Consider the following 55,617-nt stretch of genomic DNA (forward strand, 5'->3'; position numbering starts at 1 on the left):
TGGTGCGCTCCCAGTCGGCGGGCAGGGCCTCGACCGGCAGTTTCGAACGATCATCGCCGGTCAGCATGCCTTCCGGGTTCTGGGCCATCGGGTTGGCCATTTCGTTCTCGCCGGTGCCGGGATTCAGGTGGATTTCCTGGAACTCGGGCATTTCCATCGCCGGCGGCGCCTGGAACTGGAACTCGACCGTCATCAGCCAGCGCGTGACGTTGTGGCGCAGGTCGTGCAGCAGCGTCTCGAACAGGTTGAAGGCTTCGGTCTTGTATTCGTTCAGCGGGTCGCGCTGGCCGTAACCGCGCAGGCCGATGACGCCGCGCAGGTGGTCCAGGTGGACCAGGTGCTCGCGCCACTGCATGTCGATCATCTGCAGCATGAACTGCTTTTCGAGGCCGCGCGTCTGATCGGCGCCGATCAGCTCCAGACGCTCGGCGGCGCGGGCGTCGGCGGCGACGGTGATGCGCTCTTCGATCTCTTCGTTGGAGACGCCTTCTTCGGCGGCCCAGTCATGCAGCGGCAGCTCCAGGCCCAGCGTCGAGCGGACCTTCTCGTCCAGACCGTCGATGTCCCACTGCTCGGCATAGGCCTTGGGCGGCATATAGCGTTCGACCAGGTCGTTGATCACGTCGCTGCGGAAATCGGCGACCAGTTCCGACAGGTCGGTGGAGTCCATGAACTCCTGGCGCTGTTCGAACACGGCCTTGCGCTGGTCGTTCACGACGTCGTCGTACTTCAGCACGTTCTTGCGCATGTCGTAGTTGCGGGCTTCGACGCGCTTCTGGGCCGTCTCGACGGCGCGGTTCAGCCAGGGGTGGCTGATGGCCTCGCCCTCGGCCACGCCGAACTGGCGCATGATGGCGTCCAGGCGGTCGCCGGCGAAGATGCGCAGCAGGTCGTCTTCACACGACAGGTAGAATTTCGAGGTGCCGGGGTCGCCCTGACGGCCGGTCCGGCCGCGCAGCTGGTTGTCGATGCGGCGGCTTTCGTGGCGCTCGGTGCCCAGAACGAACAGGCCCCCGGCGAGCAGGGCCTTTTCCCGGGCGGCGGCGATCTCGGCCTTGAACTCGGTTTCCTTGTCGGCCAGCGCCTCGGGCGGGACCTCCATCGCCATGTTGCGCTGTTCCTGAACCCAGCGCTGGATACGCATGTCCAGGTTGCCGCCCAGCTGGATGTCGGTGCCGCGGCCGGCCATGTTGGTGGCGATGGTCACCGCGTGCGGCAGGCCCGCTTCAGCGACGATGTAGGCTTCCTGCTCGTGCTGGCGCGCGTTCAGGACATTGTGCGGGATGCCGCGGCCGGTGACGTATTCGACGTCATAGGCCAGGTCGCCGACCTTCTGGGCTTCCTTCTCGCGGCCTTCGTACTCGGGCTTCACCTTGCGCGAAACCTCGACCTGATAGTCGTAGGTTTTCAGCAGGTCGGACAGTTCTTCGGACTTTTCGATCGACACCGTGCCGACCAGGATCGGCTGGCCGCGGACATAGCAGTCGGCGATCTGGGCGGCGATGGCGCGGTTCTTCTCGGCGAAGGTGCGGTAGACCTCGTCGTCGTAGTCCTTGCGCAGGATCGGACGGTTGGTCGGCACTTCCAGGACGTCCATCTTGTAGATGTCGAGGAATTCCTGGGCCTCGGTCGCGGCGGTGCCGGTCATGCCGGACAGCTTTTCGTAGAGGCGGAAATAGTTCTGGATCGTCACCGAGGCCAGGGTCTGGTTCTCGGGCATGATCTTGACGTCTTCCTTGGCTTCGATGGCCTGGTGAAGACCTTCGGACAGGCGACGGCCCGTCATCATGCGGCCGGTGAATTCGTCGATCAGGACGATCTCGCCGTCCTTGATGATGTAGTCCTTGTCGCGCTGATAAAGGGTGTTGGCGCGCAGGGCCTGGTTGACGTGGTGGACCAGGCTGACATTGGCCGGGTCGTACAGGTCGACGGTGTCCTCGGCGAAGTGGCCGCCTTCCTCCAGCACCTGCTCCATGCGTTCCGAGCCCAGCTCGGTCAGCAGGGCCTGGCGCTGCTTCTCGTCGAGGTCGTAGGTGTCCTTGTCCTTGACCAGTTCCTTCACCAGGGCGTCGACGATCTTGTACAGGTCTGAGCGGTCCTCGGTCGGGCCCGAGATGATCAGCGGCGTGCGCGCCTCGTCGATCAGGATGGAGTCCACTTCGTCGACGATGGCGAAGTGGTGGCCGCGCTGCACCATCTCGCGACGGTCGTAAACCAGGTTGTCGCGCAGATAGTCGAAGCCGAACTCGTTATTGGTGCCGTAGGTGATGTCGGCCTGATAGGCCATCTGGCGCTGACCCTGCGACAGGCCGTTGACGATGACGCCGACCTCAAGGCCCAGGAAGCGGTAGACCTTGCCCATGGTCTCGGCGTCGCGCCGGGCCAGGTAGTCGTTGACGGTGACGACGTGAACGCCCTTGCCCGCCAGGGCGTTCAGATAGACCGGGGCCACGGCCACCAGGGTCTTGCCTTCGCCGGTCCGCATCTCGGCGATGCCGCCTTCGTGCAGGATCATGCCGCCGGCCATCTGCACGTCGTACTGACGCTGGCCCAGCACGCGCTTGGAGGCTTCGCGCACGACGGCGAAGGCCTCGTTCTGCAGCTTGTCCAGGCTTTCGCCGGCTTCGACGCGATCCCGGAAAGTCTGCGTCATCATGCGCAGTTCGTCGTCAGAGAAGGCCTCGAACTTGGGTTCAAGGGCGTTGATCTTCTGGACCTGGGCCTGGAAGGCCTTGACCTTGCGGTCGTTGGAGGAACCGAGAAGTTTCTTGGCGAAGCCGAGCATGGGCGATCCGGGTCAGGCGGTCGAGCGGCTGAAGGCTCTGAGAAAGACAGGTTTCGCCCGGTCGGGAGGCCGCGATCACGCCAGCCCCAGGCCTTCCCTGCAGTCAGGGCGCGCGAAGGGCCGCGCATACGATCGAAAATCCCTCGACTTGGGCGCAGGCGGGACTTAAGCACCGCCCTTACCCCTGTCAACGCGAGGGCCTTTTTAAGGCGGCGCCGCGCAGGCGCGAACGGTCGCCCCGGCGACCTGTCCCCAGACCCTTGCCCGGAGCGTCCGATGCGAGCGCGGCGTCCCCTCACAAGCCTGTTTCTGGTCGTCGCCGTCGGGCTGGCGATGGGCGTGGCCGCCTGTGGGCGGGGCGGCGACGAGGCTGCGCCGGAAAAGAACGACCGGGTGGTGGCCAAGGTCAACGACCGCGCCGTCTGGGCCTCGGACGTGCGGCGCGAGGCGGTGGCGCAAGGGCTGATCGGCGAGGACGATCCTCTCGATGTCTCCTCCGAACTGTTCCGCCGGGTGATGGACGAGGTGGTGGATCAGAAGCTTCTGGCCGCCGAGGCCGAGCGTCGCGGACTGGATTCCAGCCCGGCCGCCCAGCGTCGCCTGCAGGCCGTGCGCGAACGCATTCTGGGCGACATGCTGGTGGAAAAGGTGGTCTCCGGCGCTGTTTCGGAACAGGCGGTCGAACGCCTCTACGCCGAGCAGCAGCGTCTGGCGCGCGCCACCGAAGAAGTCCGCGTGCGGCTGATCCTGGCGCCGACCAAGGAGCAGGCCGACGCCGTGCTGGGCGTGCTGGGGCAGGGGGCGGCGTTCGAGGCCGTAGCCGCTCAACGCTCCATCGACGACGCCACACGCTATTCCGGCGGCGATCTGGGCTATTCGACGCTGGACGTTCTGCCGGGGGTCTATGCGACGGCCCTGCAGGGTAAGACGCCGGGTCAGGTCGTCGGCCCGATCCAGACCGAGACGGGCTGGGCCGTGCTCAAGGTCGAGGACCGACGCGTCGAGACGCCGCCGACGCTGGAGCAGGCCCGGCCGCAGATTGTCCGATATCTGACCTATGAAGGCGTGCGCCAGTTGCTGGAGCAACTTCGCGGCAAGGCCGAGGTCGAAATCAGCCTGAATGACACGAAGGCGCCGCCGCCCGCCGTCGCCGTCGCTGCGCCCGTCGATAAAGTCACCGTTCCTCCCCCCGCCGGAAACGCCCCATGAGCCAGCCGCCGTCCAAGTCCGCCTCGACCGGCAAGAAGATCGAAACCGCCATCGAAAAGGCGCTGGACCCGTTGGCCTCGGCCCTGAAGCGTGCGGCCCAGTCGGCCGGGTCGACGCCGGCCAAGGCCTCGGCGCCGGGCAAGCCGGGCCTGATGATCTCGCCGCTGGCCGTGCCCTTTCCGGCCATTGCGTCGATCGGCGGGGTCGAGATCGCGACCGCGCGCGCGGGCTTTTACAAGCATGAGCGCGACGATCTGGTGGTCTTTCACTTTCCCGAAGGCGCGTCGTGTGCAGGCGTCTTCACCCGGCACAAGGTCGGCTCTGCCCCGGTCGACTGGTGCAAGCGCCAGCTGGACGCCGACAAGGGCGGCGAAGAGTTTCGGGCGCTGATCGTCAACGCCGGCTGCGCCAACGCCTTCACCGGCAAGGCGGGCGCCGATGCGGCGCGTCGCACGGCGTCGGAGTTCGCCAAACGCTTCGGTTGCCGCCAGCGGGACGTCATGCTGGCCTCGACCGGCGTCATCGGCGTGGTGCTGGATGACAAGAAGATCACCGCCCGCCTGCCTGAGGTTCAGGCCGGTCTTAAAGCCGACAACTGGGCCAGGGCCGGTCTGGGCATCATGACCACGGACACCTTCCCCAAGGGCTCTTACGCAGAATGTGAGATCGAGGGCGTCAAGGTCCGCATCGCCGGGATCGCCAAGGGCTCGGGCATGATCGCGCCGGACATGGCGACCATGCTGGCCTTCATCGTCACCGACGCCGATATCGCCCCGCCGGTGCTGAAGGCGCTGTTGAACCTGCACGTCCGCACCACCTTCAACAGCGTGACGGTAGACGGCGACACCTCCACCAATGACACGGCCCTGCTGTTCGCCACGGGCGCGTCCGGCGCGCCGCGCATCGGCCGCGTCGGCGACCGCCGCCTGAAGGAATTCTCGGCCGCGCTGGACGCAGTCATGCTCGATCTGGCTCACCAGCTGGTCAAGGACGGCGAGGGCGCGACCAAGTTCGTCAAGGTGACGGTCGAGGGCGCCGCTTCGCCCGCCTCGGCGCGCAAACTGGCCAAGTCGATCGCCGACAGCCCGCTGGTCAAGACCGCCATCGCGGGCGAGGACGCCAACTGGGGCCGCATCGTCATGGCTGTGGGCAAGACGGAGGAGGCGGTCGACCGCGACCGTCTGGCCATCCGCTTCGGTCCCCACGTCGCCGCCGTCGACGGCGCCCCGTCGCCTGACTACGACGAGGCGGTCATGAGCGCCTATATGAAGAACGACGAGATCGACATCACCGTCCATGTCGGCTCGGGCCGCGCCTCGGCCACCGTCTGGACCTGCGACCTGACCAAGCGCTACATCGAGATCAACGGAGACTACCGCTCGTGAGCGAGACGCCTGCCGTTCCCACCGTCCTCGTCGTCGCCGTCGCCCTGATTGATCCAGACGGCCGGGTGCTGATCGCCAAACGCCCCGAGGGCAAGCAGTTGGCGGGTCTGTGGGAATTCCCCGGCGGCAAGGTCGAGCCGGGCGAACGGCCCGAGACGGCCCTGATCCGCGAGCTGAAGGAAGAACTGGGCATCGACGTGAAGGAGGCCTGCCTGGCCCCCTTCGTGTTTACCAGTCACGCTTACGAATCGTTTCACCTGTTGATGCCACTGTATCTGTGCCGGCGCTGGTCCGGCGTGGTCGAGGCGCGCGAGCATGCGGGCCTGGCCTGGGTGAAGCCGGACAAGCTGTCGGCCTATCCCATGCCTCCGGCCGATGAACCGCTGATCGCCTGGTTGCGCGATCTGCTCTGACGGGCCGACGACAGGGGAGGCCGGGCGTGAAGGGTTTCATCCACCGGCTGCTCCGCGACGAAGGCGGCGCCACCGCTGTCGAATACGGCCTGATCTGCGGCCTGATCGGCATGGTGGTTCTGGCCGCGCTCGGCGCCTTCTCCGGGCGGATGGAAGTGATTTACGGCAAGGTCAGCCAGTTCGTGCTCGCCGCCGGAAGCTGACGGTCAGCCTTCCTCGCCGGTCTGCTCCCTGACGCCCAACGCATCGGCCAGACGCGTCTTTGCCGAGCCGCGCCTGGCGGGCTTCTGTTGGCTCTCGTGCGGCGCCCACCCGGCCAGGTGAACCATTTCGAAGGTGGCGGGGATGCGTCCGTCCGCCTCGGCGTGGCGCTCGGTGTAGAGCTGGGCCGCGCGAGCCAGCACGGCGCGGCTCAGCGGTCGAATGGGCCCGGCCAGCACATTGGTCTCGCCCATCGCCCGCAGGTCGCGCATCAGGGCGAAGGGGTCGCCATAGCGCACGGTCACCCGGTCCACGTCCGTCACCGGCAGGGCGAACCCGGCCCGTTGCAGCAGGGCCGCCCCGTCGAAGCCGTCGGCGAAGGGCGAGACGCGCGCCTGGGCGCCGCCGTTGACCTCCAGCTCCGCCTCGGTCAGCACGCCGCGCAACTCCTTCAGCGTCGCCGCCCCGAACAGGCTGGCGACGAACAGACCGTCCGGCTTCAGCGCCCGGCGGATCTGGCTCAGCGCGCCGGGCAGATCGTTGGCCCAGTGCAGGCCCAGCAGGTTGACGATCAGATCGGCCGATCCGTCTTCCAGCCCCAGCGGCCCCGCGCCGGGCGCGGCGCGTTCGGCCGTCGAGCCGACAGCGCGGACCTCAGCCACCCGTTCGCGCGCCGGGCTGTCGGCCAGGGCGCGGGCGAAGACGCCGGGGTGGGGCGACAGGTCGACGGGCGTCTGAAACTCGCGCAGGATCACTTCGAGGCTGTTCACCGCATTGTCGGCGGCGCGCAGATGCAGGAAGTCGGCGTCGGGGAAGTGTCGCTCGGCGCGGCTCAGACGCGCGGCGCGGCGGGCGGCGTCGAAGATGATCGGGGGACCGGAGGAGGGAGAGGGGGCGCTCATGTCGGTTCAGGATGGGGGCTGGCGAGGTCGATTGAAAGGCGTCGGGAGGCCTTTAGCATCCGGCGCGCGCCATGCGGGCCGGGGCCTGCTCGATATTCTGCTGCCGCCGCTCGCTCACGACAGCCGCGAGGCGGCGGCTTCTGCGGGCCTGACGCCCGACGCCTGGAGCCGGGTGGCCTTTCTGGAGGCGCCGGTATGCGACGGCTGCGGCGCCGCGTTTGAATGCGACGGCGGCGACTTCGCGGCGGACCGGTGCGCGGCCTGCGCGACCAGTCCCTACGCCTTTGACCGGGCGCGGGCGGCCTGCGTCTATGACGAGGCGTCGCGCGGGATCATCCTGAAGTTCAAGCACGGCGACCAGCAGCAGTTCGCCCCCCTGTTCGCCCGCTGGATCAGCCGCGCGGCGGCGCCCCTGATCGAGACGGCGGACGCCGTGGTCCCCGTGCCCCTGCACCGCGCCCGCCTGTTGTCGCGCCGCTTCAATCAGGCCGCCGAGATCGCCCGGCCGCTGGCCCGCGCGGCGCGGCTCGACTATCTGCCTGACGCCCTGATCCGCCCCCTGCCGACCGCCAGCCAGGGCGGCAAGTCCGCGCGCGGACGGCAGCTGAACGTCAAGGCGGCCTTCGCCGTGACCGAGGCCGGGCGGCGACGCATCAAGGGGCGGCGCCTGCTTCTGATCGACGACGTGCTGACCACGGGCGCCACGGCCGAGGCCTGCGCGCGGGTCTTGCTGGAGGCGGGAGCGCGCGCCGTGGACCTGGCCGTCATCGCGAGGGTGAAAAACGCGCGCGAACCGCTTAAGTGAAGGGAAGTCTTCCCCTCAGCCTTCAGGAGCTCCCCCTTGGCCGAAGTCGTTCTCTACACAAAACCCGGCTGCCCCTACTGCATCCGCGCCATGGCCCTGCTGGACCGCAAGGGCGCGGCCTATACCAACATCGTCGCCTCCAACGACCCGGAGAAGAAGGCCGAGATGGTCGAGCGCTCGGGCGGCGCCGCCACCTTCCCGCAGATCTTCATCGACGGAAAACACGTCGGCGGCTCGGACGACATCCACGCCCTGGACCGCAAGGGCGAGCTGGACGCCCTGCTGGCGGCTTAAATGACCGACACGCTCGACATGGCGCTGATCCAGACGCGGACGCCGGCGACGGCGGCCGCGGGGCTGGCGCATGTCGAGCCCCTGATCCGTCAGGCGGCGGCCGGGGGCGCGCAACTGATCCTGACGCCCGAGGGGACCAATTTCCTCGAACAGCGCCGGGCCTTGCGCGACGACGCCCTGTCGGACGAGGGCGCCGATCCCGCCGTCCTGGGGCTTCAGGCTCTGGCCGCAGAACTCGGCGTCTGGCTGCTGGTCGGCTCGGCCATCGTCCGTTCGGGCGTGGCGGACGATCCGCGCGCCGCCAACCGGTCACTGCTGATCGACCCCGGCGGGGCGATCACGGCGCGCTATGACAAGCTGCACGTCTTCGACGTCGACCTGCCGGGCGGCGAGACCTATCGCGAAAGCGCCTCGATCAGGCCGGGCGAGGCGGCGGTGGTCGCCGATACCCCTTGGGGCGGTCTGGGCCTGACCATCTGCTACGATCTGCGGTTCCCGCACCTGCACCGCGCCCTGGCCAAGGCGGGCGCGAGCCTGATCGCCGTTCCCGCGGCCTTCACCCGCCCGACCGGCGAGGCGCACTGGGAGACCTTGCTGCGCGCGCGCGCCATCGAGACGGGCGCGTTCGTGCTGGCGCCAGCCCAGGGCGGCACGCATGAGGACGGCCGTCAGACCTGGGGCCGCTCTGTGGTCATCGGGCCGTGGGGCGAGGTCATCGCCCGCCTCGACCATGATGAACCGGGCGTCCTGCACGCCCGGCTGGACCTTCAGGCCGTGGAGAAGGCGCGCGCCAGCGTGCCCGCCCTGCGCCATGACCGCGACTTCGACCTGCCCCTATGATCCGTTACGCCCTCTCCTGCGACCAAGACCACGGCTTCGAGGCCTGGTTCGGCTCGTCGTCCGACTATGACGATCAGGCGGCGCGCGGCCTGGTCGAATGCCCCTTTTGCGGCTCGACGGCCGTGAGAAAGCAGATCATGGCCCCGGCCGTCTCCGGCACGAAGAAGAGCGCGCCTGCGCCCGACGCCCTAAAACCTGAAGCTCTGAAGCAGGTCCAGTCGATGATGATGCAGGCCGCCCGCGAGGTGCGCGCCCATGTCGAGCAGAACTTCGACTACGTCGGCGACGCCTTCGCCCGCGAGGCCCGCGACATCCACGAAGGCCGCTCTGAAAAGCGCGAAATCTACGGCGAGGCCACCCCCGCCGAGGTGAAGAAGCTGAAGGACGACGGCGTGCCCTGCGCCCCCCTGCCCAGCCTGCCGCCCGACCCCAAGAAGGCGAACTGACCGCAGATGGGAGAGGGGGAGCGTTACAAGGAATTCGCCCCGCCCGACGCCTTGAGGCCTTTCGTGCGTCTGCTGTGGACCTACGCCGCGCCGCGCCCCAGCGGCGGGGTGCAGCGTATCGCGCCGGACGGCTGTCCCGAGCTGGTGGTCGATCTGGCCGCCCCCTATGAGGAACAGGACGCCGACGGCGTTTTCCGCCTTCAGCCGTCGGTGATCTTCGCCGGTCAGATGACCCGGCCCATGGCCATTCGTCCGGTGGGGCCGGTCGAGATCGTCGCCGCCAAGTTCGAGCCGGACGGCGCGCGGGAGTTTCTCGGCCGCCCCCTGATCGAGGCGACCGACCAACGGCTGGACCTCGTGGCCCGGCTGGACGGTTTCACGGCGCCGCCGGGCGATCCGGCGGGGCAGGCCGCCGCCCTGGGCGCCTGGCTGGAGAATCAGCGCGGAGCGAGCGATTGGCGCATTGACCCTGCCGTTCGCGCCCAGGTCGCCGCCGCCGAGAGCGATCTTGAGGGGCCGCCTTTGAGTCCCGCCGAGCGCCGCGCCCTGCAACGCCGGTTCCGCGATCGCGTCGGCGTGGCGCCGCGCACCCTGCGCTCCGTCTTCCGTTTCCGCCGCATCTTCGATCATGCGATGGGCCAGGAGGCCGACGCGGCCTCCTGGCTGGAGGCGGGTCTGGCCGCAGGCTATTTCGACCAGCCGCAGATGGCGCGCGACTTCCGTCGCTTCCTGGGCTGCACCGCCACCGCCTGGGCGCGCGAACAGGCAGAGTTGGCGCGACGGCTGGCGTCGCATTCCTACAAGCCTGCGCCGTGAGGGCGGCGTAACCTTCCTCCGTCCTTGTGGAGGGAAGAACCCATGTCCGTTTCCAGCCTGCTGGCCGCCGCCCTGTTGCAGACCGCCGCGCCTGCGCCCGACCTGTCGTGGCTGGCGGGCTATTGGCTGGACTGCTCCGGCGGGCGCGAGGCGTCCGAGACCTGGAGCGACCCGCGCGCGGGGCTGATCGTCGGCCACTCGGTGACTGTGCGCAATGGCCGCAGCGGCTTCGAGAGCGCGCGTATCGCCCCCATGAAGGACGGCGGTCTGGCCTATTTCGCCCAGCCCGATGGCGCGCCCGCAACAGCCTTCCGCCTGATCGACAGCGGCCCGCAGCGGGCGGTTTTCGCCAATCCGGACAACGACTTTCCGCACCGCATCATCTATGAACGCCCCGACGGCCCTTTGGGGGAGATATTGACCGCCCGGATCGAAGGGGCGGACGACGACGAGAACCGGAGCGTGCAATGGCGATTCAACAGGGCGGAGCTGAACGCCCGCTGTCCCCTCTGACCTGGCGGGCCATGACGCCGGACGACCTCGACGGCGTGGTCGCGGTAGCCCAGCTGTCCTTCCCCGACCATCCGGAAGACCGCGCCTGCTTCGCCAACCGTCTGCAGTTGTACCCCGAGGGCTGCTTCGTGCTCGCAGCCGATGACGGATCGATCATGGGCTATCTGGTGGCCTATCCGTGGGTGCTGAACGCCGCCCCGGCGCTGAACGTGCTGATCGACGCCATCCCCGCCGAGGCCGAGGTGGTTTATCTGCACGATCTGGCCCTGCACCCCGACACGCGCGGCGGCGGCCACACCCGGCCCGTGGTCGAACGTCTGGCCGAACAGGCTAGGGCGGCGGGCTGGCCGTCGGTGGCGCTGGTCGCGGTCAACGACGCATCAAGCTTCTGGGCGCGCAACGGCTTCGAGATCCAGAACCCGCCGGGCATGGCCGAGAAGCTGGCCAGCTACGGCGACGACGCCCGCTATATGGTCAGGCCGCTGTAAGCGACTTCAGCACGAAGGCCAGGCGCTCGGCGACGGGCGCCCTGGGCAGCTCAATCAGTTGATAGCCGAAGCGCGGATAGGTCTCGGCCATGGCGTCGAAGGTGCGGCGGGCCTCGTCCAGATCCTGTCTGCGCTCGGCGTCCTGGCCGAAGATCTCGGGCCAGACTGGAGCGATGAAGACGCGCCGGTCATAGCGGATGTCCTGCGCGGCCCGCTCCACATGGGCCGGCGCCGGCAGGCCGCACAGGGTCAGATAGCCCACCACGTCCGGCACGCCGCGATCGAAGAATACGGGCCCGTCTGCGCCCCCTACGCGGGCGTGGGCCTCAAGCTCCCGGTCCAGCATCAGTTCGGCTAACAGGGCCTGATCCTTCCACGGCAGGGCCTCGCCGTCGATGGCCTGCTGGCGGCGGATGATAGCGCGCCCGGCCTCTGGCGAAGTCGCATGGCCCGACGCCGACAGGGCCTCTAGCAGCGTCGTCTTGCCCGAGCCGGGACCGCCGGTCAGGACGATGCGGCGCGGGCCGATCATGCGTCGCGGGTCGCCATCATCATGTAGTTGATGCCCACGTCGTCGCCCTCGCTCCAGCGGTCGTTCAGAGGATCATAGGCCAGACCATAGGGACCGGTGACGGTCAGGGGCTCGCCGTCCAGCATGGCGCGCAGTTCCTCGGGCTTGAGGAACTGGCGCCAGTCGTGGGTGCCCGCCGGGACCCAGCGCAGCACATATTCCGCCGCGACCTTGCCCAGCAGTAGCCCCTTCAGCGTGCGGTTCAGGGTGGCGACGATCATGATGCCGCCCGGCTTGATGAGTTTCGAGCAGGCGCGGATGAAGGCCTCTGGATCGGCGACGTGCTCGATCACCTCCATCGTCAGCACCACGTCGAACGGGCCTGCGCCCGCTTCGACCATTTGTTCAACCGTGGCGGCGCGATAGGCGATGTCCAAGCCGACCTGTTCGGCGTGGGCGCGGGCGGTGCCGATGTTCTCGGACGAGGCGTCGATGGCCGTGACGTCAAAGCCCAGGCGCCGCATCGGCTCGGCGATCAGGCCGCCGCCGCAGCCGATGTCGATCAGGCTGAGGCCGTCGAACGGCGCGCGCGCCTTTACGTCGCGATCAAAGTGCTCCGCTGCCCGGTCGCGCACGAATTTCAGTCGCGCGGGATTGAAGCGATGCAGGGGGGCGAAGGGGCCTTTGGGGTCCCACCACTCCGCCGCCTGGGCCGAAAAGCGCGCAACATCGGCAGGATCAATGCTCGGCCCTTCGGCACGATCGGTAGCAAAGGGTGAAAAACCCTCTTCGCTTTGGGGTTTGCGCGGATCGAGGCTGTCGTTAGAAGCGGGCATGGGCTCAGGCATGGACCGCCTTCGCCCGCCATGCAAGCAGGGGGATCAGGCGCAGGGATGACGCGGGCCGACACGAACCGGTTGGTGATGAAGTTCGGCGGCACGTCCATGGCCGACCTGGAACGCATTCGTCGCGCGGCGCGCATCGTCGCCGCCGAGGCCTCCAGAGGCAAGGGCGTGGCCGTGGTCGTTTCGGCCATGGCGGGCAAGACCAATGAGCTGGTCGCCTGGACAGACGGCGTGGGCGCGGCGGCGCCGGGCCTGTACGGCGACGGCGCCCTGTCTGACGACGAATATGACGTGGTCGTGGCCTCGGGCGAGCAGGTGACCTCGGGCCTTCTGGCCCTGACCCTGCGCAACATGGGCTTCAAGGCGCGCAGCTGGATGGGATGGCAGATTCCGATCCTGACCGACGACGCCCACGGCCGCGCGCGTATCGAGGACGTGCCGGGCGAGGTGCTGGGCGCCGCCGTCGACGCGGGCGAGATCGCCATCGTGCCCGGCTTCCAGGGCGTGACCCGCGACGGACGCATCACCACCCTGGGTCGAGGCGGCTCGGACACGTCGGCCGTAGCGGTGGCGGCGGCGCTCGGCGCGCCGTGCGACATCTACACCGACGTGGACGGCGTCTATACGACCGACCCGCGCATCCAGAGCCGCGCACGGCGTCTGGAGAAGGTGTCCTACGAAGAAATGCTGGAGATGGCGTCTTTGGGCGCCAAGGTGCTGCAGACCCGCTCGGTCGAGCTGGCCATGCACAAGCGCGTGCCGGTGCGCGTCCTGTCCAGCTTCATTGAACCGGATGAAAACGGAAACCTGCCGCAACACGCCGGCACCCTGATTTGCGACGAGGATGAGATCGTGGAAAAGCGCATCGTTTCCGGCGTGACCATGAGCCGGGACGAAGCCCGGATCACGCTGTTGGGCCTGTCGGACCGGACGGACGCCCCGGCCGACGTCTTCACCCGCCTGGCCGAGGCCGAGGTCAATGTCGACATGATCGTGCAGAGCCAGGCCCGCACCGAAGGCGCGGTCAACCTGACCTTCACGACCGGTCGTCGCGACGCGCGCCGCGCCGCCGACCTGATGATGGCGGCCAAGGCCGATATCGGCTTTGAGGAGCTGCGCGTCGATGACGACGTGGCTAAGGTCTCGGTTATCGGCGTCGGCATGCGAAGCCACGCAGGCGTGGCGCAGACCATGTTCCGCGCCCTGGCCGACAAGGGCGTGAAGTTCCAGGCTATCTCGACCTCGGAAATCAAGATCAGCGTTCTGATCGATTCGGACTATGCAGAGCTGGCGGTCCGGGCGCTGCACGCCGCCTACGGACTGGACGCGGAAGACTAGGATAACGGAAGGGCCGTCCTATCTGGGAACTGAAAGCCAGAGGGCGGCAAGGCGGGAGAGACTATGGTCAAGGGCGCAGCAGTGACGGCGAGGGGGCCACGGCTCCTGTTGCGCCAGATCCGCGAGGCCCTGGCCGGGCCGGGGGGCGGCGCGCCCGCCCAGAACCGGCTGAACATGGTGGTGCGGATCATCGCCCGCTCTATGGTGGCCGAGGTCTGCTCTATCTATCTGCGGCGCGCCTCGGGCGAGCTGGAACTGTTCGCCACCGAGGGGCTGAACCCCGAGGCCGTCCACAATACCCGTCTGCGTCCCGGCGAGGGTCTGGTCGGCGAGGTGGCCCGCACGGCCGAACCGCTGAGCCTGTCGGACGCCCAGTCGCACCCCAGCTTCTCCTATCGGCCGGAGACGGGCGAAGACCCCTATCACGCCTTCCTCGGCGCGCCCCTGCTGCGCGGCGGCCGGGCCATCGGCGTCCTGGTCGTCCAGAACCGCGTCGCCCGTCGCTATGACGAGGAAGAGATCGAGGACATCCAGACCATCGCCATGGTCCTGGCCGAGACGGTGGCCTCGGGCGAGCTGCTGGCGCTGGAGGAGCTGCGCGACGTCGAGGTGGCGCCCCATCGGCCCGAACGGCTGCGAGGACAGAAGTTCGCTGAAGGCCTGTCGTTCGGTCGGGCCGTGCTGCATGAGGCGCCGATCGCGCCCGAACAGCTTCTGGCCGACGATCCGGTCGCCGAGGAAGTCCGGCTCAAGGCGGCGCTGGACGGTTTGCGCACTAGCATCGACGCCCTGCTGGAAGGCAGTCAGGGCAAGCTGGGCGGCACCCCCTATGAGGTGCTGGAGACCTATCGGATGTTCGCCGACGACCGGGGCTGGAACCGGTCGCTGGAAGAGGCGGTGCGTTCTGGCCTGACCGCGGAGGCCGCCGTCGACCGCGTCCGCAACGAGCACCGCGCCCGCTTCGCCAACGCCCGCGATCCCTATATCCGCGAGCGGCTGCACGACTTCGAGGACCTGGCCAACCGCCTGCTGCGGCTGATGGCGGGCGACCATCCGGGCCAGCGCGACCTGCCCGACGACGCCATTCTGGTGGCCAGGAATTTGGGGCCGGCGGACCTGCTGGAATACCCGCGCGACAAGCTGCGCGGTCTGCTGCTGGAAGAAGGCTCGGCCGCCGCTCACGCGGCCATCGTCGCCCGCGCCCTGCAAATTCCCTGCGTCGGCCGCCTGCAGGGCCTGCGCGACCGCCTGACCGAGGGCGATCAGGTCATCGTCGACGGCGAGACGGGCGAGGCTTACCTGCGCCCCCGTCCGGACATGCTGGCGGCGGTCGAGAGCCGGATGGCCGTGCGCGCCCAGCAACGCGCCGAGTTCGATCAGCTGCGCGACACCCCCGCGGTGACCAAGGACGGCAAGCGCATCATGCTGCTGACCAACGCCGGTCTGGCGGTGGATCTGGAGAATCTGGACGCGACGGGCGCCGAGGGCATCGGACTGTTCCGCACTGAGTTCCAGTTCATGGTCTCGGACGAACTGCCGCGCCTGGACTCGCAGACGGCGCTCTACAAGCTGGTGCTGGATGCAGCGGGCGACCGGCCGGTCACCTTCCGCACCCTCGACATCGGCGGCGACAAGGTGCTGCCCTATCTGGACAATGAGCGCGAGGAGAACCCGGCGCTGGGGCGGCGCGCCATCCGTCTGGGGCTGGATCGTCCGGCCCTGCTGCGGATGCAGCTGCGCGCCCTGCTGACCGCCGCCGCCGGGCGCGAACTGCGCGTCATGTTCCCGATGATCGCCACGGTGGACGAGTTCAGGGCCGCGCGCGAACTGGTCGACATCGAATGCGACTGGGCGCGGCGTCGCGGCCGCCCGCTGCCGTCCCTGCTGCGCGTCGGGGCCATGATCGAATGCCCCAGCCTGCTGTGGCACCTGGACGCCCTACTGCCGCTGACCGACTTCGTCTCGATCGGCACCAATGACCTGATGCAGTATATGTTCGCCGCCGATCGGACGAACCCGCGGGTGTCCGAACGCTATGACGCCCTGTCGCCGCCCTTCCTGCGCGCCCTGGCCGAGATTCAGCAGAAGTGCGCCGACAGCGCCACGCCGGTCTCCGTCTGCGGCGAGCTGGCGGGCCGCCCGCTGGAGGCCTTCGCCCTGATCACCCTGGGCTACAGCCGCCTGTCCGCCCCGGCGGGCGGGGTGGGGCCGGTCAAGCGCATGATCCTGTCGGCGGATCTCAACGCGGCGCGACGGGGGATGAACATCCTGCTCGGCTCCTCAGCCGGATCAGTGCGCGGCGAGATCGAGGCGCTGGCGCGCAAGCTGAACGTGGAAGTCTAGGAAAGCTGCGCCGCTTTCCCGCGTTGCCCGCGCTCCTCGCCTCGTCTAAGCGGGGATGACGGGCGCACGGCCGCCTGGCGTGACGGAACCCCGACCCTATGGACCAGGATCGGCAAGCCGCGTTCGACTTCGACGCCGACGCGACGCTGGATCAGACCCCGGAGCCGACGCCCCCGCCGGCGCCGGAAGATCCCTCGGATGATTCCCTGGGCGCCTCCCTGCGCGCCGCGCGCCTGGCGTCGGGCCTGTCGATGGCCCAGCTGTCGACCATGACGCGGGTGCATCCGCGTTTCCTGACGGCGCTGGAGCAGGCCGAGTACGCCGCCCTGCCGTCGCGCATCTTCTCGATGGGCTATGTGCGCGCCTACGCCGGCGCCCTGGGACTGGACGAGCTGAACGCGGTCGAGCGGTTCAAGCAGGAATATCCCGATGCGGCCGTGCCTCTGCAGCCGCCGACGGGCGCCGCCCTGCAGCAGATGCGTCAGAACTCGCCCAAGATCCTGGGCGTCATCGGCGCCTTTCTGGCGGTGGTGATCGGCTGGAACGTGTTTCAGCGCCTGAACCGCATCGAGGCGCCGCACCCGTCGGATCTGGTCGCCGTGCCCAAGGACTGGGCCGAGCAGGCCGACCGCCAGCGCGACCGCGCCCTCTACCTCGGCGCGCCCCGAGCCGCTCCGCCGGATCAGACCACGCCGGCCATGTACATCACGCCGGGGCTGGAGGCCCAGTTGACCGGGATCGACCCGGATGACCCCAACGCCGCCACGCCGCCCGCCCCGCCGGTGCAGGCCGCCTTCAACCCGCGCGGCGCCATCTACGGCGCCTCGGCCACGGTGTCGCAGGTCACGCTTCAGGCCCGCAAGCCCGCCATCCTGGTCATCCGTCAGGGCGACGGCCGCATCCTGTTCGCGCGCCAGTTGGCGGCGGGCGAGGCCTGGCGGGCGCCGCCCGGCCTGTCGGCGACCATCGACACGCCCGATCCGGAGGCGTTCGACATCTATCTGAACGGCGAGCATGGCGGCGTCCTGCCCGCGCCCCAGTCGCCGCTGGGCACACTGAACAATCGCGCCCAGGCGGCCGAGCGTGAATCCGAGGCGCGCGCCGCCGCCGCCGTCGAGGCGCGCGCCCGCGCCGCCCAGGCCGCTGCGGCCGCCGCTGCTGCGACGGCGCCGGGACCGCAGCCGTATCAGCCCGCAGCCGCGCCGAGCGCCCAGCCGCCCGCCGCCTGATCTGAACCTTTGGCCGCGACGACGATCTTTCGTCCTCTGTCGTGGTTTTGCCGTCCTTCCTGTCCTATGTGTACGGCGTCATGAGCGACCACAGTTCCGAACTCGGCCACGTCCGCCCCTGGCGCCACATCGAGCGCCGCAAGAGCCGCCAGATCATGGTCGGCTCCGTTCCCGTCGGCGGGGGCGCGCCGATCAGCGTCCAGTCGATGACCAATACGCCGACCGCCGACGCGGCGGCGACGCTGGAACAGATCCGCCAGCTGGAAGAGGCCGGGGCCGACATCGTCCGCGTCTCCTGCCCGGATGAAGAGTCGACGGCGGCTTTCAGCACCATTGCGCGCGAGGCCCGCGTGCCGCTGGTGGCGGATATCCATTTCCATTACCGCCGAGGGATCGAGGCGGCCGAGGCGGGCGCCGCCTGCCTGCGCATCAACCCCGGCAACATCGGCTCGATCGAGCGGGTCAAGGAGGTCGTTCAGGCCGCCCGCGACCACGGCTGCTCCATGCGCATCGGCGTCAACGCCGGATCGCTGGAGAAGGACCTGCTGGAAAAATACGGCGAGCCCTGTCCGGATGCGATGGTGGAAAGCGCCCTGAACCACGCCCGCATCCTGCAGGACCTCGACTTCCACGAGTTCAAGATATCGGTGAAGGCGTCCGACCCCTTCCTGACGGTCGCCGCCTATCAGCAGCTGGCCGACGCCATCGACTGCCCCCTGCACCTGGGCGTGACCGAGGCGGGCCCGTTGCGCACCGGCACGATCAAATCCGCCATCGGCATGGGGAACATGCTTTGGTCGGGCATCGGCGACACCATCCGCGTGTCGCTGGCCGCCGATCCGGTCGAGGAGATCAAGGTCGGTTTCGACATCCTGAAGTCGCTGGGCCTGCGCCATCGGGGCGTGAACATCATCGCCTGCCCGTCCTGCGCGCGTCAGGGCTTCAACGTCATCGAGACGGTGGGGATCCTGGAAGAACGACTGGCGCACATCTCGACGGCCATGTCGCTGTCGATCATCGGCTGCGTCGTCAACGGGCCGGGCGAGGCTCTCTATACCGACGTCGGTTTCACCGGCGGCGGCAAGGGGGCGGGCATGGTCTATCTGAACGGCAAGATCGCCCACAAACAGGCCAACGACGGCATGATCGACGAGATCGTCGCCCAGGTCGAAGCCAAGGCGGCCGAATTGGACGCGGCTCGCAAGGCGGCGGAATAGGGCGCACGGGAGGGGAGAGGATGATGCTGAAAACGACAGTTCTGAAGAGCGTGATCGGGGCGGCGATCCTGCTGACGACGGCGGCCTGTGATCCGGTGAACACAGCCGGTCCTTCGAAACCCCAGGCCATAGGCATGGCCAATCCCGCCTCCGTCCATTGCCGCAGCGAAGGCGGGAGGCTGGATATCCGCCGCAACGCCGAGGGCGGCGAATACGGAGTCTGCGTCTTTGACGACGGGCGCCAGTGCGAGGAATGGGCCCTGTTCCGCGACAAGCGCTGCGTGGCGCCTCCATCGCCGATGGCGGACCGAAATTCCTGATCTCAACGGCTGAAGCATGAAGCTCTACATCACCACTCCCTCGCCCTTCGCGCGCAAGGTGCGCATCGTCGCCCGTGAGAAGGGTCTGGCTGACCGCATCGAGGAGATCGTCGTCGATCCCTATGGCAATGCGCCGGAGCTGCTGTCGACCAATCCGGTGGTTCAGGTCCCGACCCTGATCGCCGAGGACGGCCTGCCGCTGAACGACAGCCCGGTGATCGCCGAATATCTGGACATGATGGGCTCCGGATTGCGCCTGCTGCCCGCCGAGGGCGCGGAGCGTCTGCGCGTGAAACGGCTGGAGACGCTGGGCAACGCGGCGCTGGAGATGGGCGTCAAACTGGTGCTGGAGAAGCGCCGGCCGGAACAGGAGCGCTCGGCGTCCTGGATCGAGCGCTGGACCGTCAACATGGGCCGCGCCCTGGACGCGCTGGAGGCCGCCGCGCCGGACGCCGGGGCGCTGGACATGGGCGTGCTAACGGCGGGCGTCGCCGTCACCTGGATCGGCTTCCGCCATCCGGACTATGACTGGAAGACCGGGCGCCCGAACCTGGTCGCCCTGCAGGCGGCGCTGGAGACGCGGCCCAGCTTCATCGACACCTATCCGGTCTGAGGTTCAGTCGTCCGCGTCGAACGAGGCGAGAAGACGGTAGCGCAGACGAGTGTTGTCGGCTTCCAGAACCTCCAGCCGCGCGCCGCGAAAGCCGATCACCGCGCTGTCGCCCAGGTCGTAGTCTATGGTCTGGGTCTGGTCCGCGCCTTCTCCGGTCGTCTCGCGATAAAGGAAGCGCACCTTGCCTTCGGTGCGGCCGTGGTAGATCAGCTCGCGTCGCCGCGCGCCCTCGTCGGTCTCCTCAATACGGATGTCGCGTACCTGAGGCGTCGCGTTCCAGGTCAGGACGCACTGGCCCGGCGTGATGAAGCCGCGCACCGGGCCTGAGCCGTCCTTGGCGCGGCACAGCCCGCCGGAGGCGTAGGGCGCCGTTCCGAACAGCGGATCGCGGGCCGTCATTCGGTCTGAGAAATAATAGATGTGGCGCGCGTCGCTCTGGCGGCCAGCCAGCCGACCGGGCGCGACGGTGAAGCGCTTTCGCAGCACCCCATCGCCCCAGCTCAGCTCATTGGCCAGCGCCAGACCCGGCAGGCTGCGACGCCGTCCTGTCGCGACCGCCGCCTCGCCCAGTTCGATGTCGACGACGGCGCCGAGGGCGGGCCGGTCGATCTGTTCGATGTGCGGAGGGATCGTCTGGGTCGAGGCACAGCCGCACACTAGCGTTCCCGCGAAGATGATCATCAATCCAGCACGCATTCGTCGCCCCCGACCTGTCGAGGGGGCAGTCGGCCAGCCGCGCGACCCGCTGTCAATGATCGGCGTTAGGTCAGCAGGTGGTAGCCCTGGAAGGCCGCCAGCAGGATCAGCAACCCGCCGACGGCATAGGTCAGCACCTTGCGCGGCACCTTCTTGACGATCAGGCCGGCGAAGGGCGCGGCGATCAGCCCGCCGACGACCAGCCCGCCCACGGCGGCGGCGTGATTGCGCAGGGCGCCCGCCTCTTCCCAATGGCCGGTAACCAGGGCCCAGACGAAGGTGGCCGAGATGGCGACGGTCAGGAAGAACTCGGCCGTGTTGACCGTGCCGATGGCCTTGCGCGGCTCGTGCCCGGCGCCGACCAGGGTCGAGGAGACGGTCGGCCCCCAGCCTCCGCCGCCGATCGCGTCCAGAAAGCCGCCGACCAGTCCCAGCGGCCCGGTGATCCAGGCCGGCAGGCGGCGGTGGGGAATATCGTGCCCGGCCCGCCACAGAATCCACACCCCGATCAGGGCCAGATAGGCGACGATGAAGGGCTTGATCACGGCCGCTTCCAGCCCGGTCAGCACATAGGCGCCCAACACGCCGCCGATCACCCCGGCGACGGCCAGCGGCGCCATCAGCCGCCATTCGACGTTCTTGTGCCAGGCGTGGCTGCCAGCCGAGGCGGCGGTGGTGAAGACTTCGGCGGCGTGAACGCTGGCCGATGCCGTGGCCGGGGGCACCCCCAGCGCCAGAAGTACGGATGACGAGATGACGCCATAGGCCATGCCGAGCGCCCCATCGACCGCCTGGGCCAGGACGCCGACCAGCAGAAACAGGAAGAAGGTTTCCATTCAGCGCCTCAGCCGGGGATTACGGACCATCAGGCGCAGGTCGCGGCCGGTCTGGCAATGGCCTGCGCGAAGGCGCCCCTTTCGGGCGTCAGGCGCCTTCCAGCCGGGCGATGGCGTCCAGCACGTCGCGCCCGCTGTAGGGTTTGATCACCATGGCGGCGGCCAGCTCGGCGTTCCGGGCCGCCGCGGTGACGTCGCCCGACAGGAAGATGACCGGCATGCCCCAGCGCGATTTCAGCTTGCGCGCCAGGTCGACTCCCGTCGCCTCGCCCGACAGATTGATGTCCAGCAGGGCCAGGTCGATGGCGTGCAGGGCGGTCGCCGCCTCAGCCGCTTCGGCGCTGTGGAAAGGGCCGACCACGCGATGTCCGGCGGCGTCCAGCGCCTCGGTCAGGTCGGCGGCGGCGTCGGCATCGTCCTCAACCAACAGGATGGTGCGGGGCTCGACCGGCGCGGAGGACGCCGTTGTTTCCGGCGGCGCCTGCCGCACCAGGACTGCGCGGACATAGGGCCACAGTTCGGCGGCGGGCCGCTCGGCGTCCAGATCGAAGATCTTGGCCAGGGCCTTCAATTCCTGTTCGGCGGCGGGGCTTATGGAAGGGCCGTCGGGCGTCAGCAGCCCGTCGTAGAGCGCGCACAGGCGCGCGACATCGGCGCCCGGCGTAATGCCCGTCGAAAGCCCTTCGGGAGGCTTCTGATGTGTCATGCCCTGTCTCCAATTTTCGTTTCAGCCCGATAAATCCAAGGTGGAGCTAGGGTGTTTGCAGGTGCGAAGAAACCGGGCTGACGGGCTTGTGACGGCTGTTCACAATCGCTCCATAAGCGCGTGTAGAGGCGTTTTTATCGACAGGGCGCGGCGTCGCGGGTAAGGCTCCGCCCTCGCTTTTCTCTGCAAGGACACGCCGTTGCGACTGCCCCAGGCCCGGCTCGATCAGGTTCTCGACCGCTTCCATCAGGTGGAGGCCCGCATGGGCGCCGCCACGGACGGCGCCGAGATCGTGCGCCTGTCGAAAGAGCACGCCGAGCTCAAGCCCGTGGCCGATGCGGTTCAGGCCCTGGCCCGCGCCCGCGCCGAGGTCGAGGACCTGAAGGCCATGGCCGCCGACCCGGAAATAGCCGCCCTGGCCGCCGATGAACTGGACGCCCTGATCGAGCGCCTGCCAGAGCTGGAGCGCGAGGTCGCCCTGCTGCTGGCGCCGCGCGACGCCGATGAAAACGCCTCGGCCGTCCTGGAAGTTCGCGCCGGCACCGGCGGGGACGAGGCGGCCCTGTTCGCGGGCGACCTGTTCCGCATGTATTCGCGCTACGCCTCCACGCGGGGCTGGCGGGTCGAGATCGACAGCGCGACCGAGGGCGACGCGGGCGGCTTCAAGGAAATCATCGCCACCGTCAGCGGCGAGGGCGTCTTCGGCCGCCTGAAGTTCGAAAGCGGGGTCCACCGCGTCCAGCGCGTGCCGACGACTGAGGCGGGCGGTCGCATTCACACTTCGGCGGCGACCGTCGCTGTCCTGCCAGAGGTCGAGGACGTCGAGATCGAGATTCTCGACAAGGACATCCGCATCGACACCTTCCGCGCATCCGGCTCGGGCGGCCAGCACGTCAATAAGACCGACTCGGCGGTGCGCATCACCCACCTGCCCACCGGCATCGTCGCCACCTCGTCGGAAAAGTCGCAGCACGTGAACCGCGACAAGGCGATGAAGAACCTGCGCATCCGCCTGTACGACATGCAACGTCAGGCCAAGGACGCCGCCCGTTCCGACGCGCGCAAGTCCCAGGTCGGCTCGGGCGACCGGTCCGAGCGCATCCGCACCTACAACTTCCCGCAAGGACGCGTGACCGATCACCGCATCGGCCTGACCCTGCACAGCCTGCCGCAGATTCTGGAAGGCGACCTCGCCCCTTTGCTGGACGCCCTGATCGCCGAGGATCAGGCCGCTCGCCTGGCCGATCTGGAAGCCGAGTTCGCTTAAGGCTCCGACTTCAGCGCCGTTTCTTGCGGGCGCCTCGCTTCAGCACCCGGTCGCCCAGGCTCTCGGCGTATTTCAGCGTATAGGTCAGGGCGGCGGGGTTGCCGCGCCGGGCGCCGACGGAATCGGCCATCACCGCTCCTCGCTCGCCGATGGGCAGCGACGCGCCGATGGTGGTGTCCTGAGCCGTCTGATGTTCGATCTCGGCGTTCAGACGCGCGCCCATCAGGATCACCTGCACAGAGAACCAGGTCCACAGCAGAAAACCCATGGCCGCCGCCAGCGGGCCGTAGGAATCGGTGCGCACGAAGTTCGTCAGGAACCAGCTGAACAGGAAGGAGACCAGCAGGCTCATGATCGCCGCGAACAGGGCGCCCGGCGTCAGCCAGCGCCAGCGCGCCCGCGCCCGGCTCGGCCCCAGCCGATAGATCAGGGCCAGCGCCCCCACATAGCCGAAGAACAGCAGGGGCCAGCGCAGCGGCGCCAGATAGGCCCATTCGTCCTGAAGCCCGAAGACCGCCAGCACCACCGGCACGCCGACCACCAGGGCCGAGCTCAGCAGCACGGCCGCCATCGCCGAGACGGTGAAGCCCATGCACATCAGGTTGTAGACCACGATGTTGCGCCGCTCGACCTCATGATAGGCGAGGTTCAATCCGTAGAAGAGCGTCTTGACGCCCCCGTTGGCCGCCCACAGCGTCAGCAGCAGGGTCCAGACCAGGGTGAAGGTCAACTGGCCGGTCGAATTGCCCGCCAGCCGCGTCATCTCAGCGCCCAGGAACTGGGCCACATTGGCGGGCAGCACCTCATAGAGGAAGCTGAGCTGCCTCCAGGCGTCGGCCGGATCGGCGAACAGGCCATAGATGGTGACGAAGGCGCCTAGCGTCGGGAACAGGGCCAGCAGCATGAAGAAGGTCACGCCCCCGGCGACGAAGCCGACGCGGTCGCCGAAATAGCCCATGACCGTGCGCCACAGAATATCGACCCAGCCCTTGTGTGGAATCTGCGACGGCCGCTGGGCCAGACGCCCGCGTCCCGGCTCCTTGGCGTCATAGTCCTCGGGCGTTGGATCGGGCGGGGGCAGGGCTTCCGGGCGCGGCGGCCGCAGCTCAAGGCCGAAGCGATAGCCCTGCGTATAGAGCAGGTGGGCCGCGGTCGCCCCGGTCGCCAGTCCGCCGGCCGCAGCGGCCAGGTAGCGCAACAGTCCGCCAGCGCCCTTCGCCGAGTGGCGGGACGGGCGCCGTCCGGAACGGCGGCGGTTCGATTTGAGCAGGTCGTTCATCCCCATTCGCCCCTCAACGGCTACGCTGCCATGCCGTTCCGTCTTGAAATCACGCGCCGCAGACCCCAATCACCGGAAATGTCCGATCAGAACACCCAACCGACCCTGCTGACCGCCTGGAAGGGCGCGCAGGCCCGCCTCAAGGCCGCCGGCGTCGACAGCCCCTCCATCGACGCCCGCCTGCTGCTGGAAGCGGCCACCGGGGCGGGGCGCGTCGACATCCTGAACGATCCCTATCGCGTCCTCAGCGAAGAGCAAACCCACGCGCTGGACGCCATGGTCGACCGCCGCCTGCGCCGCGAGCCGGTGTCTCGCATCCTGGGACGCAAGGGGTTCTGGAAGATCATGCTGAACGTCACCCCCGACGTGCTCAGCCCACGCCCGGACACCGAGACGGTGGTGGACGTCATCGTCCGCGCCTTCCCGCCCTATGCGGCGTTTGAAATGGCCGACCTGGGCACGGGGTCGGGCGCCATCCTGCTGGCGGCGCTGGCCGAGCGGCGCGGCGCGCGCGGCGTCGGCACCGACATCTCGACCGAAGCCATCGCCGTGGCGCGTGAGAACGCGGCCAATCTGGACCTGAACAACCGCTGCACCTTCATGCGCACGGACTGGGCGGCGGGCTTCGCCGACGCCAGCTTCGATCTGGTGGTGTCCAACCCGCCCTATATCCCGACCGGCGACATCGCCGCCCTGGACCCTGAAGTGCGCGAGCACGACCCGCATCTGGCGCTGGACGGCGGTCCGGACGGGCTGCAGCCCTATCGCGACCTGGCGCCCGAGATCGCCCGCATCCTGCGCCCGGAAGGGGTCTTCGCCGTCGAGATCGGCTGGGATCAGGGCGAGGCGGTCAAGGCCCTGTTCGAGGCGGCGGGCTTCGCTGACGTCAAGGTCGTCAAGGACCTGGCGGACCGCGACCGCGTGGTGACCAACGGCCCCGACCCGCGCGTCGGCCCCATCCCCGAGGTCGAAGGCCCGGTTCAGTAGGGCGCGGCAATAAAAACCCTTGGAAAGCGGCGCGCCGCGCGCTAAGTCCGTGTTGTTCCCATCCAAACGCATCCTTTTCGGGCAGGTTTGCTCGCTTAAGCGCGTCTGGGTCCAGTGACGGTCGCGCCCCTCAGACGGACGCGGCGGACCACGGGGGACGCACGGTTTTCCGAACAGCTCGCACCGGGGATAGGCCCCGAACGAACGGAACGACGAACAGGGTCCCGCCCGTCTTCTTCGACGGCGGCCCGCACCAGCACGGTAAGCTCCGATGAGAGATTTCAAGGGCATGAAGCGTCAGCGCGGACGCAACAGGAAGCCCGGCGGCGGCAATAACGCCAACGCCACCAATCCGAACCGTTCATGGGATTCGCAAGGTCCCGAGAACATCAAGGTCCGGGGCAACGCCCAGACCGTCTACGAACGCTATATGCAGCTGGCGCGCGACGCCGCAGCCGCTGGCGACCGCGTTCTGGCCGAGAACTACACCCAGCACGCCGAACACTATTTCCGCGTCCTGCGCGCGCTTCAGCCGCAGCGCCCGGTCAGCGAGATCGCCCAGCGCGAACTGGCTGGCCAGGGGTTCGACATCGATTTCGAGGACGAATCGGGCGCTCAGGCCGCCGCGATCATCGCTGCTCAGCAAGCCGAGGAGCGCCGTGTAGAAGACGAGGCGCGCCGCCAGGCGGAGCGAGCCGAGCGCGAGGCCAACCGCGACCGTGACCGCGAAGGATCAGACAACGGGGCTGACGGCGAAAGCCGCGAGGGCGGCCGCCGCGAAACGCGCCGGGAGCGCTGGGAGCGCCGGCGTGAGGAGCGTAACCGTCGCTTCGAGAACAACGAGGGCGAAGGCGACGCCGCAGCCTCTGGCGAAGATTCGGCCCAGGGCGACGACCAGCCGATAGAGAGCGCCGAGGCGCCTGCCGTGGTTGAAGAAGCGCCGGTCGAGCGCGCCCCCCGCGCGCCTCGCGCTCCGCGACGTGCGCGTGCGGCCGAGGACGATGCGGCTCAACCGACCGATGACGCCGCCGCCCTGCCGGGCTTTCTGACGCGGCCGATCACGGCCGAAGAAGCGGCCTCCGCCGAGGATGAACCGGCCCCCGCGCCCAAGCGTCGCACCCGCCGCAAGGCCGATGCAGTCGCCCCGGACGAAGAAGGCTGAGGCCCGCCTAGCTCGTTAGAGTTGCGCCTACAGACAAATACAACCTTTGGTGGCCACTCTTCCCGCTCTGGGAGGAAGGCTGATGGAATTATTCGTCTTTGTAGTCGCTCTCTGTCTGGCGACAGGCGTCGCCGGGGTCCGGCTGTCTTTCCGGGCGCATCGACGCATCGGCGCGGTCCAGCGTCTTCATGACGGCCAGCTGGACGGCGCCCGTCGCCGCGTCGCCGAGCTCGAGGCCGCTCTGACGCAGTCCGATGCGGCGCGCCTGCGCGCCGAGGAAGACGCCTTTCAGGGCCGTCGTCGACATGCCGATCTGATCCGCGTCGTCAGTCGTCAGATGCGCACGCCGCTGGAGGGCGTGCTGGGCTTTTCGGATCTGCTGCGGCTGAACGCAGGGGGCGAGCCGCTCAGCCATCGCCAACGGCAGGCGGCCGAGCGCATCGGCGAAGCGGCGACGCGCCTGCTGACGCTGGTGGAGGGCATGAGCGCACTGGCCGAGGCCGAACGGCCGGCGACGGGCCAGCTTCAACGCGTCGATCCCCTGTTGCTGGCGCACCGCGCCTGTCTGCCCCTGCTGCAGGATGCAGAGGCGGCCAAGGTGTCGCTGGTCCTGCCGGAGCCTCAGGCCGGGCTGACCGCGATGGCGGATCCTGAACGCCTGATGCGCGTCTTCGCCGATGTGATCGCGGGCGCGGTGCGCCGCAGCGACCCCGGCGGCTCTGTGGCGATCCAGGCGCGCCGTCTTGGCGGCGAGCTCCAGGTGACGGTTCGCGATAACGGTCCCGGTCTATCGTCGGCTCAGCTTGAAACCCTGTTCCAGCCGCTCGCCGCCCACGCCATCGCCGTCGCGGGCGAAGAGGGGACCCGCGCGCCGTGGCCCGGACTGGCCCCTGCCCGGAGACGGCTCCAAGCCATGCAGGGACGCCTTGAAGCGCTCAGCGCCGAGGGGCGGGGCGCCGCCTTCGTCATCAGCCTGCCTTCCGCCGAAGGGGCTTCGGCGGATACGGCGCCGTATGCGGATCGGCTGTTGCCGGAACTGGCGCGTCTGCCGCACGGCGTCATCCTCTATGTGGCGAAGGACAAGGCCGCCGTCGCCCTGATGCGGCGTCTGGTGCAGGATTTCGGCGGATTGCAGCTTCATGTCGCCGGCTGCGCCGCCGAGGGTGTCGCGATGGCGCGCGACCTGCGCCCGGACGCCGTCGTGCTTGATCTGGATATGGCGGCTGACGCGGGCGCGGCATTTCTGGAGGAACTGGGCAGGGACCGGACGACGTCTTGCATCCCTGTGCTGGCGGTCAGTTCGGACTGCGGCGTTTCCAGGCTCGCCGGCGTGGCCGTGGTGCTGCACCGCCCGGTCTCGGTGGCGGGGCTGGCGCAGGCGTTGACGCGCACTCTCGGCGGAACGCACGCGATGCGCGCCGCGTCATAAGTCGCGGCTCAGGGTTGACGCGGAGGGCCGCGACGGCTTCCTAGAGAAATGGGGCTTTCGATCCCGTTCGTAAGGGAAACCCGCTATGCAGCGCTCGCCGATCCGTTTCTGCCGGCCAGCCCATGTCCGCACCGGCTTGATCACGCTGTCGCTGTCGGCTGTGCTCGCCGCGTGCGCCACGACCCCGCCGCCGCCGCCTCCCCCGCCGCCGCCCCCTTCCATTCCGGCCGTGCCGGATGCGCCGACGGGCGCCGTTCTGGCGGACTGGCGCGGCGTCATCACCGCCGCCGATCGTGATCGTTATCAACGCCGGGCCGCCGCCTGGTCGTTGGCTTTGGAACAGTCCAGGCGTCAGACGGGTTCGGGCGACCTGGCGTCGCTGGGCGATCTGATCGACCCGGCCGCGACGCGGGCGGGCGTGACTCCGCCTGAGGGCGCCTATCGCTGCCGGACGGTCAAGCTGGGCTCTCAGGGCGGCGATGGCGGTCTGGGTTATGTCGTCTACGGCTGGTTCGCCTGCCGTATCGAGAACACCGCCCTGGGGCTGAAGCTGACCAAGCTCAGCGGCTCGCAACGCCAGGCGGGCCTGCTGTTCCCCGAAAATGATCGTGAAATGGTCTTCCTCGGCTCGATGGCCCTGGCGTCGGAACCGGCCGCGCGCACCTATGGCCAGCGGCCTGAGCGCGACATGGTCTCGGTGCTGGAGCGAATCGGCGAAAGCCGCTGGCGGCTGGTGACGCCCTGGCCGGCCAATGAATCCAATCTCGACATTCTGGAGCTGGTTCCGGCCCCTGCCGCAACGCCGACGCGCCGACGCTGATCGGCGTCGTCATGATGCTTGACCGCAGGCGGCTCTCGCCGCCACCTTGCGCGTCTCTTTTGCTTTAGCTTCAGGACAAGCCCATGCGCGGCGTCGGCCTCACCCTTGGATCCATCGTCGGCATCGTCGCCGTCCTGGCGATCGTGCTGATCGGCTTTCCGACCTACAACGTCTATTCCAAGCAGATGGCCGGCCGCGCGGCCTATGAGGAAGCGGTGCAGAACCGCCGCATCCGCGTGCTGGAGGCCCAGGCCGCCCTGGACTCGGCCAAGCTGACCGCCGCCGCCGAGATCGAGCGCGCCAAGGGCGCCAATGAAGCCAACCGCATCATGGCTGAGGCGCTTGGCGGGCCGGAGGCCTATCTGCGCTGGTCCTATATCAACATGCTGCAGGAGACGGCCGGCAAGGACGGCCGCCAGACCATCTACATCCCCACCGAAGCCGGAATGCCGATCCTGGAAGCCGGTCAGCGCCCGCCGGCGCGCTGATCCGGTTGTGGCGATGAAATGAAGAAGGGGCGGCTTGTCGAGGCCGCCCCTTTTGCTTCCATCACACCCGCGTCAGCCGCAGGTCCTGATAGTCGTAGCTGAAGTCGATATCCGGCGAGACGCCCTTGATCGTGGCGGTGGCGGGCTTGGCCGTGGCGATGCTGAAGGTGACGAAGGCGTCTTCTTCGCGCTTGTCGGGGAAGCGGGTGCGGAAGGTCTCGCCGTCATAGGGCTCCAGCCAGCCCTGCAGCGCCGGGGTGTGGGTGAAGCGCAGCCACAGGCCGGACTTGCGGTTGCGGCCGCGCCCCTCGGTCTTCGGTTCGATGACGATGTCGCCGTACCAGGGATCGCGCCAGGTTCCGGCATAGGCCTCCAGCGGCATGGAGGGCGGCGCGCCCGCCGCCTGTTTGGCGTCGATCTCGACGGCGGCCTTCAGCGATTTCTCGATCCCCTCGGCCTCGATGCGTTTGGAATCGGCGATCCAGTCGACGTCGACCTTGTTCATGGCGATGTCGGACAGGCCGGAGCGCAGGGCGCGTAAGAGGAAGCTTTCTTCGGCGTTGGTGAAGACGGAAAAGCCGATCTTGCGGCCGGGGATCAGCACCGTGGCCGAGATGCCGCCGGGCGAGCCGCCGCCGTGCGTCGCCAGCCGCTCGCCGCGATAGTCCTGAACCTGCAACCCCATGGCGTAGGTCGAGGCCACGGCCCGATTGGGCAGGGCCGCCGTTGGTCCGTTGGACGAGGAGACCACGATGTTTGGCTTGTACATCTCCCGCGCGGCGGCTTCGGAGAACAGGCGCGAGCCGTCGGCCAGCTTGCCGTCGTTCAGGCGCACGGCGATCCATTTGGCCCAGTCATGGGCGCTGGCGCAGATGCCGCCCGCCGCCGCCGCCGAATCCCAGTTCCACACCTCTACGATGGAATCCGCGATCTGGGTCATCGGCCCCTGATAGCGCAGGGGCGGCCCGACGCGGCCGTGGGGCAGGGCGGACTTGGCCGGGGCGGCCAGGCGGGCCAGGGGCACGCTTTCGCTCATGCCGACCTTGTCGAAGATGCGGGTCTGGACGAAGTCCTCCCACGACAGGCCCGACACCTTTTCGATCACCGCCCCCGCGACCACGAACATCAGGTTGCAGTAGTTATAGCCTTCGCGGAAACCGCCCTTGATCGGCACGAAGGCGGCCTGGGCCAACACCTGCGCGCGCGTCCGGTCGCTGTTGGGCCAGAACAGCAGGTCGCCGGCGCCCAGGCCGAAACCGGCGCGATGGCTCAGCGTGTCGCGCACGGTGATCTGCTCGCTCACCAGCGGGTCGGACAGGGTGAAGCCCGGCAGATAGGTGCGGATGGGCTCGTCCCACTTCACCTTGCCCTCGTCGACCAGAATGGCCAGGCAGGCGGCGGTGACGTTCTTGGAGTTGGAGGCGATGGCGAACAGGGTGTGTTCGTCGGCCGGTTCGGCCTTGCCCTGACGGCGCACGCCGTAACCCTTGGCCAGCACCGTCTTGCCGTCCCGGACCAGAGCCAGCGACACGGCGGGCTGCTCCGGCCAGGCGGCCATGCAGCGCTGCACCCAGGCGTCGGCGGCGGCGGCGATCTCCTCGTCGGAGCGCGTATCGGCGCTGGTCTGGGCCCAGCCGCTCGCGGGCAGGGCCGCGCCCGTGGCGGCGAAGGCGGAAGAGATCAGCGCCGCTCGGCGCGACAGGCGGATGGACATCAAGAACGCTCCCGAAGACTGAACGGCGACGCTAACGCCGCCGGTCCGCCGGGCCAAGGGGGAGTCTGACCTAGGCGGCCAGTCGCCACCTTTGCAGGTGCTCCAGCACGTCCGCCACGATCTGGGCGCGGGTGAAGCCGGTCACGTCGCGCGGGCGCGTGCCGTCGCCGGTCACGGCGCTGAGCCGCCATTCCAGGGCGCGGCGGCTTTCGGGCGCCTCCAGCGCGGTCAGGGCTGGACGAGGTCGCGACCGGGCGCCCAGTCGATACAGGAAGTCCCGCCCGTTGGCGTGCTCGACCCGCAGCCAGACGCCGTTGTCGTCGCTCTGAACTTCGCTGTTCTCCAGCCCCTCGGCGGCCACGGCGGCGCGCACCTCTTCCAGCGCCGGGGCGCCGTGGCGGGCGATCTGGCGATCGATATCGCGGCGGCTGGCGGGGGCCAGGATACGCTTGAGCTGTTCGCGCAGCGGCGCCGCCTCGGTCTCGACGGCCTCGCCCCTCAGGTCGGCGGTCATCTGCCGCGCCAGGCCGAAACAGGCCAGGATCATGATGACGGCGAAGGGTAGGGCCGCCACCAGTGTCGCCGCCTGCAGGGCGCCGAGCCCGCCGGCCAGCAGCAGCAGGGCGGCCGCCAGCCCCTGCAGCACGCACCAGTAGATGCGTTGCCAACGCGGCGTGTCCTCGGCGCCGCCCGAGGCCAGGGTGTCGATCACCAGAGAGCCTGAATCCGCCGACGTGACGAAGAAGACGGCGACCAGGGCGATGGCCAGAACCGATGTGATCGCCGTGCCCGGCAGATACTCCAGGAAGCGGAACAGGGCCGTCGACAGGTCCGCCTGAACGGCGTCCGAGATCGCCCCCGCCGCCCCGCCCAGATCCAGGCTCATGGCGGTGTTGCCGAAAACCGTCATCCACAGGAAGGTGAAGGCCGACGGCACCAGCAGCACGCCGATCAGGAATTCCCGAACGGTCCGCCCGCGCGAGATGCGGGCGATGAACATGCCCACGAACGGCGACCAGGCGATCCACCAGGCCCAGTAGAACAACGTCCAGTCCGCCATCCAGGCGCGCGGCTCATAGGCGTAGAGGGTGAAGGTGCGGACGAAGAAATGATCCAGATAGAGGCCTAAATTCTGCACATAGGCCCGCAGCAGGAACAGCGTCGGCCCCGTGACCAGCACGAACAGCATCAGGCAGACGGCCAGCACCAGGTTCAACTCCGACAGGCGCCGCACGCCCTTGTCTACGCCTGTCAGCACTGAAATCGTCGCTGCGCCCATGACCACTGCGATCAGGGAGACCTGCATCACCACAGTGCTGGACACCCCGAAGACGTAGTTGAGACCTGAGTTCATCTGGGCGACGCCCAGCCCCAGGGAGGTGGCGATGCCGAACAGAGTGCCGCAGATGGCGAAGATGTCGACCGCATCGCCCAGCCAACCATTCACCCGCTTGCCCAATAGGGGATAGAGACTTGACCGCATGGTCAGGGGCAGACCCTTCCGGTGCGCGAAATAGCCCAGGCTGAGGCCGACCACGGCGTAGATGGCCCAGGCATGCACGCCCCAGTGGGTATAGGTGATGACCATGGCCTCGCGCGCGGCGTTCAGCGTGCCGGGCTGGGCTTCGGGCGGGGCGATGTAATGCTGAACCGGCTCGGCCACGGCGAAATACATCAGGCCGATGCCCATGCCCGCAGCGAACAGCATGGCCAGCCAGGAGACGTAGGGAAAGTCCGGTTCGGCATCGTCCGGCCCCAGCTTCAGCCGTCCGGTCGGCCCGACCGCCAGCACCGTCACAAACAGCAGGAAGCCCGCCACCGAGGCCACGTAGAACCAGCCGAAGGTGTCGATGACCCAGGCCTGGGCGCGCCCGAACAGAAGGTCGGACGTAGCGGGCGCCATCAGGGCGAGCAGCAGAAGCCCTCCCGCGATGGCGCTGGCTCCCCAGAAGACGCGCGGGTTCATCTTGGTTGTCAGCATGGGGGCCAAGCGCCCGGCAAAGCTTATGGTTCCCAAGGGGGCGCCTACCGTCTGCGCCTATAGCCAGGGCGAGACGTCAGCTTCTGTTGAAGATGGGCGGAAGCAGGCTGTTTATCCCCCGAACACCTCGACGCTGATCGCGCCGTCGGTCGTCAGCCAGGCGCGCTTCATGCCCTGGCTGTTGTAGGGGGCGGCGATGTTCCCCTCGCGGTCCAGGGCGATCAGGCCGCCGTCGCCGCCCAGGGCGCCGATGCGGTCGACCACGCTCTGAGAGGCCTGGGCCAGCGACTGACCGGCGGCGACGCCGAAGGCGGTGCGTGCGGCGGCGGCGACGCGGATGAAATACTCGCCCTGGCCGGTGCAGGAGACGGCGGCGTGCTCGTCGGCCCAGGTTCCGGCGGCGGGAATGGGAGTGTCGCCGACGCGGCCCGGCATCTTGCCGAACACGCCCGCCGTCGAGGTGGCGGCGGCCAGGCGGCCCTGGCTGTCCAGCACGCAGCAGCCGACGGTGCCGTGGCTCAACATGCTGGGCGGGTGGTTGTCCTCGCCCTTGCCGGCGCCGGTGAACCAGGCGGCGGGGTCCTCCACGCGCGTCAGGCCCTGTTCGGCGGCGAAGCGGGCGGCGCCGTTCCCGGCCAGCATGACGTGGGGCGTGCGATCCATCACCGCGCGGGCGGCGACGACCGGGTTGCGGAATCCCTGCAGGGCGGCGACGGCCCCGGCTTTGCCGGTCGCGCCGTCCATCAGGCTGGCGTCCAGCTCATATTCGCCCGCCAGATTGGGCGAGGCGCCACGTCCGGCGACATAGAGGCCGGAATCTTCCAGCATGACGACCGCCTCGACGGCTGCGTCCAGCGCCGAGGCTCCGGCGTCCAGCCGCGCCTTCATCGCCTCGACCACCTCGCGCATGTTGGCGACCTCGGCGTCGTAGTTGCGCTCGCGTCGGGCGCCGGCGCCGCCGTGAAGGATGAGGGCGGGTTTCGCCATGATCGTCTCCTCAGAACCCATTCGGCCTCTTTGCATCGGGCCGCAGGCTGATTAGCGTCACCGGCGTGTCGGCGCCACGGTCGACGGGGGATAGCTGAAAAGAGTTCTTATGCGCGCAGTCCTGTCCAAGGCCCCCGGCGGCCCGGAAACGCTCGTCGTCGAGGAGGTCATGGACCCCACGCCCGGACCGGGCGAGGTGGTGATCGAGGTCAAGGCCGTGGGCGTCAACTATCCCGACGCCCTGATCATCGCCGACAAATACCAGTTCAAGCCTGAGCGTCCCTTCGCGCCGGGGGCCGAGGTCGCGGGCGTGGTCGACGCCGTCGGCGAGGGGGTGAAGGGCGTGTTCCGGGGCGAGCGCGTCGTCGCCGTGCCCGGCTGGGGCGGCATGGTCGAGCGGCTGAAGGTCAGGGCCGAGACCCTGATCCCCATTCCCGACAGCATGGACTATGAGACCGCCGCCGCCTTCATTATGACCTACGGCACCAGCTACTACGCCCTGAAGGATCGGGCGCAGCTGCAGCCGGGGGAGACCCTGCTGGTGCTGGGCGCGGCAGGGGGCGTCGGCGCGGCCGCCGTCGAGCTGGGCAAGGCGATGGGCGCGCGCGTGGTCGCCGCCGCCTCGACCAACGACAAGGTGGAGTTCGCGCTGGAGCTGGGGGCCGACAACGGCCTGATCTACCCTTCCGGCCCGATGGACAAGGCGGCCCAGAAGGCGCTGTCGGGCGAGTTCAAGCTGTCGACCGGCCGCGACGGCGCCGATGTGGTGTTCGATGGCGTCGGCGGCGACTACGCCGAACCGGCCCTGCGCGCGATGGACTGGAACGGCCGCTATCTGGTGGTGGGCTTCCCGGCGGGTATTCCGTCGCTGCCGCTGAACCTGACCTTGCTGAAGTCGGTGTCGGTGGTCGGCGTCTTCTGGGGCGCGGCCGTCGCCCGCGATCCCAAGGCTCATGCCGCGAACATGGCCGAACTGATGCAGCTCTACGCCGAGGGCAAGATCAAACCGCGCGTCAGCCGCACCTTCCCGCTGGAACGCGCCCATGAGGCCATTCAGGCGCTCAGCGACCGCACGGCTGTCGGCAAAATCGTGGTGAAGGTCGAGGATTGATCGATCCAAGGGGAGAAGGATTTATTCCTCGTCCTCCCGCAACCGCTTCAGCGCCTGCGCCGCCTGATCGTGGTGGCGGGGTTTCAGGTGGGCGCCGAGGGTGGCCAGGACGGCGGCGATCACCGCAGCGTCGTCGGTGAAGCCGATGCCGACGAAGACGTCGGGAATGGCGTCCACCGGCATGACGAAATAGGCCAGCGCGCCCAGGATCAGACCCTTGGCCGCCAGCGGTGTCTTTGGATCCTGGGCCGCGTACCAGGCGGCGACCGCCTGCTGGGCGAAGGGGATGCGGGCGGCGGTGCGCCGCATCTTGGGCCAGAAACCCTTGCGCACGCGCATCTCGTTCACCTTCTGCACGGCGGGAACCAAGGCTTTCTCAGGATTGATGGCGTCATTGGGCGACACCCCGTTGGTCTTTGCGGTCATGGCCGCTAAATCCTCGCACGAGCACTCGGTTCAATCGAATATAGGACGACTTCCATGAAACTCGACGCTTCGATCGCGGCGGTGGTGACGGGCGGGGCTTCGGGCCTCGGCGAAGGTACGGCGCGCGCCCTGGCGGCCAAGGGCGTCAAGGTCGCCCTGTTCGACCTGAACGAAGAGCGCGGCGAGGTCATCGCCCAGGAGATCGGCGGCGTCTTCTGCAAGGTCGACGTGACCTCCGACGACAGCGTCAAGGCCGGGTTCGAGAAGGCCCGCGCCGCTCACGGACAAGAGCGTCTGACTGTCAACTGCGCCGGCATCGCCACGGGCCAGAAGACCGTCAGCCGCCAGCGCGACACCGGCGAGATCCGCGCCCACGACATGGCCCAGTTCGAGCGCACCGTCTCGATCAACCTGTTCGGGACCTTCCGCGTCCTGTCGCAGTCGGCGGCGGGCATGGTCACGCTGGAGCCGATGGAAGACGGCGAGCGCGGCCTGATCGTCAACACCGCCTCGGTCGCGGCCCAGGACGGCCAGATCGGCCAGGCGGCCTATTCGGCGTCCAAGGGCGGCGTCTACGCCATGACCCTGCCGGTGGCGCGCGACCTGATGAACGAGGGCGTGCGGGTCAACACCATCCTGCCGGGCATCATGTGGACGCCGATGATGGCGGGCATGGATCAGAAGGTGCAGGACGCCCTGGCCGCCATGATCCCCTTCCCCAAGCGTCTGGGCACGCCGGCCGACTACGCCGCCCTGGCCCTGCATCTGGCCGAGAACACCTACATCAACGGCGAGTGCATTCGTCTGGACGGGGCTATACGCCTCGCCCCTCGCTAAGCGAGGCGGCTGAAGGCCGCTAACGCTCGCCGCGCGGCGGCTCGCTGCTTGAGCGGGCAGCGCGCATAAGGGGCTGACAGCTCTGCTTTGAAGCGGCCTCCGAGGCGTCCATGCGGGCGTTTCGGGGGCCGTTTTCGTGTGAAGTTTCAGGGCTATTCGAAAAATATCGACGGATTGAGCGAAAATCGAAAAAGGGGCTTGCGCGATCCGAAGCCGGTCCGCTATACGCCCCTTCCTCGACGGGGAGCAGCACATCGCTCCCAACGGAGTGCGGGCGTAGCTCAGGGGTAGAGCATCACCTTGCCAAGGTGAGGGTCGGGCGTTCGAATCGCCTCGCCCGCTCCAGTCGAGTATGAAATCCGGGGCCAGCGGGAAGACCGCCGGCCCCGATTTTCGTTTTGGCGGTCATTGATCTTTCCGGCGCCCTGGTCGACGTTGGCATCCTTTAAAAGGGGCAGGCGGTGAATCTTGAGAATATCCCCGTTCATTTGATCAAGCTGGGCGTGACGGGTTTTATTCTGAGCGCCATCGGTTTGAGCGCCTGGGGTTTCAGATTGCTTCGTCGCGTGCGCCCAGGTGAAATCCGGGGATCGTCTCAAGTTTTTGGCCTTGGCGTTGTCAGCATAGCCTTTGGTTCTTTCATTCTGTCGTTGGGTGCATTCGGGAGCGACTTGTCCGCGAACGGGCAGTTGGCTTGGTGGCTTGCTCTCGTCGTGTGTTTCCTTGGATCCGGCGTGCTGCTCGTCGGAACTCAGATAGGGGTGCTGGCCCGCTTCGACGAGTTCGGAGTGTCTGTACGGTGGATCACGGGACGCGTGGAGCGGATGGTATGGTCTGACTTCCGTCGCGTCAGGCAGGGCCGTTTCTTCTGGTCAGGCGCTGTCTTTGAACGAGGAAAGGGACGGCCCTTTCTGTTGTCTAGCGACGCTGGCGGCGCAGACGCCTTAATGCTGGCGGCTCAGGCGGCGGGAGTGGCGGGAGTAGACGCCTTCAATCTCCCGCCCTTGGGGGAGGCGGTCAGCAGTCATAAGGACTGACCGCCGTCGCTGACGCGATTTGGCGACGACTGATAGAGAATGGTCCGGGCCGGGATCAACTGTCGCGGTTCCGTGTTCCGCGCGCAGATTCCTTTTCGTCAAACCGTCGCTGCCGCGTCGCCGCTGCGCATTAGCCCTCCCCGCCAGAACCGGAGCGCCAGATGCGGCGCCGGGCGTCGGGGACAAGCACATGAAGCTCGGACTTCTTCTCAGCGCGGCGAGCCTGCCGCTTATTTTCGCCGTGACCGCTCAGGCTGCTGATGTGGCGGCTGATGTCGACGCGGCCCCGGCCGCCGTGGCGGCTGTGGCGGGCGACGGTCTGATCGGGCGCGTCGTCAGCGCCGACGGCTCGCCGCTGCCGGGCGTCGAGATCATCGATCGCGCCAGCGGACGCCGCGCGGTCAGCAACAGCCAGGGCGAGTTCAATCTGGGCGGGGTTTCCGGTCAGGTGACGCTGGAGGCGCGCTACATCGGCCTGCCGACCGCGACGCAGACCGTCGCCGCCGCGCCGGGCCGCCTGACCTCGGTCACCGTCATGATGGGATCCGGCGATGCGGTCGCTGTGGCCGACGTCGTGGTCAACGGCGTCATCACCGACGGCGTGGCTCGCTCGCTGAACCAGCAGAAGAACGCCGACGGCACGGTCAATGTCCTGTCGGCCGACGCCATCGGCCGCTATCCCGATCCGAACGTGGCGGAATCGCTGCAGCGGGTGCAGGGCGTCGCCATTCAGCGCGACCAGGGCGAGGGCCGCTATATCAACGTGCGCGGGGCGCCGTCTTCCTTTACGGCCGTGTCCGTCGACGGCGTCGCCATTCCGGCGGTCAGCCCGACGACGCGCGCCGTCGACCTGGACACCCTGCCCAGCGACATCGTGTCGAGCGTCGAGGTCTCCAAGACCCTGATCCCGTCTCAGGACGCCGACTCCATCGCCGGGGCGGTCGAGATCAAGACCCGCTCCCCCTTCGACAAGCGCCGTCTGGCGGTCAGCGGCTATGCGGGCGGCAGCTATAACGATTATGGCGGCTCGGACACGCGGGCGGGCGCGACGATCTCCGACGTTTTCGGCCCGGACCAGACCTTCGGCGCCCTGCTGTCGCTCAGCTATTCGGAGACCAACCGTCGCCCCGACAACGTGGAGAACGCCTGGGTCTATGACGAAGATTCCGGCCGTTATCTGATCGAAGAGACGCTGTTCAAGGACTATGAGACCAAACGCACGCGTCAGGCCCTGACCGGCGCCCTGGAATGGCGCCCCGGCGACAATCTGCGCGCCTGGGTGCGCGGTTCATACGCCGAGTTCGAGGACGATGAATACCGCGACACGCTGCGGTTCGGCTATTCGGACGGCAAGATCCAGGCGGGCGCGACCGATCATGCGGCGACCTTCACCGGCGCGCGCATCTACAAGGCGCTGCGTCACCGCACGCAGAACAACCAGATCACCACCCTGAACACCGGCGTCGAGCGCACCTTCGGCAACGGCGCCGTGTGGGATGCGGCCCTGTCGTGGGCCAAGAGCGAGCAGACCTATCCGCATCGTGACGAACTGGTCTTCCGCTCAGGATCGCAGACTCTGAGCTATGACACGAGCGACCATTATCAGCCGACCTATTCGGCCTTCGCCGACCCGAACGGCTATTATCTGAACGCCGCCAACTACAGCTTCCGCGAGAACAGCTTCCGCTCGAACGCGACGACGCAGGAAGATGTGGCGTTCAGGACCAACTATGAGCTGCCTGCCGTCATCGGCGACCGCGAAGTCACGCTGAAGTTCGGCGCCAAATACAGCACCCGCGACGTAGCGGCCGACGAGGAGCGTTTCCGCGACCGCAACGCCGCTGTCAGCCCCGGCGACATGGGGCCGCTGCTGTCGGGCCGCGAGTCGCAGAACTATGACTACCGCCTCGGCTACAAGCTGGATCACGGTCAGATAGCGGATTATTTCGAGCGTGTTCGCGCGGCGTCGACCAATCCCGATCCGGCCGCGGACGTGCGCCGAATCCCCCAGTCGATCACGGCCGACTACACCGCCAATGAAGATGTGCTGGCGGCCTATGGCCAGGCGCGCTTTGACGTCGGCGCGACCAATGTCCTGGTCGGCCTGCGCGTCGAGAAGACGGACTTCGAGGGTTCGGCGCTCAACGTCCCGGCGTCAGGCGACCCGGTGAGGGTGACGGTTCAGCGCGACCAGACCGACTTCTTCCCCAATCTGACGCTGCGCCATAGCTTCAGCGAGCAGTTGGTCGGCCGCTTCGCCCTGACGCGGGCCATTTCGCGGCCGGACTATACCGACATCGTGCCGCGTGTTCTGGATACCACCGACAGCGGCCGCACCACCGTGTCGCGCGGCAATCCCGACCTGAAGCCGACCCTGTCGAACAACATCGACGCGGGACTGGAATACTATCTGCGGCCGCTGGGCGTGGTCTCGGCCAACGCCTTCTACAAGGACCTGTCGAACTACCGCTTCACTCTGGTGACCGACGGCGCGCCCTATGAGCCGTCGCCGACGGGAGTAGCGACCATCACGGAGGCGCTCAATGCGCCGGACGGCCACCTGATGGGCATTGAGTTCAACTGGCAGCAGACCTTCGACTTCCTGCCGGGCTGGGCGTCGGGCTTCGGCGTCTTCGCCAACTACACCCTGACGGACGCCGAGATCAAAACCAGCCGGACCTATGGCGGGCGCGACCGCTTCACCCTGCCGGGCCAGTCGGACGCCACCTATAATCTGGCCCTCTTCTATGAGCGCAGCGGCCTCAGCGCGCGGGTGTCCTACACCCATCGCGGCGACTATCTGGAAGAGATCAACGCCGAAAATCCTGGCCTAGACCTGTGGGTCGAAGGGCGCGGCCAATTGGACTTCACCGCCTCCTACGACTTCGGCAACGGGATCGAGGTGTTCGGCGAGGCCAAGAACCTGACCGACACGGCGGGCGTCCGCTACTACGGCTCGCGCGAGCGGACCTATGAGTATGAGAAGTTCGGCTACAACGTCTTCATGGGCGTGCGCTTCAAATACTGATCGGTTCATTGCGGCTGAAAACGGAAGGCCGGGCGGCGACGCCCGGCCTTTTGCTTCTCTCGGCATGGCCCTCGCCGGGATCAGGGCCTATATGGACCGTGGCGGTTGACCCCGCCGGGGCTGGCGCTAGTGTCCGCGCCGCTTCTTTTTTCAGCGCCTGCCCGGCGCCCGAACAAGTCAGAGGACCTCATGGCCGACGCCGCTTCCCAGACCTACGACGTGGTGATCATCGGGGGCGGGCCGGGCGGCTACAACGCCGCCATCCGCGCCGGACAACTGGGCCTGAAGGCCGCCCTGGTCGAAAAGCGCTCCACGCTGGGCGGCACCTGCCTGAACGTCGGCTGCATGCCGTCCAAGGCCCTGCTGCACGCCTCGGAACTGTATGAGGCCGCCAACAACGAATTCGCCGGCATCGGCATCGAGGTGAAGCCCAAGCTGAACCTGGCCCAGATGCACAAGGCCAAGGACGACAGCGTCGAGGCCCTGACCAAGGGCATCGAATTCCTGATGAAGAAGAACAAGGTCGACGTGGTGAAGGGCTTCGGCCGCATCGCGGGTCAGGGCAAGGTCGAGGTCGAGGCCGAGGGCGGCGCCAAGACCACGCTCGACACCAAGAACATCGTCATCGCCACCGGCTCCGAGCCGACCCCGCTGCCGGGCGTCGATTTCGAGGACGGCAAGGTCATCGACAGCACCGGCGCCCTGTTCCTGCCCAAGGTTCCCAAGCATCTGATCGTCATCGGCGCGGGCGTCATCGGCCTTGAGCTCGGCTCAGTCTGGCGTCGTCTGGGCGCCCAGGTCACGGTCGTGGAGTTCCTCGACAAGGTCGGCGCGGGCATGGACGGCGAAGTCGCCACCGCCTTCCAGCGCGGCCTGACCAAGCAGGGCATGACCTTCCGCATGGGCACCAAGGTCACCGGCGCCAAGACCTCCAAGGACGGCGTTGAACTGACGCTGGAGCCCGCCAAGAAAAGCGAAAATGGGGGCGGCGAGGCTGAAACCCTGAAGGGCGACGTGGTGCTGGTCGCCATCGGCCGCCGTCCCTACACCGCCGGTCTGGGGCTGGAGACGGTCGGCGTCACGCCGGATCAGCGCGGTTTCATCGCCAACGATCACTTCAAGACCTCGGCGCCGGGCGTCTGGGTCATCGGCGACGTGACGCACGGCCCGATGCTGGCCCACAAGGCCGAGGAAGACGCCGTGGCCGTGATCGAGCTGATCGCGGGCAAGCCGGGCCACGTCGACTATGACCTGGTGCCGTCGGTCATCTACACCGGCCCGGAAGTGGCCTGGGTCGGCAAGACCGAAGAGGCGCTGAAGGCCGCGGGCGTCAACTACAAGAAGGGTAAATTCCCTTTCGCAGCCAACAGCCGCGCCAAGATCAACCACGAGACCGAGGGCTTCGTGAAGGTTCTGGCCGACGCCGCGACGGACAAGGTTCTCGGCGTCCACATCTATGGCCCGCAGGCGGGCGAGCTGATCGGCGAAGCCTGCATGACGATGGCCTTCGGCGGCGCCTCGGAAGACGTGGCCCGCACCTGCCACCCGCACCCGACCCGCTCGGAAGCCTTCCGTCAGGCGGCCATGGGCGTCGAAGGCTGGACGATGCAGGCGTAAGCCTTTCCGGGTTTTCCGGCTGAAATCAGAACGGCGCGTCCTGCATGGGGCGCGCCGTTTTCGTTGCTGAAACTTAACTTGTCGGCGCCTGAGCCTGCCTTCAGTTTTCCCGCGCAACAACGGGAGCGAAGGTGAAATGATGCGTCTGGCGATCGGATTGACGGCGGCGACCTGGGCGATGATCGGCTCTGTCGCCACGGCGCAGGACTATCGCCCCACCTTTCATCCGGACCAGTTGAAAGGCCCACCGGCGGGCGCCTTCAATGAGGTTTTGGTGCTGGGTTCGCCGCACCTGTCCGACCTGCCGGACAGCTTCCGCGCCGAACAGCTTCAGCCGCTGCTGACTCGACTGGAGGCCTGGCGGCCGACCGCTATCGCCGTCGAAAACCTGTCGGGCCTGCAGTGCGACTTCATGCGGCGCTATCCGTCCCGCTATGCGGAATCGGTCGAGGCCTTCTGCTATGACCCGTCCGACGAAGGCCGGGCGCTGGGCATGGACGTGCCGACGGCCAACGCCGAGGTGGAGCGTCTGCTGGAGGCCTGGCCCGAGGCGCCGACGGCGGCCGATCGGCGACGTCTGGCGGCGCTCTTCCTCGCCGCGGGAGAGCCGGGTTCCGCCTCGGTGCAATGGCTTCGTCTGCCCGCTACGGAGCGGGTGGCGGGCGACAGCCTGACGGCGGAAATGGCGGCTGCCCTGGACCGCCGGATGACCCGGAAGAACGAGGTCGACCTGGTCGCGGCCGTACTGGCGGCGCGGCTGGGGCATGAGCGCCTGTGGGCGGTCGATGATCACACGGCGGACTCTGCAACCCGGCCTGATGAGGAAGAGGCGCAGGCCAAGGCGATCATGGCGGCCTGGGACAATCCCTATGTCCAGGCGCGCAAGGACGCAGACCAGCGGCTGTATGTCGACCTGGAGCGTCCGGACGGCGTGCTGAACATCTATCGCGACTACAACACGCCGGACACGCAGATGGTCGTCTATCGTTCGGATTTCGGCGCGACCCATGTGGAGCCCTCGCCGCAGGCGTTCGGGCGTCGCTATCTCGGCTACTGGGAGACGCGGAACCTGCGCATGGTCGCCAATATGCGCGACGTGCTGGGACGTTATCCAGGCACGCGGATGCTGACCATCGTCGGCGCTTCTCACAAGGGCTACTACGAAGCCTATCTGAATCAGATGCACGACGTGCGGCTGGTCAGCTCGGATGAGGTGCTGCGCTAGTTTCCTTCTCTCTCCCGCGACTTTGGTCGACGGGCCTCGCAATCGGCCGCGCCTGCGCCCATGTCAGCGGCCAAAGCTTCTTGAAGCAGGGGAAACAGCATGGACCTTCAACTCACCGGCAAGCGCGCCCTGATCTGCGGCGGCTCCAGCGGACTTGGCCGCGCGGTGGCGACGGCTCTTGTGGCCGAAGGCGCGCATGTGGCTCTCCTGTCGCGCGATGCGGTCAAGCTGCAGGCCGTGGCCGATGACCTGAACGCCATGGGGCCGGGCCGGGCGATCATCGCGCCCGCCGATCTGGCCGATCACGACGCCCTGCTGAAGGCGGTGGATGTCGCCGAGGAAGGACTGGGCGGGCCGATCCAGATCCTGCTGAACAACACCGGCGGGCCGCCGCCGTCGGGCGTGGCGGGGCTGGACCCGGCGCTGTGGCGCGAGCAGTTCGAGGCCATGGTGCTGTCGGTCTTCCGTCTGACCGATCGGGTGATGCCGGGGATGCGGTCGATGGGCTGGGGCCGGGTGCTGAACGTCGCCTCGACCAGCGTGATCGAGCCGATCGGGACGCTGGGCGTGTCCAACACCCTGCGCGCTTCCGTGGCGGCCTGGGCCAAGACGCTGGCGGGCGAGGTCGCGGCCAATGGGGTGACGGTCAACACCCTGCTGCCGGGCAGGATCGACACGCCGCGGATTGAGCGGCTGGATGCCGCCCGCGCCGCCGCCACCGGCGTCGAACCTGACGAGGCCCGCGCGGAATCGGTCAAGACCATCCCGGCCGGACGCATCGGCACAACTGAAGAGTTCGGCGCCGTCGCCGCCTTTCTGGCCAGCCCGCTGGCGGGCTATGTGACCGGCTCGCTGATCCGGGTGGACGGCGGAGCGGTCAGGGCGATCTGAGGCCGGGAACGGCGGCGGGCCGCCGCACCAGGCCGCCCAGGGTCACGGCTCCGCGCCCATAATCCAGCGTCACCTGGCTGAACCGGGTCAGGATGTCTGCGCCCAGCAACAGGGCGGGGCGTTCGATCAGATTCAGGATACGAAAGGCGTGAAGATCGCCGAACAGCAGGGGTGTCGGCCCCAGATCGCGCCGCGCCAGCCTTAGATCAGCCACTTCGCCGGACCGCACCAGCAAGGATTGGCCGATCACGCCATAGACCCGCAACAAGGGGCGCTCGACCCGTCCCAGCCGCGAATCCAGCGCCCGCATGAGCGCGCGATTGCCGATCGAATACTGGGCGCCGCTGTCGATGAAGGCGACGGACGGAACGCCGTCAGCGGCGACCTGAGTCAGGATCAACTGGCTGAAACGTCCCGAGCGGACATCGGTGATGTCCTGGCCCACGCGGCTGGCCCGCCCGCCGAAGGACAGGCCGCGCCGCACGACGTCTGCGCCCGAGGCCGCCAGCATGACGCGCCGCCGCCGCAGGTCCAGCGTCAGCCGAAAGCGCGACAGCACGTCCAGTCCCAGAAGGCCGTCGGCGCCCAGCAGTCCAGAGGGAAAGACCGGCAGGACCAGGTCGGCGAAACGCCGCCCGGAAAAGGCCAGATGCGGCAGGCGTACGGTCGGCGTCATCTGGGCGGCGGTGATGCCGTGCACCAGGACGGGCGGGCCGGAGGAAAGGTCCAGCGCTTGCGCCAACCGGTCGGAGACCGCGCTGCGTTCCGCGCCTGTGTCGATGACGAACAGCGCTTTGCGCCCGTTCAGATCGACCTCGACCCCGATGCGCGTCAGAAGGTTCGTCAGCAGACGCGCCTCGGCGTCGGGCGGAGGCGCCGGACCCGCCGCCTCTTGCGGCCAGGCGGGCGCGGCCAGCAGAAGCCCGGTCTGGGCTAGCAAGGTCTGGGCCAGCAGGGTCAGGGCCGCTCGACGGCTGGACGTGAGGCGATCAGACTCGGAAACGAGAATCGGTCTGCGCACGCGCGTGAACTCCCGTTCCGCGATCGATCCCCGAGGAGGAAACTGGCGCCTTTTCGATGCGCTGAACAGTCCGCCTTCAGACGGTCACCCGCGCGGGTGGGCTTGGGCGTAGGCCGCCAGCAGGCGGGCGGCGTCGACCTGGGTGTATTTCTGCGTCGTCGACAGGCTGGCGTGGCCGAGCAGTTCCTGAATCGAACGCAGGTCGGCGCCCGCCCCCAGCAGGTGGGTGGCGAAGCTGTGCCTCAACGCATGGGGCGTGGCCGAGGCGGGCAGGCCGAGCCGCCCGCGGAGCCGCTGCACCGTCGCCTGCACATGGCGGGCGCTCAAGGGACCGCCGCGCCGTGCGCGGAACAGGGCCTGATCAGCGTCGATGACGAAGGGCTGCAGCGCCAGATAGGCGTCCGTCGCCTCGCGCACCTGCGGCAGGACGGGGACCATCCGCGTCTTGTCGCCCTTGCCGGTGATGCGAAGGCTGTCGGGCAGGGGGGCGTCAGACCGCTTCAGCGACAGGGCCTCCGAAATCCGCAGGCCGCAGCCGTAGAGCAGGGTCAGGACGGCACGGTCGCGCGCGGCCTCCCACGGCTCCATGTCGAGATCAGCCTCGGGTTCGTGCAGCAGCCCTTTCGCCTGATCTTCGCTGACCGGGCGGGGCAGGGAGGGCTTGACCTTCGGCCCGCGCACCAGGGCCAGCTGCGGCGTCGCCACGCCCAGGCGCCGGTCGAGAAAGGCATGAAAGCCCCGGATGGCGGCCAGCGTCTGGCTGAGCGAGCGGGCGTTCAGCGGGCGATCCCCGCTGCGGCGCTCGGCCAGATGGGCGCGCGCCTCGGCCGCCGTGACCGAGCCAAGATCAGCCGCGCTCTGCGGCCCGCCGCGATGGCGCTCCAGAAAGGCCAGATACAGCCGTCCGATGTGGCCGTACGCCTCCAGCGTGCGCGGCGACAGGCGCCGCTCATGGGCCAGATGCTCCAGCCAGGCGGCCAGAGCGTCCTGCGAGGTCAGGCTTCCAGCGGCCATCGCTCGGCCATGCGTTCGACGACGCGGGCGACGAAGGCCACCAGTTCACAGCCCATGGCGGGGGTGAAGCCGTCGTCCTCGTTCGAACCGAAGGCGCACAGGGCCGCGCGCGGCGCCTCATCGCCGGGTGCGTTCAGGCTCATCCGCACCAGGGCGACCGAGGCGACTTCGCCCTCGGCCGGTCCGAACAGGCCAAGGCCGGTGAAGTTGGGGCCGAGCCAGTGCAGGCCGTCCTCGCCCAGCAGGGCGTCGACGCGGCCCGGCTCCAGCGCCTTCCAGCCGAAGGGGACGGCGCCCGGCTTCTCGATCGCCACGGCGGCGCCCGCCAGACCGAACCGGCCCTGCGCCACGGCGTCCAGATGGCGCGCCAGTTCGGCGTGGGTCCGCGCCTCCATCAGGTCGAGGGCGGCGACGTGGGTCTGGGTCTGGGCGGCGAAGTTGGCGCGGGCGATCTCTTCGATCAGCTTGCGCGCGCCGGCCTCGCGTTGGGCCACGGCCTCCAGCCGCGCCAGGGCGGCGCGGCCGAAGTCGACGACGTTGCGGCCCGTGGCGGTCAGGCCCAGCTCTTCCAGCAGGGCCCGGTCGTCCAGCAGATGCTCGGCGTGATCTTCCAGCCAGGCGCGCACCTGCGGCCAGTGCAGGCCAGATAGGGAAGGATTGGCCGCCGGGTCGGCAGAGAGGTCCAGGGAAGTGCTCAAGCGGGACCTCTCATCGGGTCAGAAACTACAGGATGGACTGACCGGTTTTGCCCCAGTCCGCCAGGAAGGCATCCAAACCCTTGTCGGTTAACGGGTGCTTGACCAAGGCCTTGAAAACGTCAGCCGGGATGGTCGAGGCGTCGGCGCCGGCCAGGGCGGCGGCGGTCACATGGTCCGCATTGCGCACCGAGGCGGCCAGAATTTCCGTGCCGAAGTCATGGATGTCGTACAGGGTGCGGATGTCTTCCAGCAGGCCCACGCCGTCGGCGCCGACATCGTCCAGACGACCGACAAAGGGCGAGATGAAGGTCGCGCCCGCCTTGGCCGCCAGCATGGCCTGGGCCGCCGAGAAGCACAGGGTCACGTTGGTCTTGATCCCTTTGTCGGCGAAGGCGCGGGTCGCGCGCAGGCCGTCCCAGGTCAGCGGCAGCTTGACCACGACGTTGGGGGCGATGGAGGCCAGCTTGTCGCCCTCCTTGACCATGGTCTCGAAATCGGTGGCCACGGCCTCGGCCGAGATCGGCCCCTCGACCAGGGCGCAGATTTCGGCGATGACCTCGGCGATGTTGCGACCCGACTTGGCGATCAGGCTAGGATTGGTGGTGACGCCGTCCACCATCCCGGTGGGCAGCAGGTCCTTGATGACGGCGACGTCGGCGGTGTCGAGAAAGAGTTTCATGGGGAAGAGTTCTAACCCTGACCAACGCGAAGGGCGACTCCGATTCTTCTCCTCCCCATTCCATGGGGAGGGGGACCGCGAAGCGGTGGAGGGGCTTACGGCGGAACCAAGCGACCCCTCCGTCTCGTCGGCTGCGCCTCCGATCCACCTCCCCATTGCATGGGGAGGAGAGGCTTGGTGAAAGTCGCCTCCGTCCTCATCCCCCTGCCGGTGCCGGAAGCCTTCGACTACGAAGTCCCCGAGGCGCTGACGGTCGCGCGCGGCGATCAGGTCGCCGTGCCGCTGGGCCCGCGCCTGATCCGGGGCGTGGTGGCCGAGGTGTTCGAGACGACCGGCTCCAATCGGCGGCTGAAGGCGGTCGAGCAGGTGCTGGACGATCCGCGCCTGCCGGAGCGCACGCTGGACTTCGTCGAATGGGCGGCGCGCTGGACCCTCAGCCCGCCCGGCGAGATGGCGGCCACGGCCTTGAAGGGCCTGCGCGCGCCCCGGCCCCGGCCCGAGCGGCGGGTGCGGCGCGTCGAGGGGCGCAGCCCCGCCCGCCCCACGGCGGCGCGCACGGCGGTGCTGGAGGCTCTGGGCGCGCGCTCCATGCCCGGCCCCGACCTGGCCCGCGCGGCGGGCGTCTCTTCCGGCGTGGTTAAGGGGCTGGTCGATGAAGGCGTGCTGGAGGCGTTCGAGGTCGAGGCCGTCGCCGCCTTCGACCCGCCCGACCCCGACCATGCGCCTGCGACGCTGAACCCGGATCAGGCGGCGTCTGCGGCCGCCATCGCCGAGGCCGTGGCGGCGGGCGGCTTCGCCCCCTTCCTGCTGGACGGGGTGACGGGCTCGGGCAAGACGGAAGCCTATCTGGAGGCGGCGGCGCAGGCTTTGCGGGCCGATCCGACAGCGCAGGTGCTGATCCTGCTGCCCGAGATCGCCCTGACCCAGGCGGTGATCGAGCGCATCACCGCCCGCTTCGGCGTCGCCCCGGCGGAATGGCATTCCGGCGTCGCCCCGCCGCGCCGTCGACAGGCGTGGGAGGCGGTGGTCGCCGGGCGCTGCAACATCGTGGTCGGCGCGCGCTCGGCCCTGTTCCTGCCCTACGCCAACCTGCGCCTGATCGTGGTGGACGAGGAGCACGACGGCTCGTTCAAGCAGGAAGAGGGGCTGGTCTATCACGGCCGCGACCTGGCCGTGGCGCGGGCGCGGATCGAGGGGGCGGCGGTGGTGCTGGCCTCGGCCACCCCGTCGCTGGAGACGCTGTGGAACGCCCATCAGGGGCGGTATCGCTGGCTGAAACTGGCGGCGCGACACGGCGCGGCCGTGCTGCCCGAGATCGGCCTGATCGACCTGCGCGAATGTCCGCCCGACCCGCAGACCTGGCTGTCTGCACCTTTACGCGAAGCCATCGGCGAGACGCTGGCGCGGGGCGAGCAGAGCTTGCTGTTCCTCAACCGGCGCGGTTATGCCCCGGTGGTGCTGTGCCGCGCCTGCGGGCACCGGCTCACGGCGCCGGACACGGATTCCTGGCTGGTCGAGCATCGCTACACCGGGCGGCTGGTCTGCCATTTGACCGGCTTCTCCATGCCCAAGCCCAAGGCATGCCCGTCATGCGGGGCCGAGGATTCCCTGGTGCCCGTCGGGCCGGGGGTCGAGCGGGTCGAGGAGGAGGTGCGTCAGCTCTTCCCTCAGGCGCGCACGGCCGTCTTCAGCTCGGACACGGCGCCGGACGGCAAGTCGGCCCGCGCCCTGATACAGAGCATGGCCGACGGCGAGATCGACATTCTGGTCGCCACCCAGGCTGCGGCGAAAGGCCACAACTTCCCGCGCCTGACTCTGGTCGGGGTGGTGGATGCGGACCTGGGGCTTCGCGGCGGCGACCTGCGCGCGGCCGAGCGGACCTATCAACTGCTGGCTCAGGCCACGGGGCGGGCGGGGCGGGCGGATCGGCCGGGCCGCGCCCTGCTGCAGACCTGGACGCCCGAGCATCCGGTGCTGCAGGCGCTGGCGGCGGGCGACCGCGACGCCTTCGTCGAGGCCGAGATGGCCGAGCGCGAGGCGGCGTCGCTGCCGCCGCACGGTCGGCTGGCGGCGCTGATCCTGTCCAGCGAGAACGCCATGGCGGTCGAGAAGGTCGCTCGCGACCTGGCCGAGGCCATCCCCAACGCCGAACGGCTGGAGGTCTATGGCCCCGCCGACGCGCCGCTGGCTTTGGTGCGCGGGCGCCGCCGCAAGCGGCTGCTGGTGCGGGCCGATCGAGATGTGAACCTGCAGGCCTTCCTGCGCGCCTGGCTGGCGCGGGTGAAGGTTCCGGGGGCCGTCAGGCTGACGGTGGACGTGGATCCTTATAGCTTTTTGTAGGGCGCTCTTTTTAAGGGGCGCTATCGCTCGCCGCGCGGCGGCTCGCTGCTTGAGCGCGTTCTTTTAATCCGCTCACCCCGGCGGACGCCGGGGCCCAGTGAGAGCCTCAGGCGCGGTCGTTTGCAGCCAAAGGACTGGATCCCGGCGTCCGCCGGGATGAGCGGAAAGAGGGGGCCTACCTCGGCCCGGTCAGCCTGATCTCGAACAGGCTGGGCCAGTTCTTGCCGGTGACGAACAGGCGACGGTTTTCGGCGTCCCAGGCGATGCCGTTCAGCACGTCGTCGAGCGGGTCCTTGACCTGGTCCCTCGGCAGCAGACCGGTCAGGTCGATGACGCCGACCACCTGGCCGGACGCCGGGTCGATGCGGACGATGTAGTCGGTCTGCCAGACGTTGGCCCAGACCTCGCCGTCGATCCATTCCAGCTCGTTGAGCTTGCGCAGCGGGCGGCCGTTCAGGGTGACGGCGATACGCCCCGTCTCGGCCTGGGTGTCGAAGTCGAGAAAGCGCAGGGTCGCCGATCCGTCGGACAGGATCAGCCGCGTGCCGTCGTGGGTCAGCCCCCAGCCTTCCCCCGCATAGGCGAAGCGGGAGACGGGCTTCAGGTCGTCCGCAGCCCAGATGAAGCCGACCCCGTTGACCCAGGACAGGGAGAAGACCCGGCCGTCCTTCTCGGTCAGGCCCTCGCCGAAGAACTCGGGCTCGAGCTCGCGACTCTGAAGCACGACGCCGTCCTCCAGCCGCACGCGGCGCACGCTGGACGGATTGCGGCCGGTGCTTTCGATCAGCACGCCGTCGCGGATGACCAGGCCCTGGGTGAAGGCGGTCGGGTCGTGAGGGAAGGTCTGCACCACCTCATAGCCGTAGACCGGAACCGGCGCGGGCGCAGGGTGGGCGGAGGAAGAAGAGGGTGCCGGCCCCGGCGTCTGCGCCGCCGCGGACGCGGGAAGCGCCAGCAGAAGCATCGCCAGGACCGGCCCGATACGCACGTTTAGACGCCGGGCTCGGCGGTTTCAGCCTTGTTGAGGGCGGCTCGGGCGGCTTCCTCGGCCTGAGTCTTTCTGATTTTGGCGTTGCGCGACCACATGTTCAGACCCTCGACCAGGGCCGAGAAGGCCATGGCGGCGTAGATATAGCCCTTGGGCACATGCACGCCGAAGCCGTCGGCGATCAGCACCGCGCCGATCATCAGCAGGAAGCCCAGGGCCAGCATGACCACGGTCGGGTTCTTGTCGATGAAGTCGGCCAGAGGATCGGCCGCCAGCAGCATGACGGTCACGGCGGCGATGACGGCCACCATCATGATCGGCACGTGTTCGGTCATGCCCACGGCCGTCAGGATGGAGTCGACCGAGAAGACCAGGTCCAGAATGATGATCTGGAAGATGGCTGCGCCGACGTTGTTGATGACGACGTCCTTCTTGTCCTTCTCCAGCAGGTCGTTCGACGGGGTGACGTCGACGGCGTGGTGAATCTCCTTGGTGGCCTTCCACAGCAGGAACAGGCCGCCAGCGATCAGGATAAGGTCGCGCCAGGAGAAGGAGGTGTCGAAGGTCTCGCCGTGGAAGCCCAGGTCGAACACGGGCGTGGTCAGGCTGACGATCCAGCCGATGGTGGCCAGCAGGCCCAGGCGCATGATGAGGGCCAGGCCGATGCCGATGCGCCGCGTGCGCTGGCGGTGCTCGGGCGGCAGTTTGTTCGACAGGATCGAAATGAAGATCAGGTTGTCGATCCCCAGCACCACCTCCATGACCACCAGGGTCACAAGGGCCGCCCAGGCGGCAGGATCGGTCAACAGCGGGGTTATGCTCTCAAGCATCGGGGTTCCTGATGGAGGTTAAGACTTTTCCGGTAACGGGAGCGTGAGCACGCATCAAGCGATCTGAAGCGTCGTCATCGTCGCAGGCTCGGTTGGAGGTTCCAGCTAGACCGGTTCATCTTCGACCAAAGAGAGCGCGGGTGCGGCGTTATCGTTCCGCGCCCCTTGGTTGCGGCTTGCGGCCTTGCATGGTATCAGCCGCGCGGCTTTAGCGAAGGGCGTATCGAAAGATGCGTCCCCAGCGTGCTTTCTCAAAGCATATCAGGCCCTTGGCTGGCGCAGGCGACTGCGGCCGGTCTTGCGACAATCGCTTCAGACGCGGACCAATATAAGTGGCGGACGATTTCAGGACGACGGAAGTCGGCGGACGGTATGCACAGGCGCTGTTCGACCTGGCGGATGAGACGGGGGCGCTGGACGCCGTGCGCGCCGATCTGGCTTCGCTCAAGGCGGCCTGGATCGACAGCGCCGACCTGCGCCGTCTGGCGACCTCGCCGCTGATCTCTTCGGATGATCAGGCCAAGGGTCTGGCGGCCATCGCCGACAAGGCGCAGTTCACGGCCACGACGCGCAACTTCCTGGGTCTGCTGGGTCAGAACGGCCGCGCGGCGGACCTGCCGGGCGTGATCGCCGCCTTCGAAGCGCTGTACGCCAAGAAGACCGGCGTGGTGGCCGCCGAGGTGGTCTCGGCCGTGGCCCTGAGCGCCGCCCAGACCAAGAAGATCCAGAGCGAGCTGCGCGCCGCCCTGGGCCGCGACCCCGAACTGACCGCCCGCGTCGATCCGTCGATCCTAGGCGGCCTCAAGGTCAAGGTGGGCTCGAAGCTGTTCGACGCCTCGCTGAAGACCAAGCTCGACCAGATGACCTTTGCGCTGAAGCGCGCCTAAGCCCCGAATTCCAGTTTAAGCCGGGCCAGCGGGCCCGCACCGAAGACGAAAGCCGAAAGAGCCAATCATGGATATCCGCGCCGCCGAAATCTCGGCCATCCTCAAGTCGCAGATCGCCAACTTCGGCGTGGAAGCCGACGTTTCCGACGTCGGCCAGGTGCTGTCGGTCGGCGACGGCATCGCGCGCATCCACGGCCTGGACAACGTCCAGGCGGGTGAAATGGTCGAGTTCACCAAGGCCGGCGTGAAGGGCATGGCCCTGAACCTGGAGCGCGACAACGTCGGCGCCGTGATCTTCGGCGCGGACGCCGCCATCGCCGAGGGCGACGACGTGCGCCGTCTGGGCGAAATCGTGGACGTGCCGGTCGGCAAGGGCCTGCTGGGCCGCGTCGTCAACCCGCTGGGCGAGCCGATCGATGGCAAGGGTCCGATCCAGTTCACCGAGCGTCGCCGCGTCGACGTGAAGGCCCCCGGCATCATCCCGCGTAAATCGGTTCACGAGCCGATGCAGACGGGCATGAAGGCGATCGACACCCTGATCCCGGTCGGCCGCGGCCAGCGCGAGCTGATCATCGGCGACCGTCAGGTCGGCAAGACCGCCGTCGCCATCGACACCATCCTGAACCAGAAGACGGTCAACAAGTCGGACGACGAGTCGGCCAAGCTGTACTGCATCTACGTCGCCATCGGCCAAAAGCGTTCGACCGTGGCCCAGATCGTCAAGACCCTCGAAGAGTCGGGCGCGCTGGAATACACCATCGTCGTGGCCGCCACGGCCTCGGAGCCGGCCCCGCTGCAGTTCCTGGCCCCGTTCGCCGGCACCGCCATGGGCGAGTATTTCCGCGACAACGGCATGCACGGCCTGATCATCTATGACGACCTGTCCAAGCAGGCCGTGGCCTATCGCCAGATGTCGCTGCTGCTGCGCCGCCCGCCGGGCCGTGAAGCCTATCCGGGCGACGTCTTCTACCTGCACTCCCGCCTGCTGGAGCGTTCGGCCAAGCTGAACGAGGACTACGGTTCGGGCTCGCTGACCGCCCTGCCGATCATCGAAACCCAGGCCAACGACGTGTCGGCCTACATCCCGACCAATGTGATCTCGATCACCGACGGCCAGATCTTCCTGGAATCGGACCTGTTCTATCAGGGCATCCGTCCGGCCGTGAACGTCGGCATCTCGGTGTCGCGCGTGGGCTCCTCGGCTCAGATCAAGGCCATGAAGCAGGTCGCCGGTTCGATTAAGGGCGAGCTGGCCCAGTATCGTGAAATGGCCGCCTTCGCGAAGTTCGGCTCGGACCTGGACGTCTCGACCCAGCGCCTGCTGGCCCGCGGCGCCCGCCTGACCGAGCTGCTGAAGCAGCCGCAGTACTCGCCGCTGGCCGTCGAAGAGCAGGTCGTGTCGATCTACGCCGGCACGCGCGGTTATCTGGACGGCATCGCTGTTTCGGACGTCGGCCGCTTCGAGAGCGAACTGCTGGCCCGCGTTCACGCCAACCACGCCTCGCTGCTGGAAGGCATCCGCACCAAGAAGGCCCTGACGCCCGAGCTGGAAGCCGAGCTGAAGGACATCCTGGCGGCCTTCGCCAAGACCTTCGCCTGATCGTTCGGCCCTGTAGTCAAAGGAAGAGCAGAGCCGGATGGCTAGCCTCAAGGAAATGCGCGATCGGATCGGAAGCGTCAAAGCGACGCAGAAGATCACGAAAGCCATGCAGATGGTCGCCGCGGCCAAGCTGAAGCGCGCCCAGGAGCAGGCGGAGAACGCCCGCCCCTATGCGTCGCGGATGGCCTCGGTCATCGCCAACCTGGCGGCGGGCGTCGGCGACGACGGCCCGCGCCTGATGACCGGAACCGGCGCCGACCAGAAGCACCTGGTCGTCGTCGCCACGGCCGACAAGGGTCTGGCGGGCGGGTTCTCGACCAACGTCATCCGCGCCGCGCGGGACCACATCAACAGCCTGATCGCCAACGGCAAGACGGTCGAGATCGTGGCCGTCGGCCGCAAGTCGCGCGACCAGCTGACCCGCCTGTTCGGCGACAAGGTCGTCAAGACCTTCGAACTGAGCGAGCACAAGTCGGTGGGCCTGCACTCGGCCCAGCCGATCGCCGAACTGCTGGCGCAGAAGTTCGAGGCGGACGAGGCCGACAAGGTCACGCTCTTCTACAGCCAGTTCAAGTCGGTGATCTCTCAGGTCCCGTCGTCGCGTCAGCTGGCCCCGGCCGAAGTCGACGCCGACGCCTCGGCCGACGCCGGCGCGCTCTATGAGTATGAGCCGTCGGAAGAGGACATCCTCGAGACCCTGCTGCCGCGCAACCTGACGACGCAGATCCTGGCCGCCCTTCTGGAAAACCAGGCCGGCTTCTTCGGCGCCCAGATGGCTGCGATGGACAACGCCACGCGCAACGCGGGCGACCTCATCAGCGCCCTGACGCTGCAGTACAACCGTTCCCGCCAGGCTCAGATCACCACCGAGCTGATCGAGATCATCGCCGGCGCTGAAGCGCTCTGATCCCGATACAGCTGACATTCGACACGGACAAGCACCGATGACCGACACCACCGCTCCCAAGAAACCCGCCGCCAAGAAGTCGGCCGCCAAGAAGGCCGCTCCGGCTGCCGCTCCCGCCGCCGTCGCGGGCCAGGGCAAGATCGCCCAGGTCATCGGCGCCGTCGTCGACGTTGAGTTCGACGGCCACCTGCCGGGTATCCTGAACGCTCTGGAAACCCAGAACGTCGACCAGAAGACGGGCGAGCCCTTCACCCTGGTCCTGGAAGTCGCCCAGCACCTGGGTGAGAACATGGTCCGCACCATCGCCATGGACACGACCGAAGGTCTGACGCGCGGCCAGGCCGTCGTCGACACCGGCAAGTCGATCATGGCTCCGGTCGGCCCCGGCACCCTCGGCCGCATCATGAACGTCGTCGGCCAGCCGATCGACGAAGCCGGTCCGATCAAGACCACCGAGTTCCGCCCGATCCACCGCGAGGCGCCTTCGTTTGAAGAGCAGTCGACCTCGTCGGAAATCCTGGTCACGGGCATCAAGGTCATCGACCTGATCTGCCCCTACACCAAGGGCGGCAAGACCGGCCTGTTCGGCGGCGCCGGCGTCGGCAAGACCGTGACC

At 68.2% G+C, this 55,617-nt stretch carries 53 protein-coding genes and 1 tRNA gene (2 of these 54 only partly in view); 36 read left to right on the forward strand and 18 right to left on the reverse strand.

All coding sequences use genetic code 11. The features are described from left to right. Positions 1-2,785: the 5' portion of a preprotein translocase subunit SecA gene (gene secA / locus D1604_RS05310; protein WP_119412521.1), read on the reverse strand. Its footprint begins 68 nt before the window's first position; the window shows 2,785 of its 2,853 coding nt (coding positions 1-2,785); it begins with the start codon at positions 2,783-2,785; its stop codon lies beyond the left edge, outside the window. 276 nt (positions 2,786-3,061) lie between these two features. Between secA and D1604_RS05315 the strand changes: the two genes are divergently transcribed. Genes D1604_RS05315 through D1604_RS05330 form a run of 4 tightly spaced genes read left to right on the forward strand, consistent with a single transcriptional unit; the run spans position 3,062 to position 5,995 of the window. Then, on the forward strand, positions 3,062-3,994 hold the full coding sequence (locus D1604_RS05315; protein ID WP_119412522.1) for a peptidylprolyl isomerase: 933 nt from the start codon (positions 3,062-3,064) through the stop codon (positions 3,992-3,994). Beyond that, positions 3,991-5,379, forward strand: a complete 1,389-nt coding sequence (argJ, locus tag D1604_RS05320) for a bifunctional glutamate N-acetyltransferase/amino-acid acetyltransferase ArgJ (RefSeq protein WP_119412523.1) — start codon at positions 3,991-3,993, stop codon at positions 5,377-5,379. Before D1604_RS05315 ends, argJ begins: the two co-directional genes overlap by 4 nt. Then, positions 5,376-5,792, forward strand: coding sequence for a (deoxy)nucleoside triphosphate pyrophosphohydrolase (locus tag D1604_RS05325; protein ID WP_003168254.1), 417 nt, complete (start codon positions 5,376-5,378; stop codon positions 5,790-5,792). The genes argJ and D1604_RS05325 overlap by 4 nt, the downstream gene beginning before the upstream one ends. A gap of 26 nt (positions 5,793-5,818) precedes the next feature. After that, positions 5,819-5,995: a Flp family type IVb pilin gene (locus tag D1604_RS05330; protein ID WP_024355184.1), complete on the forward strand. Its 177-nt coding sequence runs from the start codon at positions 5,819-5,821 to the stop codon at positions 5,993-5,995. A gap of 3 nt (positions 5,996-5,998) precedes the next feature. Here D1604_RS05330 and D1604_RS05335 read toward each other — a convergent pair whose 3' ends face one another. Then, positions 5,999-6,895: a methyltransferase domain-containing protein gene (locus D1604_RS05335; RefSeq protein ID WP_119412524.1), complete on the reverse strand. Its 897-nt coding sequence runs from the start codon at positions 6,893-6,895 to the stop codon at positions 5,999-6,001. Here D1604_RS05335 and D1604_RS05340 point away from each other — a divergent pair. From D1604_RS05340 to D1604_RS05370, 7 genes are read left to right on the forward strand one after another with little or no spacing between them, the layout of a single operon-like run. Further along, positions 6,894-7,700, forward strand: a complete 807-nt coding sequence (locus tag D1604_RS05340; protein WP_119412525.1) for a ComF family protein — start codon at positions 6,894-6,896, stop codon at positions 7,698-7,700. The two genes, D1604_RS05335 and D1604_RS05340, sit on opposite strands and share 2 nt — an antisense overlap. 36 nt (positions 7,701-7,736) lie before the next feature. Then, complete coding sequence (gene grxC / locus D1604_RS05345; protein ID WP_024355181.1) at positions 7,737-7,994, forward strand: glutaredoxin 3; 258 nt, start codon at positions 7,737-7,739, stop codon at positions 7,992-7,994. Then, on the forward strand, positions 7,995-8,834 hold the full coding sequence (locus D1604_RS05350) for a carbon-nitrogen hydrolase family protein (protein ID WP_119412526.1): 840 nt from the start codon (positions 7,995-7,997) through the stop codon (positions 8,832-8,834). Continuing rightward, on the forward strand, positions 8,831-9,280 hold the full coding sequence (locus D1604_RS05355) for a DUF1178 family protein (protein WP_119412527.1): 450 nt from the start codon (positions 8,831-8,833) through the stop codon (positions 9,278-9,280). The genes D1604_RS05350 and D1604_RS05355 overlap by 4 nt, the downstream gene beginning before the upstream one ends. Before the next feature lie 6 nt (positions 9,281-9,286). Continuing rightward, positions 9,287-10,096 carry an AraC family transcriptional regulator gene (locus D1604_RS05360; protein WP_119412528.1) on the forward strand — a complete coding sequence of 270 codons (810 nt, stop codon included), beginning with the start codon at positions 9,287-9,289 and terminating at the stop codon, positions 10,094-10,096. Between the two features lie 42 nt (positions 10,097-10,138). Then, entirely contained in the window at positions 10,139-10,609 is a 471-nt protein-coding gene (locus D1604_RS05365) for a DUF6265 family protein (protein WP_119412529.1), read from the forward strand. Next, complete coding sequence (locus D1604_RS05370) at positions 10,564-11,097, forward strand: GNAT family N-acetyltransferase (protein ID WP_119412530.1); 534 nt, start codon at positions 10,564-10,566, stop codon at positions 11,095-11,097. Before D1604_RS05365 ends, D1604_RS05370 begins: the two co-directional genes overlap by 46 nt. Here the strand turns inward: D1604_RS05370 and D1604_RS05375 are convergent. Further along, positions 11,084-11,629, reverse strand: coding sequence for an AAA family ATPase (locus D1604_RS05375; protein ID WP_119412531.1), 546 nt, complete (start codon positions 11,627-11,629; stop codon positions 11,084-11,086). The two genes, D1604_RS05370 and D1604_RS05375, sit on opposite strands and share 14 nt — an antisense overlap. Beyond that, complete coding sequence (gene ubiG / locus D1604_RS05380) at positions 11,626-12,456, reverse strand: bifunctional 2-polyprenyl-6-hydroxyphenol methylase/3-demethylubiquinol 3-O-methyltransferase UbiG (RefSeq protein WP_233551908.1); 831 nt, start codon at positions 12,454-12,456, stop codon at positions 11,626-11,628. The genes D1604_RS05375 and ubiG overlap by 4 nt, the downstream gene beginning before the upstream one ends. A gap of 45 nt (positions 12,457-12,501) precedes the next feature. Here ubiG and D1604_RS05385 point away from each other — a divergent pair, with 45 nt between their 5' ends. The 6 genes from D1604_RS05385 to D1604_RS05410 all read left to right on the forward strand — a co-directional run bounded on the left by D1604_RS05385 (position 12,502) and on the right by D1604_RS05410 (position 19,513). Further along, a complete protein-coding gene (locus tag D1604_RS05385) occupies positions 12,502-13,791 on the forward strand; it encodes an aspartate kinase (RefSeq protein ID WP_119412532.1) in 1,290 nt (429 codons plus the stop codon). A 63-nt stretch (positions 13,792-13,854) separates the two neighbouring features. After that, positions 13,855-16,134, forward strand: coding sequence for a phosphoenolpyruvate--protein phosphotransferase (ptsP, locus tag D1604_RS05390; protein WP_119412533.1), 2,280 nt, complete (start codon positions 13,855-13,857; stop codon positions 16,132-16,134). A gap of 98 nt (positions 16,135-16,232) precedes the next feature. After that, the gene (locus D1604_RS05395) at positions 16,233-17,363 is read left to right on the forward strand and encodes a helix-turn-helix domain-containing protein (RefSeq protein ID WP_119412534.1); all 1,131 of its coding nucleotides are present in this window, start codon (positions 16,233-16,235) and stop codon (positions 17,361-17,363) included. A gap of 80 nt (positions 17,364-17,443) precedes the next feature. Further along, positions 17,444-18,580: a flavodoxin-dependent (E)-4-hydroxy-3-methylbut-2-enyl-diphosphate synthase gene (gene ispG / locus D1604_RS05400; protein WP_119412754.1), complete on the forward strand. Its 1,137-nt coding sequence runs from the start codon at positions 17,444-17,446 to the stop codon at positions 18,578-18,580. Positions 18,581-18,603: 23 nt separating this feature from the next. Then, the gene (locus tag D1604_RS05405; RefSeq protein ID WP_119412755.1) at positions 18,604-18,900 is read left to right on the forward strand and encodes a putative hemolysin; all 297 of its coding nucleotides are present in this window, start codon (positions 18,604-18,606) and stop codon (positions 18,898-18,900) included. Positions 18,901-18,916: 16 nt separating this feature from the next. Next, positions 18,917-19,513: a glutathione S-transferase N-terminal domain-containing protein gene (locus D1604_RS05410; RefSeq protein WP_119412535.1), complete on the forward strand. Its 597-nt coding sequence runs from the start codon at positions 18,917-18,919 to the stop codon at positions 19,511-19,513. Positions 19,514-19,516: 3 nt separating this feature from the next. Here D1604_RS05410 and D1604_RS05415 read toward each other — a convergent pair whose 3' ends face one another. From D1604_RS05415 to D1604_RS05425, 3 genes are all read right to left on the reverse strand, one after another. Then, complete coding sequence (locus tag D1604_RS05415; RefSeq protein ID WP_119412536.1) at positions 19,517-20,194, reverse strand: hypothetical protein; 678 nt, start codon at positions 20,192-20,194, stop codon at positions 19,517-19,519. An 80-nt stretch (positions 20,195-20,274) separates the two neighbouring features. After that, a complete protein-coding gene (locus tag D1604_RS05420; RefSeq protein ID WP_024355168.1) occupies positions 20,275-21,045 on the reverse strand; it encodes a sulfite exporter TauE/SafE family protein in 771 nt (256 codons plus the stop codon). An 88-nt stretch (positions 21,046-21,133) separates the two neighbouring features. After that, positions 21,134-21,751, reverse strand: coding sequence for a response regulator (locus D1604_RS05425; RefSeq protein ID WP_119412537.1), 618 nt, complete (start codon positions 21,749-21,751; stop codon positions 21,134-21,136). Positions 21,752-21,950: 199 nt separating this feature from the next. On the opposite strand from D1604_RS05425, the gene prfA reads away from it, so the two are divergent. Continuing rightward, on the forward strand, positions 21,951-23,018 hold the full coding sequence (gene prfA, locus D1604_RS05430; RefSeq protein WP_119412538.1) for a peptide chain release factor 1: 1,068 nt from the start codon (positions 21,951-21,953) through the stop codon (positions 23,016-23,018). Between the two features lie 10 nt (positions 23,019-23,028). Here the strand turns inward: prfA and D1604_RS05435 are convergent, their stop codons facing one another. Then, the gene (locus D1604_RS05435; RefSeq protein WP_233551910.1) at positions 23,029-24,297 is read right to left on the reverse strand and encodes a YihY/virulence factor BrkB family protein; all 1,269 of its coding nucleotides are present in this window, start codon (positions 24,295-24,297) and stop codon (positions 23,029-23,031) included. Positions 24,298-24,375: 78 nt separating this feature from the next. Here D1604_RS05435 and prmC point away from each other — a divergent pair, with 78 nt between their 5' ends. The 5 genes from prmC to D1604_RS05460 all read left to right on the forward strand — a co-directional run bounded on the left by prmC (position 24,376) and on the right by D1604_RS05460 (position 29,183). Next, complete coding sequence (gene prmC / locus D1604_RS05440) at positions 24,376-25,284, forward strand: peptide chain release factor N(5)-glutamine methyltransferase (RefSeq protein WP_119412540.1); 909 nt, start codon at positions 24,376-24,378, stop codon at positions 25,282-25,284. A 271-nt stretch (positions 25,285-25,555) separates the two neighbouring features. Next, positions 25,556-26,446, forward strand: coding sequence for a DUF4167 domain-containing protein (locus tag D1604_RS05445; RefSeq protein WP_119412541.1), 891 nt, complete (start codon positions 25,556-25,558; stop codon positions 26,444-26,446). Positions 26,447-26,528: 82 nt separating this feature from the next. Continuing rightward, positions 26,529-27,875, forward strand: coding sequence for an ATP-binding response regulator (locus D1604_RS05450; RefSeq protein ID WP_119412542.1), 1,347 nt, complete (start codon positions 26,529-26,531; stop codon positions 27,873-27,875). Between the two features lie 85 nt (positions 27,876-27,960). Next, a complete protein-coding gene (locus D1604_RS05455; protein ID WP_119412543.1) occupies positions 27,961-28,695 on the forward strand; it encodes a DUF4893 domain-containing protein in 735 nt (244 codons plus the stop codon). Between the two features lie 83 nt (positions 28,696-28,778). Continuing rightward, the gene (locus D1604_RS05460; protein WP_119412544.1) at positions 28,779-29,183 is read left to right on the forward strand and encodes a hypothetical protein; all 405 of its coding nucleotides are present in this window, start codon (positions 28,779-28,781) and stop codon (positions 29,181-29,183) included. Between the two features lie 61 nt (positions 29,184-29,244). Here the strand turns inward: D1604_RS05460 and D1604_RS05465 are convergent, their stop codons facing one another. From D1604_RS05465 to D1604_RS05475, 3 genes are all read right to left on the reverse strand, one after another. Beyond that, complete coding sequence (locus tag D1604_RS05465) at positions 29,245-30,897, reverse strand: serine hydrolase (RefSeq protein ID WP_119412545.1); 1,653 nt, start codon at positions 30,895-30,897, stop codon at positions 29,245-29,247. Between the two features lie 70 nt (positions 30,898-30,967). Further along, the gene (locus tag D1604_RS05470) at positions 30,968-32,878 is read right to left on the reverse strand and encodes a BCCT family transporter (RefSeq protein ID WP_119412546.1); all 1,911 of its coding nucleotides are present in this window, start codon (positions 32,876-32,878) and stop codon (positions 30,968-30,970) included. Between the two features lie 111 nt (positions 32,879-32,989). Then, positions 32,990-33,865, reverse strand: a complete 876-nt coding sequence (locus tag D1604_RS05475) for an isoaspartyl peptidase/L-asparaginase family protein (protein WP_199683699.1) — start codon at positions 33,863-33,865, stop codon at positions 32,990-32,992. 109 nt (positions 33,866-33,974) lie between these two features. Here D1604_RS05475 and D1604_RS05480 point away from each other — a divergent pair, with 109 nt between their 5' ends. After that, a complete protein-coding gene (locus D1604_RS05480) occupies positions 33,975-34,976 on the forward strand; it encodes an NADPH:quinone oxidoreductase family protein (protein WP_119412548.1) in 1,002 nt (333 codons plus the stop codon). A gap of 21 nt (positions 34,977-34,997) precedes the next feature. Here the strand turns inward: D1604_RS05480 and D1604_RS05485 are convergent, their stop codons facing one another. Continuing rightward, on the reverse strand, positions 34,998-35,402 hold the full coding sequence (locus tag D1604_RS05485) for a YkvA family protein (protein ID WP_024355156.1): 405 nt from the start codon (positions 35,400-35,402) through the stop codon (positions 34,998-35,000). A gap of 54 nt (positions 35,403-35,456) precedes the next feature. On the opposite strand from D1604_RS05485, the gene D1604_RS05490 reads away from it, so the two are divergent. The 7 genes from D1604_RS05490 (at position 35,457) to D1604_RS05520 (ending at position 44,037) form a co-directional block, all read left to right on the forward strand. Beyond that, a complete protein-coding gene (locus D1604_RS05490; RefSeq protein WP_119412549.1) occupies positions 35,457-36,239 on the forward strand; it encodes an SDR family oxidoreductase in 783 nt (260 codons plus the stop codon). A 270-nt stretch (positions 36,240-36,509) separates the two neighbouring features. After that, positions 36,510-36,584: transfer RNA gene (locus tag D1604_RS05495), tRNA-Gly, on the forward strand. Positions 36,585-36,700: 116 nt separating this feature from the next. Beyond that, positions 36,701-37,276 (forward strand): hypothetical protein, encoded by a 576-nt coding sequence (locus D1604_RS05500; RefSeq protein WP_147399881.1) that lies wholly within the window; start codon positions 36,701-36,703, stop codon positions 37,274-37,276. Positions 37,277-37,466: 190 nt separating this feature from the next. Beyond that, positions 37,467-40,304 (forward strand): TonB-dependent receptor, encoded by a 2,838-nt coding sequence (locus D1604_RS05505; RefSeq protein WP_119412551.1) that lies wholly within the window; start codon positions 37,467-37,469, stop codon positions 40,302-40,304. Between the two features lie 189 nt (positions 40,305-40,493). Further along, positions 40,494-41,921, forward strand: coding sequence for a dihydrolipoyl dehydrogenase (gene lpdA, locus D1604_RS05510; RefSeq protein ID WP_119412552.1), 1,428 nt, complete (start codon positions 40,494-40,496; stop codon positions 41,919-41,921). A gap of 136 nt (positions 41,922-42,057) precedes the next feature. Further along, the gene (locus D1604_RS05515; protein ID WP_233551911.1) at positions 42,058-43,146 is read left to right on the forward strand and encodes a DUF5694 domain-containing protein; all 1,089 of its coding nucleotides are present in this window, start codon (positions 42,058-42,060) and stop codon (positions 43,144-43,146) included. 99 nt (positions 43,147-43,245) lie between these two features. Then, complete coding sequence (locus tag D1604_RS05520) at positions 43,246-44,037, forward strand: SDR family oxidoreductase (protein WP_119412553.1); 792 nt, start codon at positions 43,246-43,248, stop codon at positions 44,035-44,037. On the opposite strand, the gene D1604_RS05525 is transcribed toward D1604_RS05520, so the two are convergent. From D1604_RS05525 to fsa, 4 genes are all read right to left on the reverse strand, one after another. Next, positions 44,024-45,058 (reverse strand): pepsin/retropepsin-like aspartic protease family protein, encoded by a 1,035-nt coding sequence (locus D1604_RS05525; RefSeq protein WP_158584917.1) that lies wholly within the window; start codon positions 45,056-45,058, stop codon positions 44,024-44,026. The genes D1604_RS05520 and D1604_RS05525 overlap by 14 nt on opposite strands. Before the next feature lie 84 nt (positions 45,059-45,142). After that, positions 45,143-46,072: a tyrosine recombinase XerC gene (locus D1604_RS05530; protein ID WP_119412555.1), complete on the reverse strand. Its 930-nt coding sequence runs from the start codon at positions 46,070-46,072 to the stop codon at positions 45,143-45,145. Further along, positions 46,054-46,770 carry a DUF484 family protein gene (locus D1604_RS05535; protein WP_199683701.1) on the reverse strand — a complete coding sequence of 239 codons (717 nt, stop codon included), beginning with the start codon at positions 46,768-46,770 and terminating at the stop codon, positions 46,054-46,056. The genes D1604_RS05530 and D1604_RS05535 overlap by 19 nt, the downstream gene beginning before the upstream one ends. 25 nt (positions 46,771-46,795) lie before the next feature. Beyond that, on the reverse strand, positions 46,796-47,449 hold the full coding sequence (fsa, locus tag D1604_RS05540) for a fructose-6-phosphate aldolase (protein WP_119412556.1): 654 nt from the start codon (positions 47,447-47,449) through the stop codon (positions 46,796-46,798). A 159-nt stretch (positions 47,450-47,608) separates the two neighbouring features. Here fsa and D1604_RS05545 point away from each other — a divergent pair, with 159 nt between their 5' ends. After that, positions 47,609-49,789 carry a primosomal protein N' gene (locus D1604_RS05545; RefSeq protein WP_199683703.1) on the forward strand — a complete coding sequence of 727 codons (2,181 nt, stop codon included), beginning with the start codon at positions 47,609-47,611 and terminating at the stop codon, positions 49,787-49,789. A gap of 175 nt (positions 49,790-49,964) precedes the next feature. On the opposite strand, the gene D1604_RS05550 is transcribed toward D1604_RS05545, so the two are convergent. Both D1604_RS05550 and D1604_RS05555 read right to left on the reverse strand, forming a co-directional pair. Continuing rightward, the gene (locus D1604_RS05550; RefSeq protein ID WP_119412759.1) at positions 49,965-50,753 is read right to left on the reverse strand and encodes a glutaminyl-peptide cyclotransferase; all 789 of its coding nucleotides are present in this window, start codon (positions 50,751-50,753) and stop codon (positions 49,965-49,967) included. A 26-nt stretch (positions 50,754-50,779) separates the two neighbouring features. Continuing rightward, positions 50,780-51,607 carry a TerC family protein gene (locus D1604_RS05555; protein ID WP_119412557.1) on the reverse strand — a complete coding sequence of 276 codons (828 nt, stop codon included), beginning with the start codon at positions 51,605-51,607 and terminating at the stop codon, positions 50,780-50,782. A 332-nt stretch (positions 51,608-51,939) separates the two neighbouring features. On the opposite strand from D1604_RS05555, the gene D1604_RS05560 reads away from it, so the two are divergent. The 4 genes from D1604_RS05560 to atpD all read left to right on the forward strand — a co-directional run. Next, positions 51,940-52,494 (forward strand): F0F1 ATP synthase subunit delta, encoded by a 555-nt coding sequence (locus D1604_RS05560; RefSeq protein WP_119412558.1) that lies wholly within the window; start codon positions 51,940-51,942, stop codon positions 52,492-52,494. 67 nt (positions 52,495-52,561) lie between these two features. After that, complete coding sequence (gene atpA / locus D1604_RS05565) at positions 52,562-54,094, forward strand: F0F1 ATP synthase subunit alpha (RefSeq protein WP_025976884.1); 1,533 nt, start codon at positions 52,562-52,564, stop codon at positions 54,092-54,094. 37 nt (positions 54,095-54,131) lie between these two features. Beyond that, positions 54,132-55,001: a F0F1 ATP synthase subunit gamma gene (locus D1604_RS05570; protein WP_119412559.1), complete on the forward strand. Its 870-nt coding sequence runs from the start codon at positions 54,132-54,134 to the stop codon at positions 54,999-55,001. Positions 55,002-55,038: 37 nt separating this feature from the next. Continuing rightward, on the forward strand, positions 55,039-55,617 hold the 5' portion of the coding sequence (gene atpD / locus D1604_RS05575; RefSeq protein ID WP_119412560.1) for a F0F1 ATP synthase subunit beta. 942 nt of this gene lie beyond the right edge of the window; 579 of the gene's 1,521 nt are visible here — the first part of the coding sequence; it begins with the start codon at positions 55,039-55,041; the stop codon falls past the right edge of the window.

Source organism: Brevundimonas sp. LPMIX5 (genome assembly GCF_003576505.1).
Lineage (GTDB): Bacteria > Pseudomonadota > Alphaproteobacteria > Caulobacterales > Caulobacteraceae > Brevundimonas > Brevundimonas naejangsanensis.

What these genes read in the sequence shown, in the direction of transcription:
- D1604_RS05315 (WP_119412522.1), top strand. Translation starts at nt 3,062, where the DNA reads ATGCGAGCGCGGCGTCCCCTCACAAGCCTGTTTCTGGTCGTCGCCGTC.
- argJ (WP_119412523.1), top strand. Translation starts at nt 3,991, where the DNA reads ATGAGCCAGCCGCCGTCCAAGTCCGCCTCGACCGGCAAGAAGATCGAA.
- D1604_RS05340 (WP_119412525.1), top strand. Translation starts at nt 6,894, where the DNA reads ATGTCGGTTCAGGATGGGGGCTGGCGAGGTCGATTGAAAGGCGTCGGG.
- D1604_RS05335 (WP_119412524.1), bottom strand. Translation starts at nt 6,895, where the DNA reads ATGAGCGCCCCCTCTCCCTCCTCCGGTCCCCCGATCATCTTCGACGCC.
- D1604_RS05350 (WP_119412526.1), top strand. Translation starts at nt 7,995, where the DNA reads ATGACCGACACGCTCGACATGGCGCTGATCCAGACGCGGACGCCGGCG.
- D1604_RS05355 (WP_119412527.1), top strand. Translation starts at nt 8,831, where the DNA reads ATGATCCGTTACGCCCTCTCCTGCGACCAAGACCACGGCTTCGAGGCC.
- D1604_RS05360 (WP_119412528.1), top strand. Translation starts at nt 9,287, where the DNA reads ATGGGAGAGGGGGAGCGTTACAAGGAATTCGCCCCGCCCGACGCCTTG.
- D1604_RS05365 (WP_119412529.1), top strand. Translation starts at nt 10,139, where the DNA reads ATGTCCGTTTCCAGCCTGCTGGCCGCCGCCCTGTTGCAGACCGCCGCG.
- D1604_RS05370 (WP_119412530.1), top strand. Translation starts at nt 10,564, where the DNA reads ATGGCGATTCAACAGGGCGGAGCTGAACGCCCGCTGTCCCCTCTGACC.
- D1604_RS05375 (WP_119412531.1), bottom strand. Translation starts at nt 11,629, where the DNA reads ATGATCGGCCCGCGCCGCATCGTCCTGACCGGCGGTCCCGGCTCGGGC.
- ubiG (WP_233551908.1), bottom strand. Translation starts at nt 12,456, where the DNA reads ATGCCTGAGCCCATGCCCGCTTCTAACGACAGCCTCGATCCGCGCAAA.
- D1604_RS05385 (WP_119412532.1), top strand. Translation starts at nt 12,502, where the DNA reads ATGACGCGGGCCGACACGAACCGGTTGGTGATGAAGTTCGGCGGCACG.
- ptsP (WP_119412533.1), top strand. Translation starts at nt 13,855, where the DNA reads ATGGTCAAGGGCGCAGCAGTGACGGCGAGGGGGCCACGGCTCCTGTTG.
- D1604_RS05395 (WP_119412534.1), top strand. Translation starts at nt 16,233, where the DNA reads ATGGACCAGGATCGGCAAGCCGCGTTCGACTTCGACGCCGACGCGACG.
- ispG (WP_119412754.1), top strand. Translation starts at nt 17,444, where the DNA reads ATGAGCGACCACAGTTCCGAACTCGGCCACGTCCGCCCCTGGCGCCAC.
- D1604_RS05405 (WP_119412755.1), top strand. Translation starts at nt 18,604, where the DNA reads ATGCTGAAAACGACAGTTCTGAAGAGCGTGATCGGGGCGGCGATCCTG.
- D1604_RS05410 (WP_119412535.1), top strand. Translation starts at nt 18,917, where the DNA reads ATGAAGCTCTACATCACCACTCCCTCGCCCTTCGCGCGCAAGGTGCGC.
- D1604_RS05415 (WP_119412536.1), bottom strand. Translation starts at nt 20,194, where the DNA reads ATGATCATCTTCGCGGGAACGCTAGTGTGCGGCTGTGCCTCGACCCAG.
- D1604_RS05420 (WP_024355168.1), bottom strand. Translation starts at nt 21,045, where the DNA reads ATGGAAACCTTCTTCCTGTTTCTGCTGGTCGGCGTCCTGGCCCAGGCG.
- D1604_RS05425 (WP_119412537.1), bottom strand. Translation starts at nt 21,751, where the DNA reads ATGACACATCAGAAGCCTCCCGAAGGGCTTTCGACGGGCATTACGCCG.
- D1604_RS05435 (WP_233551910.1), bottom strand. Translation starts at nt 24,297, where the DNA reads ATGAACGACCTGCTCAAATCGAACCGCCGCCGTTCCGGACGGCGCCCG.
- prmC (WP_119412540.1), top strand. Translation starts at nt 24,376, where the DNA reads ATGTCCGATCAGAACACCCAACCGACCCTGCTGACCGCCTGGAAGGGC.
- D1604_RS05445 (WP_119412541.1), top strand. Translation starts at nt 25,556, where the DNA reads ATGAGAGATTTCAAGGGCATGAAGCGTCAGCGCGGACGCAACAGGAAG.
- D1604_RS05450 (WP_119412542.1), top strand. Translation starts at nt 26,529, where the DNA reads ATGGAATTATTCGTCTTTGTAGTCGCTCTCTGTCTGGCGACAGGCGTC.
- D1604_RS05455 (WP_119412543.1), top strand. Translation starts at nt 27,961, where the DNA reads ATGCAGCGCTCGCCGATCCGTTTCTGCCGGCCAGCCCATGTCCGCACC.
- D1604_RS05460 (WP_119412544.1), top strand. Translation starts at nt 28,779, where the DNA reads ATGCGCGGCGTCGGCCTCACCCTTGGATCCATCGTCGGCATCGTCGCC.
- D1604_RS05465 (WP_119412545.1), bottom strand. Translation starts at nt 30,897, where the DNA reads ATGTCCATCCGCCTGTCGCGCCGAGCGGCGCTGATCTCTTCCGCCTTC.
- D1604_RS05470 (WP_119412546.1), bottom strand. Translation starts at nt 32,878, where the DNA reads ATGCTGACAACCAAGATGAACCCGCGCGTCTTCTGGGGAGCCAGCGCC.
- D1604_RS05475 (WP_199683699.1), bottom strand. Translation starts at nt 33,865, where the DNA reads ATGGCGAAACCCGCCCTCATCCTTCACGGCGGCGCCGGCGCCCGACGC.
- D1604_RS05480 (WP_119412548.1), top strand. Translation starts at nt 33,975, where the DNA reads ATGCGCGCAGTCCTGTCCAAGGCCCCCGGCGGCCCGGAAACGCTCGTC.
- D1604_RS05485 (WP_024355156.1), bottom strand. Translation starts at nt 35,402, where the DNA reads ATGACCGCAAAGACCAACGGGGTGTCGCCCAATGACGCCATCAATCCT.
- D1604_RS05490 (WP_119412549.1), top strand. Translation starts at nt 35,457, where the DNA reads ATGAAACTCGACGCTTCGATCGCGGCGGTGGTGACGGGCGGGGCTTCG.
- D1604_RS05505 (WP_119412551.1), top strand. Translation starts at nt 37,467, where the DNA reads ATGAAGCTCGGACTTCTTCTCAGCGCGGCGAGCCTGCCGCTTATTTTC.
- lpdA (WP_119412552.1), top strand. Translation starts at nt 40,494, where the DNA reads ATGGCCGACGCCGCTTCCCAGACCTACGACGTGGTGATCATCGGGGGC.
- D1604_RS05515 (WP_233551911.1), top strand. Translation starts at nt 42,058, where the DNA reads ATGATGCGTCTGGCGATCGGATTGACGGCGGCGACCTGGGCGATGATC.
- D1604_RS05520 (WP_119412553.1), top strand. Translation starts at nt 43,246, where the DNA reads ATGGACCTTCAACTCACCGGCAAGCGCGCCCTGATCTGCGGCGGCTCC.
- D1604_RS05530 (WP_119412555.1), bottom strand. Translation starts at nt 46,072, where the DNA reads ATGGCCGCTGGAAGCCTGACCTCGCAGGACGCTCTGGCCGCCTGGCTG.
- fsa (WP_119412556.1), bottom strand. Translation starts at nt 47,449, where the DNA reads ATGAAACTCTTTCTCGACACCGCCGACGTCGCCGTCATCAAGGACCTG.
- D1604_RS05545 (WP_199683703.1), top strand. Translation starts at nt 47,609, where the DNA reads ATGGGGAGGAGAGGCTTGGTGAAAGTCGCCTCCGTCCTCATCCCCCTG.
- D1604_RS05550 (WP_119412759.1), bottom strand. Translation starts at nt 50,753, where the DNA reads ATGCTTCTGCTGGCGCTTCCCGCGTCCGCGGCGGCGCAGACGCCGGGG.
- D1604_RS05555 (WP_119412557.1), bottom strand. Translation starts at nt 51,607, where the DNA reads ATGCTTGAGAGCATAACCCCGCTGTTGACCGATCCTGCCGCCTGGGCG.
- atpA (WP_025976884.1), top strand. Translation starts at nt 52,562, where the DNA reads ATGGATATCCGCGCCGCCGAAATCTCGGCCATCCTCAAGTCGCAGATC.
- D1604_RS05570 (WP_119412559.1), top strand. Translation starts at nt 54,132, where the DNA reads ATGGCTAGCCTCAAGGAAATGCGCGATCGGATCGGAAGCGTCAAAGCG.